Annotated in this window: 62 protein-coding genes and 1 pseudogene (2 of these 63 only partly in view); 30 read left to right on the top strand and 33 right to left on the bottom strand. The window is 72.2% G+C overall.

The genetic code is table 11. The annotated features are described in order from the left end of the window. The 9 genes from pssA to OIE51_RS04590 form a co-directional block, all read right to left on the bottom strand. Window positions 1–238, bottom strand: the beginning of a protein-coding gene (pssA, locus tag OIE51_RS04630; RefSeq protein WP_326595711.1) for a CDP-diacylglycerol--serine O-phosphatidyltransferase. It extends 611 nt beyond the left edge of the window; 238 of the gene's 849 nt are visible here — the first part of the coding sequence; its start codon is at window positions 236–238; the stop codon falls past the left edge of the window. Continuing rightward, window positions 225–872 carry a phosphatidylserine decarboxylase gene (locus OIE51_RS04625; RefSeq protein ID WP_326595709.1) on the bottom strand — a complete coding sequence of 216 codons (648 nt, stop codon included), beginning with the start codon at window positions 870–872 and terminating at the stop codon, window positions 225–227. Before OIE51_RS04625 ends, pssA begins: the two co-directional genes overlap by 14 nt. Before the next feature lie 384 nt (window positions 873–1,256). Beyond that, window positions 1,257–2,468 carry an acyl-CoA dehydrogenase family protein gene (locus OIE51_RS04620; RefSeq protein WP_326595707.1) on the bottom strand — a complete coding sequence of 404 codons (1,212 nt, stop codon included), beginning with the start codon at window positions 2,466–2,468 and terminating at the stop codon, window positions 1,257–1,259. A 1-nt stretch (window position 2,469) separates the two neighbouring features. Beyond that, a complete protein-coding gene (locus tag OIE51_RS04615) occupies window positions 2,470–2,979 on the bottom strand; it encodes a MaoC family dehydratase (RefSeq protein WP_326595704.1) in 510 nt (169 codons plus the stop codon). Between the two features lie 34 nt (window positions 2,980–3,013). Continuing rightward, window positions 3,014–3,973 (bottom strand): HpcH/HpaI aldolase/citrate lyase family protein, encoded by a 960-nt coding sequence (locus OIE51_RS04610; protein ID WP_326595702.1) that lies wholly within the window; start codon window positions 3,971–3,973, stop codon window positions 3,014–3,016. Beyond that, complete coding sequence (locus tag OIE51_RS04605) at window positions 3,970–5,985, bottom strand: protein meaA (protein ID WP_326595701.1); 2,016 nt, start codon at window positions 5,983–5,985, stop codon at window positions 3,970–3,972. The genes OIE51_RS04610 and OIE51_RS04605 overlap by 4 nt, the downstream gene beginning before the upstream one ends. Before the next feature lies 1 nt (window position 5,986). Then, entirely contained in the window at window positions 5,987–7,369 is a 1,383-nt protein-coding gene (gene ccrA, locus OIE51_RS04600) for a crotonyl-CoA carboxylase/reductase (protein WP_326595699.1), read from the bottom strand. Between the two features lie 546 nt (window positions 7,370–7,915). Then, on the bottom strand, window positions 7,916–8,683 hold the full coding sequence (locus tag OIE51_RS04595; RefSeq protein ID WP_326595697.1) for a TetR family transcriptional regulator: 768 nt from the start codon (window positions 8,681–8,683) through the stop codon (window positions 7,916–7,918). A 34-nt stretch (window positions 8,684–8,717) separates the two neighbouring features. Next, a complete protein-coding gene (locus tag OIE51_RS04590) occupies window positions 8,718–10,520 on the bottom strand; it encodes a 3-hydroxyacyl-CoA dehydrogenase family protein (RefSeq protein ID WP_326595695.1) in 1,803 nt (600 codons plus the stop codon). Window positions 10,521–10,834: 314 nt separating this feature from the next. Here OIE51_RS04590 and OIE51_RS04585 point away from each other — a divergent pair, with 314 nt between their 5' ends. Both OIE51_RS04585 and prcB read left to right on the top strand, forming a co-directional pair. Beyond that, window positions 10,835–11,860 (top strand): alpha/beta fold hydrolase, encoded by a 1,026-nt coding sequence (locus OIE51_RS04585; protein WP_326595694.1) that lies wholly within the window; start codon window positions 10,835–10,837, stop codon window positions 11,858–11,860. 107 nt (window positions 11,861–11,967) lie between these two features. Then, window positions 11,968–12,807: a proteasome subunit beta gene (gene prcB, locus OIE51_RS04580; RefSeq protein WP_326595693.1), complete on the top strand. Its 840-nt coding sequence runs from the start codon at window positions 11,968–11,970 to the stop codon at window positions 12,805–12,807. 46 nt (window positions 12,808–12,853) lie between these two features. Here prcB and OIE51_RS04575 read toward each other — a convergent pair whose 3' ends face one another. Continuing rightward, on the bottom strand, window positions 12,854–13,729 hold the full coding sequence (locus OIE51_RS04575) for an endonuclease/exonuclease/phosphatase family protein (RefSeq protein WP_326595692.1): 876 nt from the start codon (window positions 13,727–13,729) through the stop codon (window positions 12,854–12,856). A gap of 23 nt (window positions 13,730–13,752) precedes the next feature. On the opposite strand from OIE51_RS04575, the gene OIE51_RS04570 reads away from it, so the two are divergent. Beyond that, a complete protein-coding gene (locus OIE51_RS04570; RefSeq protein ID WP_326595691.1) occupies window positions 13,753–14,466 on the top strand; it encodes an HAD family hydrolase in 714 nt (237 codons plus the stop codon). Here OIE51_RS04570 and OIE51_RS04565 read toward each other — a convergent pair. Continuing rightward, a complete protein-coding gene (locus OIE51_RS04565) occupies window positions 14,408–14,863 on the bottom strand; it encodes a hypothetical protein (RefSeq protein WP_326595676.1) in 456 nt (151 codons plus the stop codon). The genes OIE51_RS04570 and OIE51_RS04565 overlap by 59 nt on opposite strands. Before the next feature lie 216 nt (window positions 14,864–15,079). On the opposite strand from OIE51_RS04565, the gene OIE51_RS04560 reads away from it, so the two are divergent. Further along, window positions 15,080–15,700, top strand: a complete 621-nt coding sequence (locus OIE51_RS04560) for a DUF6262 family protein (protein WP_326595689.1) — start codon at window positions 15,080–15,082, stop codon at window positions 15,698–15,700. A 46-nt stretch (window positions 15,701–15,746) separates the two neighbouring features. On the opposite strand, the gene OIE51_RS04555 is transcribed toward OIE51_RS04560, so the two are convergent. From OIE51_RS04555 to OIE51_RS04545, 3 genes are read right to left on the bottom strand one after another with little or no spacing between them, the layout of a single operon-like run. Continuing rightward, window positions 15,747–16,952, bottom strand: a complete 1,206-nt coding sequence (locus OIE51_RS04555) for a M20 family metallopeptidase (RefSeq protein ID WP_326595687.1) — start codon at window positions 16,950–16,952, stop codon at window positions 15,747–15,749. 2 nt (window positions 16,953–16,954) lie between these two features. Next, the gene (locus tag OIE51_RS04550; protein WP_326595685.1) at window positions 16,955–17,752 is read right to left on the bottom strand and encodes an XRE family transcriptional regulator; all 798 of its coding nucleotides are present in this window, start codon (window positions 17,750–17,752) and stop codon (window positions 16,955–16,957) included. A gap of 26 nt (window positions 17,753–17,778) precedes the next feature. Next, entirely contained in the window at window positions 17,779–18,279 is a 501-nt protein-coding gene (locus OIE51_RS04545; RefSeq protein WP_326595684.1) for a hypothetical protein, read from the bottom strand. A gap of 222 nt (window positions 18,280–18,501) precedes the next feature. Between OIE51_RS04545 and OIE51_RS04540 the strand changes: the two genes are divergently transcribed. The 7 genes from OIE51_RS04540 to OIE51_RS04510 all read left to right on the top strand — a co-directional run bounded on the left by OIE51_RS04540 (window position 18,502) and on the right by OIE51_RS04510 (window position 23,668). Continuing rightward, the gene (locus OIE51_RS04540) at window positions 18,502–19,617 is read left to right on the top strand and encodes an NAD(P)-dependent oxidoreductase (RefSeq protein WP_326595682.1); all 1,116 of its coding nucleotides are present in this window, start codon (window positions 18,502–18,504) and stop codon (window positions 19,615–19,617) included. Continuing rightward, complete coding sequence (locus OIE51_RS04535) at window positions 19,614–20,402, top strand: class I SAM-dependent methyltransferase (RefSeq protein ID WP_326595681.1); 789 nt, start codon at window positions 19,614–19,616, stop codon at window positions 20,400–20,402. Before OIE51_RS04540 ends, OIE51_RS04535 begins: the two co-directional genes overlap by 4 nt. Continuing rightward, window positions 20,399–21,088: a hypothetical protein gene (locus tag OIE51_RS04530; RefSeq protein ID WP_326595680.1), complete on the top strand. Its 690-nt coding sequence runs from the start codon at window positions 20,399–20,401 to the stop codon at window positions 21,086–21,088. The genes OIE51_RS04535 and OIE51_RS04530 overlap by 4 nt, the downstream gene beginning before the upstream one ends. Beyond that, window positions 21,085–22,218 carry a hypothetical protein gene (locus tag OIE51_RS04525; protein WP_326595679.1) on the top strand — a complete coding sequence of 378 codons (1,134 nt, stop codon included), beginning with the start codon at window positions 21,085–21,087 and terminating at the stop codon, window positions 22,216–22,218. The genes OIE51_RS04530 and OIE51_RS04525 overlap by 4 nt, the downstream gene beginning before the upstream one ends. Beyond that, a complete protein-coding gene (locus OIE51_RS04520) occupies window positions 22,215–22,607 on the top strand; it encodes an S-adenosylmethionine decarboxylase family protein (protein WP_326595678.1) in 393 nt (130 codons plus the stop codon). The genes OIE51_RS04525 and OIE51_RS04520 overlap by 4 nt, the downstream gene beginning before the upstream one ends. Before the next feature lie 44 nt (window positions 22,608–22,651). Continuing rightward, the gene (locus OIE51_RS04515) at window positions 22,652–22,963 is read left to right on the top strand and encodes a hypothetical protein (RefSeq protein WP_326595677.1); all 312 of its coding nucleotides are present in this window, start codon (window positions 22,652–22,654) and stop codon (window positions 22,961–22,963) included. A 66-nt stretch (window positions 22,964–23,029) separates the two neighbouring features. Beyond that, a complete protein-coding gene (locus OIE51_RS04510; protein ID WP_326600491.1) occupies window positions 23,030–23,668 on the top strand; it encodes an HAD family hydrolase in 639 nt (212 codons plus the stop codon). On the opposite strand, the gene OIE51_RS04505 is transcribed toward OIE51_RS04510, so the two are convergent. Further along, window positions 23,610–24,065, bottom strand: coding sequence for a hypothetical protein (locus OIE51_RS04505; protein ID WP_326595676.1), 456 nt, complete (start codon window positions 24,063–24,065; stop codon window positions 23,610–23,612). The genes OIE51_RS04510 and OIE51_RS04505 overlap by 59 nt on opposite strands. A gap of 164 nt (window positions 24,066–24,229) precedes the next feature. Here OIE51_RS04505 and OIE51_RS04500 point away from each other — a divergent pair, with 164 nt between their 5' ends. Beyond that, entirely contained in the window at window positions 24,230–25,009 is a 780-nt protein-coding gene (locus OIE51_RS04500; protein ID WP_326595675.1) for an SAM-dependent methyltransferase, read from the top strand. Window positions 25,010–25,339: 330 nt separating this feature from the next. On the opposite strand, the gene OIE51_RS04495 is transcribed toward OIE51_RS04500, so the two are convergent. Further along, window positions 25,340–25,843 (bottom strand): barstar family protein, encoded by a 504-nt coding sequence (locus OIE51_RS04495; protein ID WP_326595674.1) that lies wholly within the window; start codon window positions 25,841–25,843, stop codon window positions 25,340–25,342. A 150-nt stretch (window positions 25,844–25,993) separates the two neighbouring features. Between OIE51_RS04495 and OIE51_RS04490 the strand changes: the two genes are divergently transcribed. Continuing rightward, window positions 25,994–26,167: a DUF397 domain-containing protein gene (locus OIE51_RS04490; protein WP_326595673.1), complete on the top strand. Its 174-nt coding sequence runs from the start codon at window positions 25,994–25,996 to the stop codon at window positions 26,165–26,167. A gap of 57 nt (window positions 26,168–26,224) precedes the next feature. Here OIE51_RS04490 and OIE51_RS04485 read toward each other — a convergent pair whose 3' ends face one another. Beyond that, on the bottom strand, window positions 26,225–26,494 hold the full coding sequence (locus OIE51_RS04485) for a lasso peptide biosynthesis PqqD family chaperone (RefSeq protein WP_326595671.1): 270 nt from the start codon (window positions 26,492–26,494) through the stop codon (window positions 26,225–26,227). A gap of 165 nt (window positions 26,495–26,659) precedes the next feature. Beyond that, window positions 26,660–27,724 (bottom strand): Rv2578c family radical SAM protein, encoded by a 1,065-nt coding sequence (locus OIE51_RS04480; RefSeq protein ID WP_326595669.1) that lies wholly within the window; start codon window positions 27,722–27,724, stop codon window positions 26,660–26,662. 121 nt (window positions 27,725–27,845) lie between these two features. On the opposite strand from OIE51_RS04480, the gene OIE51_RS04475 reads away from it, so the two are divergent. Then, window positions 27,846–28,307, top strand: a complete 462-nt coding sequence (locus tag OIE51_RS04475; protein ID WP_326595667.1) for an SRPBCC family protein — start codon at window positions 27,846–27,848, stop codon at window positions 28,305–28,307. On the opposite strand, the gene OIE51_RS04470 is transcribed toward OIE51_RS04475, so the two are convergent. Then, a complete protein-coding gene (locus OIE51_RS04470) occupies window positions 28,304–28,612 on the bottom strand; it encodes a hypothetical protein (RefSeq protein WP_326595665.1) in 309 nt (102 codons plus the stop codon). The two genes, OIE51_RS04475 and OIE51_RS04470, sit on opposite strands and share 4 nt — an antisense overlap. A gap of 65 nt (window positions 28,613–28,677) precedes the next feature. Here OIE51_RS04470 and OIE51_RS04465 point away from each other — a divergent pair, with 65 nt between their 5' ends. From OIE51_RS04465 to OIE51_RS04425, 9 genes are all read left to right on the top strand, one after another. Continuing rightward, window positions 28,678–29,514, top strand: coding sequence for a M55 family metallopeptidase (locus tag OIE51_RS04465; RefSeq protein ID WP_326595664.1), 837 nt, complete (start codon window positions 28,678–28,680; stop codon window positions 29,512–29,514). Next, window positions 29,507–30,841: a M20/M25/M40 family metallo-hydrolase gene (locus tag OIE51_RS04460; RefSeq protein WP_326595662.1), complete on the top strand. Its 1,335-nt coding sequence runs from the start codon at window positions 29,507–29,509 to the stop codon at window positions 30,839–30,841. Before OIE51_RS04465 ends, OIE51_RS04460 begins: the two co-directional genes overlap by 8 nt. 10 nt (window positions 30,842–30,851) lie before the next feature. Then, window positions 30,852–32,858, top strand: a complete 2,007-nt coding sequence (locus tag OIE51_RS04455; RefSeq protein ID WP_326595661.1) for a prolyl oligopeptidase family serine peptidase — start codon at window positions 30,852–30,854, stop codon at window positions 32,856–32,858. Beyond that, window positions 32,855–33,364: a DinB family protein gene (locus OIE51_RS04450; protein WP_326595660.1), complete on the top strand. Its 510-nt coding sequence runs from the start codon at window positions 32,855–32,857 to the stop codon at window positions 33,362–33,364. Before OIE51_RS04455 ends, OIE51_RS04450 begins: the two co-directional genes overlap by 4 nt. A 108-nt stretch (window positions 33,365–33,472) precedes the next feature. Beyond that, entirely contained in the window at window positions 33,473–33,889 is a 417-nt protein-coding gene (locus OIE51_RS04445) for a CBS domain-containing protein (RefSeq protein WP_326595658.1), read from the top strand. Between the two features lie 189 nt (window positions 33,890–34,078). Continuing rightward, on the top strand, window positions 34,079–34,321 hold the full coding sequence (locus OIE51_RS04440) for a hypothetical protein (RefSeq protein ID WP_326595657.1): 243 nt from the start codon (window positions 34,079–34,081) through the stop codon (window positions 34,319–34,321). A 94-nt stretch (window positions 34,322–34,415) separates the two neighbouring features. After that, window positions 34,416–36,314 carry a DUF5107 domain-containing protein gene (locus OIE51_RS04435; protein WP_326600489.1) on the top strand — a complete coding sequence of 633 codons (1,899 nt, stop codon included), beginning with the start codon at window positions 34,416–34,418 and terminating at the stop codon, window positions 36,312–36,314. A 68-nt stretch (window positions 36,315–36,382) separates the two neighbouring features. Further along, complete coding sequence (locus OIE51_RS04430; protein WP_326595656.1) at window positions 36,383–36,880, top strand: anthrone oxygenase family protein; 498 nt, start codon at window positions 36,383–36,385, stop codon at window positions 36,878–36,880. A 103-nt stretch (window positions 36,881–36,983) separates the two neighbouring features. Next, entirely contained in the window at window positions 36,984–37,358 is a 375-nt protein-coding gene (locus OIE51_RS04425) for a DoxX family protein (protein WP_326595655.1), read from the top strand. 51 nt (window positions 37,359–37,409) lie between these two features. On the opposite strand, the gene OIE51_RS04420 is transcribed toward OIE51_RS04425, so the two are convergent. Then, window positions 37,410–38,216 (bottom strand): methyltransferase domain-containing protein, encoded by an 807-nt coding sequence (locus OIE51_RS04420; protein ID WP_326595654.1) that lies wholly within the window; start codon window positions 38,214–38,216, stop codon window positions 37,410–37,412. A 150-nt stretch (window positions 38,217–38,366) separates the two neighbouring features. On the opposite strand from OIE51_RS04420, the gene OIE51_RS04415 reads away from it, so the two are divergent. Continuing rightward, on the top strand, window positions 38,367–39,404 hold the full coding sequence (locus OIE51_RS04415) for an MBL fold metallo-hydrolase (RefSeq protein ID WP_326595653.1): 1,038 nt from the start codon (window positions 38,367–38,369) through the stop codon (window positions 39,402–39,404). A 188-nt stretch (window positions 39,405–39,592) separates the two neighbouring features. Here OIE51_RS04415 and OIE51_RS04410 read toward each other — a convergent pair whose 3' ends face one another. Next, on the bottom strand, window positions 39,593–40,264 hold the full coding sequence (locus OIE51_RS04410; protein WP_326595652.1) for a DedA family protein: 672 nt from the start codon (window positions 40,262–40,264) through the stop codon (window positions 39,593–39,595). Then, a complete protein-coding gene (locus tag OIE51_RS04405) occupies window positions 40,261–41,037 on the bottom strand; it encodes an MBL fold metallo-hydrolase (protein WP_326595651.1) in 777 nt (258 codons plus the stop codon). The genes OIE51_RS04410 and OIE51_RS04405 overlap by 4 nt, the downstream gene beginning before the upstream one ends. Before the next feature lie 97 nt (window positions 41,038–41,134). Between OIE51_RS04405 and OIE51_RS04400 the strand changes: the two genes are divergently transcribed. Beyond that, the gene (locus OIE51_RS04400) at window positions 41,135–43,387 is read left to right on the top strand and encodes a phage holin family protein (RefSeq protein ID WP_442811863.1); all 2,253 of its coding nucleotides are present in this window, start codon (window positions 41,135–41,137) and stop codon (window positions 43,385–43,387) included. Between the two features lie 45 nt (window positions 43,388–43,432). Further along, a complete protein-coding gene (locus tag OIE51_RS04395) occupies window positions 43,433–43,738 on the top strand; it encodes a 4a-hydroxytetrahydrobiopterin dehydratase (RefSeq protein WP_326595648.1) in 306 nt (101 codons plus the stop codon). 206 nt (window positions 43,739–43,944) lie between these two features. Here the strand turns inward: OIE51_RS04395 and OIE51_RS04390 are convergent, their stop codons facing one another. Continuing rightward, window positions 43,945–45,537, bottom strand: coding sequence for a molybdopterin-dependent oxidoreductase (locus OIE51_RS04390; protein ID WP_442811862.1), 1,593 nt, complete (start codon window positions 45,535–45,537; stop codon window positions 43,945–43,947). Between the two features lie 87 nt (window positions 45,538–45,624). After that, window positions 45,625–46,467, bottom strand: a complete 843-nt coding sequence (locus tag OIE51_RS04385) for an aldo/keto reductase (RefSeq protein WP_326595646.1) — start codon at window positions 46,465–46,467, stop codon at window positions 45,625–45,627. A gap of 126 nt (window positions 46,468–46,593) precedes the next feature. On the opposite strand from OIE51_RS04385, the gene OIE51_RS04380 reads away from it, so the two are divergent. Further along, window positions 46,594–47,562: a bile acid:sodium symporter family protein gene (locus tag OIE51_RS04380; protein ID WP_326595645.1), complete on the top strand. Its 969-nt coding sequence runs from the start codon at window positions 46,594–46,596 to the stop codon at window positions 47,560–47,562. 123 nt (window positions 47,563–47,685) lie between these two features. On the opposite strand, the gene OIE51_RS04375 is transcribed toward OIE51_RS04380, so the two are convergent. The 9 genes and pseudogenes from OIE51_RS04375 to OIE51_RS04335 all read right to left on the bottom strand — a co-directional run bounded on the left by OIE51_RS04375 (window position 47,686) and on the right by OIE51_RS04335 (window position 53,037). Continuing rightward, complete coding sequence (locus tag OIE51_RS04375; RefSeq protein WP_326595644.1) at window positions 47,686–48,060, bottom strand: Scr1 family TA system antitoxin-like transcriptional regulator; 375 nt, start codon at window positions 48,058–48,060, stop codon at window positions 47,686–47,688. A gap of 5 nt (window positions 48,061–48,065) precedes the next feature. Further along, a pseudogene (locus tag OIE51_RS04370) lies at window positions 48,066–48,232 on the bottom strand (tetratricopeptide repeat protein); the annotation flags it as partial. A gap of 68 nt (window positions 48,233–48,300) precedes the next feature. Continuing rightward, window positions 48,301–49,437, bottom strand: a complete 1,137-nt coding sequence (locus OIE51_RS04365; RefSeq protein ID WP_326595643.1) for a methyltransferase domain-containing protein — start codon at window positions 49,435–49,437, stop codon at window positions 48,301–48,303. Continuing rightward, window positions 49,434–49,559 carry a hypothetical protein gene (locus OIE51_RS04360; protein WP_326595642.1) on the bottom strand — a complete coding sequence of 42 codons (126 nt, stop codon included), beginning with the start codon at window positions 49,557–49,559 and terminating at the stop codon, window positions 49,434–49,436. The genes OIE51_RS04365 and OIE51_RS04360 overlap by 4 nt, the downstream gene beginning before the upstream one ends. Before the next feature lie 90 nt (window positions 49,560–49,649). Next, a complete protein-coding gene (locus tag OIE51_RS04355; protein ID WP_326595640.1) occupies window positions 49,650–50,510 on the bottom strand; it encodes a helix-turn-helix domain-containing protein in 861 nt (286 codons plus the stop codon). Beyond that, on the bottom strand, window positions 50,507–51,028 hold the full coding sequence (locus OIE51_RS04350; RefSeq protein ID WP_326595638.1) for a DUF6879 family protein: 522 nt from the start codon (window positions 51,026–51,028) through the stop codon (window positions 50,507–50,509). Before OIE51_RS04350 ends, OIE51_RS04355 begins: the two co-directional genes overlap by 4 nt. Beyond that, the gene (locus OIE51_RS04345) at window positions 51,012–51,224 is read right to left on the bottom strand and encodes a hypothetical protein (protein ID WP_326595636.1); all 213 of its coding nucleotides are present in this window, start codon (window positions 51,222–51,224) and stop codon (window positions 51,012–51,014) included. The genes OIE51_RS04350 and OIE51_RS04345 overlap by 17 nt, the downstream gene beginning before the upstream one ends. A gap of 102 nt (window positions 51,225–51,326) precedes the next feature. Continuing rightward, on the bottom strand, window positions 51,327–51,692 hold the full coding sequence (locus OIE51_RS04340; protein ID WP_326595634.1) for a DUF962 domain-containing protein: 366 nt from the start codon (window positions 51,690–51,692) through the stop codon (window positions 51,327–51,329). Between the two features lie 46 nt (window positions 51,693–51,738). Beyond that, complete coding sequence (locus OIE51_RS04335) at window positions 51,739–53,037, bottom strand: tetratricopeptide repeat protein (protein ID WP_326595633.1); 1,299 nt, start codon at window positions 53,035–53,037, stop codon at window positions 51,739–51,741. A 178-nt stretch (window positions 53,038–53,215) separates the two neighbouring features. Here OIE51_RS04335 and OIE51_RS04330 point away from each other — a divergent pair, with 178 nt between their 5' ends. The 3 genes in view from OIE51_RS04330 to OIE51_RS04320 are tightly spaced (at most 59 nt apart) and all read left to right on the top strand, a layout consistent with a single transcriptional unit that may run on beyond the window. Continuing rightward, on the top strand, window positions 53,216–53,410 hold the full coding sequence (locus OIE51_RS04330) for a hypothetical protein (RefSeq protein ID WP_326595632.1): 195 nt from the start codon (window positions 53,216–53,218) through the stop codon (window positions 53,408–53,410). Between the two features lie 8 nt (window positions 53,411–53,418). Further along, on the top strand, window positions 53,419–53,556 hold the full coding sequence (locus OIE51_RS04325) for a hypothetical protein (protein ID WP_326595630.1): 138 nt from the start codon (window positions 53,419–53,421) through the stop codon (window positions 53,554–53,556). Window positions 53,557–53,615: 59 nt separating this feature from the next. Beyond that, window positions 53,616–53,732, top strand: the 5' portion of a protein-coding gene (locus tag OIE51_RS04320) for a hypothetical protein (protein ID WP_326595629.1). Its footprint extends 39 nt past the window's final position; the window shows 117 of its 156 coding nt (coding positions 1–117); it begins with the start codon at window positions 53,616–53,618; its stop codon lies beyond the right edge, outside the window.

Below are 53,732 nucleotides of genomic sequence, written 5' to 3'. Positions count from 1 at the left end.
GCATCAGCAGCACGGCGGTGGCCGCGTTGTTCCGCACGACGCCGGCGTCGCCCCGGTCCAGCAGGTGAGGGATGAGCACCCCGGTGGTGGTGAAGTACACCGCCAGGAACCCGCAGGTGGCGTTGGAGAGCGTCAGGGTGTCCGCTATCGACAGCCGCATCGACAGCGGCAGGTCATCGGGCTCCTCGTCGTCCTCGGCAGCCCAGGAAACCGCGCTCTTCCGGTCAATCACGGTCAAGTCGGGTCACTCCCGCGGTCGTGCGCTGGCCGACTTCGACCGCGGGCGCGATGCCCTCGGGGAGGTAGACGTCGACACGCGAGCCGAAGCGGATCAGCCCGACGCGGTCGCCCTGCTCCACCTTGCAGCCCTGGGGGACGTACGGCACGATCCGGCGGGCCACCGTGCCGGCGATCTGGATCATCTCGATGTCGCCGAGCTCACTGTCGAAGCGCCAGAGGACCCGCTCGTTGTGCTCGCTCTCCTTGTTGAACGCCGGCACATACCCGCCGGGGATGTGCTCGATGGAGGCGACCGTGCCCGCCACCGGAGCGCGGTTGACGTGCACGTTCAGCGGGCTCATGAAGATCGCCACCCGGACGCGGCCGTCGGGCCACGGCATGATGCTCTGCACCACACCGTCGGCGGGGGAGATCACCCGGCCCTGGCCGATCTCGCGCTCGGGGTCGCGGAAGAACCAGAGCATGCCGGCGGCGAGCGCGGTGGTGGGGACGGCGACCGCGGCCCAGCGACCGGAGTGACGCGCCTTCACCAGGCCGGTCGCGGCGGCGGCCACCGTCGGCACCAGCCAGGGCGACGCGCCGCGCGCCAGGCGCACCCGGCCGCTGGGTAGCGGAATGGAGCGGTGAGGCATGAGACCTTACCTTCGTCAGCGGGGGAAGCCGCGCCTTCCCTTCGAAGCGGAGCGGCTGCGTCGATGCTATAGGTTTCGGACCGTAACTCGGCAAGCCAGCGGGCGGGTCACTGTGATACGTGCCGCCCGGCGCAGGTGATGTCCGCCGCATTCGCACGGGGGTGAGCGCCTTTGGCGCGTCACCGGCCCCGCTCCGCCCGGCGGCGCGGACCTGTCCGCTCAGGCCCCGGCGGGGGGCGCTGACGGCGCGCTTCCGGCACACGCTCGCGGCACGGCGGAGGAGAATCCGTCTGGCCCGGGGGGTGACGTCACCCCGGGCCAGACCGGTCTTCAGGGCCGGGCGCGGCGCGGACCCGGTGTCCGCGCCGCCCCGGCGGGGCCCGCTCAGGAGCGGAGCTTGTACTCCTCCAGGAGCCTGCGGCCGACGATCATCTTCTGGATCTCGGCCGTGCCCTCCCCGATGAGCAGCATCGGCGCCTCGCGGTAGAGCCGCTCGATCTCGTACTCCTTGGAGAAGCCGTAGCCGCCGTGGATGCGGAAGGAGTCCTCCACGACCTCCTTGCAGTACTCGGACGCGAGGTACTTGGCCATCCCCGCCTCCAGGTCGTTGCGCCGGCCGTCGTCCTTCGTCTTGGCCGCCTTCACCATCAGCGCGTGCGCCGCCTCGACCTTGGTGGCCATCTCGGCGAGCTTGAACTGGATGGCCTGGTGCTGCGCGATCGGCTTGCCGAAGGTGTGCCGCTGCTGCGCGTAGGCGATGCCCAGCTCGAACGCCCGCTGCGCGACGCCGCAGCCGCGGGCCGCCACGTTGACGCGGCCGACCTCGACGCCGTCCATCATCTGGTAGAAGCCGCGGCCGGTGGTCCCGCCGAGCACCCGGTCGGCCGGCACGCGCAGGCCGTCGAGGATCAGCTCGGTGGTGTCGACCCCCTTGTAGCCCATCTTGTCGATCTTGCCGGGGACCGTGAGCCCCGGCTTGACCTCGCCGAAGCCCGGCTCCTTCTCCACCAGGAACGTGGTCAGCGACTTGTGCGGCGGGGTGCCCTCGGGCAGGCCCTCGTCGGTGCGGCACAGCACCGCGACCAGGTTGGCCGAGCCGCCGTTGGTCAGCCACATCTTCTGGCCGGTCAGGAGGTACCCGTCGCCGTCCTCGGCCCTGACGCCCTTGGTGGTGATCGCGGACACGTCCGAGCCGAGGCCCGGCTCCGACATGGAGAACGCGCCGCGCACCTCGCCGGTCGCCATCCGCGGCAGGAAGTGGTCCCGCTGCTCCTGGGTGCCGTGCTGGAGGAGCAGGTACGCCACGATGAAGTGGGTGTTGATGATGCCCGAGACGCTCATCCAGCCGCGGGCGATCTCCTCCACGCACAGCGCGTAGGTCAGGAGCGACTCACCGAGCCCGCCGTACTCCTCGGGGATCATCAGACCGAACAGCCCGAGGTCCTTGAGGCCCTCGACGATCTCGGTCGGGTACTCGTCCCGGTGCTCCAGCTCGGTCGCGACCGGGATGATCTCCTTCTCGACGAAGGTACGGACGGTGGAGAGGATCTCCCGCTGGATCTCGGTCAGTCCGTCTGTCTGCGCCAGCCTGCCCATCTCATTCCTTCCCGCGCGGCTCGGGGCGGCCGGGCTGCTCGCCGCCGCGCTCCTTGATGTAGGTGGCGGTCGGCACCATCACCTTGCGGCGGAAGACGCAGACCAGGGTGCCGTCCTGCTTGAAGCCGCGGGTCTCCACGTGCACGATGCCCCGGTCGGGCCGGGAGCGCGACGGCGTCTTGTCCAGCACGGTGGTCTCGCCGTAGATGGTGTCGCCGTGGAAGGTCGGCGCCACGTGCTTCAGCGACTCGACCTCCAGGTTGGCGATGGCCTTGCCGGAGACGTCCGGGACGGACATGCCCAGCAGCAGCGAGTAGATGTAGTTGCCCACGACGACGTTGCGGCCGAAGTCGGTGGTCTTCTCCGCGTAGTTGGCGTCCATGTGCAACGGGTGGTGGTTCATGGTGAGCAGACAGAACAGGTGGTCGTCGTACTCGGTCACCGTCTTGCCGGGCCAGTGCTTGTACACATCCCCGACGGCGAACTCTTCGTAGGTGCGGCCGAACTGCATGGTGGGCGGACTCCTCTCACGGCTCTGGACGCTCTCAGGCGGCGGGCGGCTCGAACTTGCTGGTGCGCGTCAGGCCCGCCGCGCGGCCCTTGCCCGCGACCACCAGGGCCATCTTGCGGCTCGCCTCGTCGATCATCTCGTCGCCGAGCATCGCGGAGCCCTTGGCGCCGCCCTCGCTGGAGGTGAAGAACTCGTAGGCGTCCAGGATCAGCTCGGCGTGGTCGTAGTCCTCCTGGCTGGGGGAGAAGACCTCGTTGGCCGCGTCGATCTGCCCGGGGTGCAGCACCCACTTGCCGTCGAAGCCCAGTGCCGCGGCCCGCTTGGCGACGTCGGTGAAGCCGTCGACGTTGCGGATCTGGAGGTAGGGGCCGTCGATGGCCTGCAGGTCGTTGGCGCGGGCCGCCATCAGAATCCGCATCAGGATGTAGTGGTAGGCGTCGGCCGGGTAGCCCGGCGGCTGCTCGCCCACGACCAGGGACTTCATGTTGATCGACGCCATGAAGTCGGCCGGGCCGAAGATGATCGTCTCCAGCCGGGGCGACGCCTCGGCGATGGCGTCGACGTTGATCAGGCCCCTGGCGTTCTCGATCTGCGCCTCGATGCCGATGCGGCCGACCTCGAAGCCCATGGTCTTCTCGATCTGGGTGAGCAGCAGGTCCAGCGCCTTCACCTGCTCGGCGTCCTGCACCTTGGGCAGCATGATGCAGTCCAGGTTCGGGCCGGCGCCCTCCACGACGGTGATCACGTCGCGGTAGGTCCAGTGCGTGGTCCAGTCGTTGACCCGGACGACCTTGATCTTGTCGCCCCAGTCGCCCTCGTTGAGCGCCTGGACCACCGTGTGCCGGGCACCTTCCTTGGCGATCGGCGCGCAGGCGTCCTCCAGGTCGAGGAAGACCTGGTCCGCCGGCAGCCCCTGCGCCTTCTCCAGGAAACGCGGGCTGCTGCCGGGCACGGCCAGACAGGAACGCCGCGCGCGCAGCCGGTTGGTGCTCATGAGGAAACCTCCAGGGGGTCGAGCTTGTGGGCGATGCGGATCTCGTTGACGATACGGCCGATGATCCCGGTGATGCCGAAGTCCTTCGGGGTGAACACCGCGGCCACCCCGGCGGCACGCAGCGCCGCGCCGTCGGCGGAGGGGATGATGCCACCGACCACGACGGGGATGTCCCCGGCGCCGGCCTCGCGCAGCCGCCGCAGGACGTCGGGCACCAGCTTGGCGTGCGAGCCGGAGAGGATGGACAGGCCCACGCAGTGCACGTCCTCGGCCACGGCGGCCGAGACGATCTGCTCCGGGGTGAGCCGGATGCCCTGGTAGATCACCTCGAACCCGGCGTCCCTGGCGCGCACGGCGATCTGCTCCGCACCGTTGCTGTGCCCGTCCAGACCCGGCTTGCCGACCAGCAGCCGCAGCCGGCCGACACCCAGCTCGGCGGCGGTGTCGGCGGCGCGGCGGCGAACGTCGGCCAGCTCGCCGCCGCCCGATTCCTCCGCCGTGACGGCCACGGGCGCGCTGCTGACACCGGTCGGCGCGCGGTACTCGCCGAAGACCTCGCGCAGCGCCCCGGCCCACTCGCCGGTGGTGACGCCCTCACGGGCGCACACCAGGGACGGGATCATCAGATTTCCGTCGCCCTCGGCGGTCCGCTTCAGCTCGGCCAGCGCCCGCCGCACGGCGTCGGCGTCGCGGCGTCCGCGCCACTCCTCCAGCGACTCGACGACGCGGGCCTCGTTGTCGGGGTCCACCGTCATGATCGCGGTGTCCAGGTCGGCGGTCAGCGGGCTGGGCTCGGTCGACTCGTAGGCGTTGACGCCCACGATCTTCTCCTCGCCCGACTCGATGCGGGCCCGGCGCCTGGCGTGCGAGGCGACCAGCTCCGACTTCAGATAACCGGAGGCGACGGCCGCCATCGCCCCGCCCATCTCCTCGATCCGCGCCATCTCGGCCAGCGAGTCCCGGACCAGCTCCTGGGTCTTGGCCTCGATGACCTGGCTGCCCTCGAAGATGTCCTCGTACTCCAGCAGGTCGCTCTCCTCGGCCAGCACCTGCTGGATGCGCAGCGACCACTGCTGGTCCCAGGGGCGTGGCAGACCGAGGGCCTCGTTCCAGGCGGGGAGCTGCACGGCGCGGGCGCGGGCGTCGCGGGAGAGGGTGACGGCCAGCATCTCCAGGACGATGCGCTGGACGTTGTTCTCCGGCTGCGCCTCGGTCAGGCCGAGCGAGTTGACCTGCACGCCGTAGCGGAACCGGCGCTGCTTGGCGTCGGCGATGCCGTACCGCTCGGTCGTGATCTTGTCCCAGATACGGGTGAAGGCCCGCATCTTGCACATCTCCTCGACGAAGCGGACGCCCGCGTTGACGAAGAAGGAGATGCGGGCGACCACCTCACCGAGCCGGTCCTGAGCCACCTGGCCGGAGTCGCGCACGGCGTCCAGCACCGCGATGGCGGTGGACATCGCGTAGGCGATCTCCTGGACCGGCGTGGCGCCGGCCTCCTGGAGGTGGTAGCTGCAGATGTTGATCGGGTTCCACTTCGGCACGTGGTGCACGGTGTACGCGATCATGTCCGTCGTCAGCCGGAGGGACGGCTCGGGCGGGAAGACGTACGTCCCGCGTGAGAGGTACTCCTTGACGATGTCGTTCTGCGTCGTGCCCTGGAGCAGGGCCGGGTCGGCGCCCTGCTCCTCGGCCGCGGTCCGGTAGAGCGCGAGCAGCCACATGGCGGTGGCGTTGATCGTCATGGAGGTGTTCATGCGGTCCAGCGGGATGCCGTGGAACAGCTTCCGCATGTCGCCCAGGTGCGCCACGGGCACGCCGACCCGGCCGACCTCGCCGCGGGCGAGGATGTGGTCGGGGTCGTAGCCGGTCTGGGTCGGCAGGTCGAACGCGACCGACAGGCCCGTCTGACCCTTGGCGAGGTTGCGCCGGTACAGCTCGTTGGACGCCTCGGCGGTGGAGTGCCCGGCGTAGGTCCGCATCAGCCACGGCCGGTCCCGTTTGGCGCCCATCTCACTCGCTCCCGCTGTGTCCATCGGTCCGCTCCGACGAGTCGTCCCGGAACCGGTTGATGGAGTCCAGGTGCTTGGCGCGCAGCTGGGGGTCCCGCACGCCCAGGCCCTCGGCCGGGGCGAGGGCGAGGACGCCGACCTTGCCCTGGTGGAGGTTGCGGTGCACGTCGAAGGCGGCCTGCCCGGTCTGCTCCAGGGTGTAGGTCTTGGAGAGCGTCGGGTGGATCTTGCCCTTGGCGATCAGGCGGTTGGCCTCCCACGCCTCGCGGTAGTTCGCGAAGTGCGAGCCGACGATGCGCTTCAGGCTCATCCACAGGTAGCGGTTGTCGTAGACGTGCTCGTAGCCGGAGGTCGAGGCGCAGGTCACGATGGTGCCGCCCTTGCGGGTGACGTAGACGCTGGCGCCGAACGTCTCCCGGCCGGGGTGCTCGAAGACGATGTCCACGTCCTCGCCGCCGGTCAGCTCGCGGATCTTGCCGCCGAAGCGGCGCCACTCCCGCTGGTCCTGGTGGTGCTCGTCCTTCCAGAACTTGTAGCCCTCGGCGTTGCGATCGATGATCGCCTCCGCGCCCATCCGGCGGCAGATGTCCGCCTTCTCGGGGCTGGAGACGACACAGATCGGGTTGGCGCCGCCGGCCAGCGCGAACTGCGTGGCGTACGAGCCGAGACCGCCGCTGGCACCCCAGATCAGCACGTTGTCGCCCTGCTTCATGCCGGCGCCGTTGCGGGAGACGAGCTGCCGGTAGGCGGTGGAGTTCACCAGGCCGGGGGCGGCGGCCTCCTCCCAGGAGAGGTGGCGGGGCTTGGGCATGAGCTGGTTGGACTTGACCAGGGCTATCTCGGCGAGGCCGCCGAAGTTGGTCTCGAAGCCCCAGATGCGCTGCTCGGGGTCGAGCATGGTGTCGTTGTGCCCGTCGGCGGACTCCAGCTCCACCGACAGACAGTGGGCGACGACCTCGTCCCCCGGCTTCCAGGCGTTGACCCCGACGCCGGTGCGGAGCACCACGCCGGACAGGTCCGAGCCGATGACGTGGTACGGCAGGTCGTGCCGCTTGGTGAGCGGGGAGAGCCTTCCGTAACGCTCCAGGAAGGAGAAGGTGGACACCGGCTCGAAGATCGAGGTCCACACGGAGTTGTAGTTGACCGAGCTGGCCATGACGGCGACGAGCGCCTCACCGGGACCGAGTTCGGGCACCGGGACGTCATCCAGGTGCAGGGAGCGGCGCGGATCCTTCTCACGGCTGGAGAGGCCCTCGAACATGCTGGCCTCGTCCTTGTGCACGGTCACGGCGCGGTACGACTCGGGGAGTGACAGCGCGGCGAAGTCCTCCGTCGTGCTGTCCGAGCTCTCCAACGCGTTGATCGCGTCCAAGATCTCTTTCACGGGTGCCTCCGAACGCATGGAAGTGGACGACAGATACAGGAATGGAAACTGTTGCTGTGCCGTCGGTCCGGCGGCGGTGGTGGTGGGCCGCGGGGGTGACGCAGCCGCCTGTGACGCAGGCATCCGCGGCGCCCGCGAGTGGCGGTGGGACAGCGCCCGGATAACGTTCACGGTATGGCACGCTGTGCCAGTCGGCAAGACACTGAGTGCCGACAATTTCGCTCATTTGCCGCTGATACGGTCCCATGTGAGCGACGTCATGCGCCACCCCGGCGACAGCACCGCGGGGAGCCGGACCGCGTCGCCGACTCGCGCCGAGAGCCCCGCCGGCCCGTCCTGACCTCGCCCCGTCCCCCGGCCGCCGGCAGCAGCCGACCGGCCCGCCTCCCGCCCGGGCCTCGGCTTGGGCCCGGAACGCGCCTTCGACTCCGGCCTGGGCTTCGGCTGGTGATGGCCCTCGGGGGCGGGCCGGTTACGGGGCGGGCTCCGGTTCCGCTCGGGCCGTCGGGGGCGTGAGGGGCCGGGGCTTGGGTGGGGGCCGGGTGGCTATCTGCGGCGGAGCGCCGTTTCGATCGTGCGCATGACCTCGCTCAGGGGGGCGTCCGTTCTCGCCACCGTCACCAGGACCTCACCCCGCGCGGACGCGACGGCCGCCGGGGCCGCCGCCGCGATCGCCGGGAGGGCGCCGAAGGTGCGGCGGACGATGGCGAAGGCGTGGTCCAGCTCCGCCTCCACGTCGCCCTCGCCGCCGCGGCGCAGCCAGCGCCGCAGCACGTGGTTGTGCGCCGTGACCACCGCCGCCGCGGCCACCTCGGCGAGCAGCGGCTCGTCGCCGTTGTGCGAGTTCTCGTCGAACTGGCCGAGCAGATACCGGGTGAAGAGCCGCTCGTACCGGGCGACGGAGGCGATCTCCCGCTCCCGCAGTGCCGGGACCTCCCGGGTGAGCCGGTACCGCTGCACCGACACGGCCGGGGAGGCCGCGTACATCTTCATGACCTCCTTGATCCCCTGGCACACGGTGTCTATCGGGTTCTCGTGCGCCGGGGCCGCGTCGAGGACCGCCTCGGCGCGCTCCAGGGTGTCGTCGTGGTCGGGGAAGATCGCCTCTTCCTTGGAGCGGAAGTGCCGGAAGAAGGTGCGCCGGGCGACCCCCGCGGCGGCGGCGATCTCGTCCACCGTGGTGGCCTCGTAGCCCTTCGTCGCGAAGAGCTCCATCGCCGCCGACGCCAGGAGTCGGCGCACCTTCAGGCGCTGGGAGGACGTCTGCGGACGGACGGGCTTCACGGGCTGGGCCATGGAGCGAACGTACTGCATGCGTCACTTCCGATGCTCGTGCGTCGCACGCCGGTCAGCGCCGGGCGTACTCGTGGAAGCCGCGCCCGGTCTTGCGTCCCAGGCACCCCGCGGCGACCAGCTGGCGCAGCAGGGGAGCGGGGGCGAGCGACTCGTCCCGGAACTCCCGGTGCAGCACGTCCTCGATGGCCAGGGAGACGTCCAGGCCGACGACGTCGAGGAGTTCGAAGGGGCCCATGGGATAGCCGGCGCCGAGCTTCATCGCGGTGTCGATCGCCTCGGGGGTGGCGTAGTGCTCCTCGACCATCTTCACCGCGTTGTTGAGGTAGGGGAACAGCAGCGCGTTGACGATGAAGCCCGCCCGGTCGCCGCAGTCCACGGGGTGCTTGCGGACGGTGCGGCACACCGCGCGGACGGTGGCGTGCACGTCGTCGCCGGTCAGCACCGTGCGGACGATCTCGACCAGCTTCATGGCGGGGGCCGGGTTGAAGAAGTGCATGCCGATGACGTCGGCCGGGCGCGAGGTGGCGCGGGCGCAGGCGATCACGGGCAGCGAGGAGGTGGTCGTCGCGAGCACCGCGCCGGGGCGGCAGATCTGGTCGAGTGAGGCGAAGAGCTGCCGCTTGACGGCCAGGTCCTCGGCCACGGCCTCCACGACCAGGTTGACGTCGGAGAGCGCGTCCAGCGAGTCGGCCGGGACGATCCGGGCCAGCGTCGCGTCGCGGTCCCCGGCCGACAGGCGGCCCTTCTTGACCGAGCGCTCCAGGGAGGCGGCGACCCGGTCCCGCGCGGCCACCGCCTTCTGCTCGCTGCGGGCGGTGACGACCACCGGGTACCCGGCCTTGGCGAAGACCTCGACGATGCCGGAGGCCATGGTGCCCGAGCCCACGACGCCGACGGCGGCCACCGGGCGCGGCTCGGCGGTGTCGGACTCGACGACCGCGGCCTGCTCGTCGCCCACCACGGTCCCGCTGCCCCGGCCCTGGTAGGTGTAGAAGCCGCGGCCGGCCTTGCGGCCGGTCATCCCGGCCTCGGCGAGCTGGCCGAGCACCGGCGCGGGGGCGTGCAGCCGGTCGCCGGTGCGCTCGTACATGGCCTCCAGCACGGTGCGCGCGGTGTCGATGCCGATCAGGTCGAGCACCGCCAGCGGGCCCATCGGCAGGCCGCAGCCCAGGCGCATGGCCGCGTCGATGTCGTCGCGGGTCGCGTAGCGGGACTCGTACATCGCGGCGGCCTGGTTGAGGTAGCCGAACAGCAGGCCGTCCGCGACCAGCCCGGTCCGGTCGCCGGCCGGCAGCGGCTCCTTGCCCAGCTCGCGGGCGAGCCGCGAGACGGCCTCGACGGCCTCGGGCGAGGTCAGGACCGAGGAGACGACCTCGACCAGCTTCATCGCCTGCGCCGGGTGGAAGAAGTGCAGGCCGACGACGCGCTCGGGGTGCGCGGTCTCGGTGGCCAGCTTGGTGATGGGCAGCGCGTTGGTGCCGGTGGCCAGGATCGTCGTGGGCTTCACGATCTCGTCCAGCGCGGTGAAGACGCTGAGCTTGAGCGAGTAGTTCTCCGGGACGACCTCGATGACCAGGTCGGCTTCGGCGGCGGCGCGCAGATCGGTGGACACCCGCAGGCGCTTGATGATTTCCTGCCGCTGCTGCACGGTGAGCCGCTGCTGCTCCAGCAGCCGGGCGGTGGAGGCTTCCAGCGACTCGGTGGCCTCGCGGGCGGCGGTGTCGCTGATGTCGATGCCGATCACGTCACGCCCGGAGCGGGCGAGGATCTCGGCGATGCCGGTGCCCATGGTGCCGAGGCCGACCACGGCGACGGTGGGCAGGAGGGGGTATGCGGGCGCGGCGGACTGATCCATCACGGACTCCAGGGATGGTGACGACGTCGACGAGAGCCGCGGCGGGCCCTGTCCCGGGGCCTGCCGTGTGGTGTCGTGCGGCGAATGCCGGACCGACGGCATTCTCGACGGCTGCGTCACCAAACCGCCTGAGCGGGGTACCGCTCTGATGAGCAGAGTAACCCGCAAGTAACAAAGGCGCCACCCCTCGGACGGCGCCCGCTCATGTAATCCCCGTCACGCCGTCGGCACCATGGCCCCCACCCCGGCCCAGGGACCACCATGGCACCGGGAGCCCCGCCCGCGCGACGCCAACGACGTAAGGGAGCACGGTGATGACCGTCCACCAGATGACCGGGTCGGACGCCGACTTCGGCGCGATCACGCACCGCACCGTCGAAGTCGGCGGCCTGGAGCTGCACATCGCCGAGCAGGGCGAGGGACCGCTGGTCCTGCTGCTGCACGGCTTCCCCGAGTGCTGGTATTCCTGGCGCCACCAGTTCGCCCCGCTCGCCGCCGCCGGGTACCGGGTGGTCGCCCCCGACCAGCGCGGCTACGCCCGCAGCGCGCAGCCCGGGGACATCTCCGCGTACACCCTGCTTCACCTCGCCGGCGATGTGATCGGGCTGATCCGCGCGCTCGGCGAGGAGCGGGCCGTCGTCGTCGGCCACGACTGGGGCGCTCCCGTCGCCTGGACCACGGCGCTGCTCCGCCCCGACGTGGTGCGGGCCGTCGCGGGCCTGAGCGTGCCGCCGCCCGTCCACGGCGACGTGCCACCGATCCGTGCCCTGCGCGAGCGGTTCGGGGACGGCTTCTACCAGCACTATTTCCAGGCGCCGGGCGTCGCGGACGCCGAGCTGGCGCGCGACCCGGCGGCGACGTTCCGCGGCATCCTGTACGCGGCCTCGGGGGACAGCCCCTTCAGCGACCCGCCCCAGGTGTGGGTCGTCCCCGACGGGGTGCCGCTGATGGCCACCATCCCGCCGCCCGAGGAGCTGCCGGGCTGGATCACCGAGGACGACATCGCCGTCTTCGTCGCCGAGTACGCCCGGCACGGCGAGCACGCCTTCACCGGCGGCCTCAACTGGTACCGCAACATCGACCGGAACCGGGAGCTGCTCGCGGCCTTCCGCGGCAGCCGGATCGAGGTGCCCGCCCTGTTCGTGGCCGGCGACCGCGACCTCACCACGGCGTTCGCGGGCGGCCCCGACCGCCTGGTGGCCGGCCTGGAGTGGGGCCTGCCCGCGCTGCGCCGGGCGCTGATCCTGCCCGGCTGCGGCCACTGGACCCAGCAGGAGCGCCCCGCCGAGGTGAACGCCGCGCTGCTCGACCTGCTCGACGGTCTGTCCGCCGACGGCTGACAAGCGGGGCGGCGGCCCGGTCGCCCCCTGGTCAGGAGTGTCAATACGCCTACGATGGGGCGCAGTTCACCGCCCGGTGTCCGCACCGGCAAGGGAAGGGGAGAGCCATGTCCGCCGACGTCTCCGACTGGGGGGCGCTGCCCCCCGGTTTCCTGGCTCCCGGGCCGCCGTCGTTCTACGACTTCCTCACCCGCCACGCGCCCGACGCGCTGCCCTCGCGGCACGCGCTGCCCGCCACCAAGGGCATCGCCCACATCCCGCACGGCACCACCATCGTCGCCGCCGAGTACGCCGACGGCGTGCTGCTGGCGGGCGACCGCCGCATAACGATGGGGAACCTCATCGCCCACCGCGAGGGCGAGAAGGTCTTCCCGGCCGACGAGTTCTCGGCCGTCGGCATCTCCGGCACGGTCGGCATCGCCGTCGAGATGGTCCGGCTCTTCCAACTGGAGCTGGAGCACTACGAGAAGGTCGAGGGCGTCCCGCTCTCCCTGGTCGGCAAGGCCAACCGCCTCACCAGCATGATCCGGGACAACCTGGAGCTGGCCATGCAGGGCCTCGCGGTCATCCCGCTCTTCGCCGGATTCGACCCGGCCGACGGCCGCGGCCGGATCTTCTCCTTCGACATCACCGGCGGCCACCACGAGGAGTACGACTTCTCCGCCACCGGCTCGGGCTCGATCTTCGCCCGCGGCGCGCTCAAGAAGCTCTACCGGCCCGGCATGAGCGAGGCCGACATCACCGCCGCCGTCCTTCAGGCCCTGTACGACGCGGCCGACGAGGACACCGCGACCGGCGGCCCCGACCTGACCCGCCACCTCTACCCGGTGATCACGCTGCTCACCGAGGACGGCTACCGCAGGCTCACCGAGCAGGAGGTCGCCTCGGCCGCCCGCGCGGTCCTCGACCAGCGTCTCGCCCACCCGGACGGCCCGACCGTCTCCTGACCGCCCGCCGCCCCGCCGCCGCATCGCGCCGTCCGCCCGCGGTGGCTCACGGACCGGTGAGGTCCGCGACCACCGCGGCGTGGTCGGACGGCCAGACGCCGTCGACCGGGCCGAGACCGGCGAGGCGGGCGGTCGTCACCCGGCCCGACCCGCCCCGCGCGGGCAGGCCCACGTGGATGTAGTCGATCCGCGAACGGAAGACGCCGGGCCCCGCGACCAGCGGGTTGGCGCCCGGGTCCCACGACGCCCACGGCCCGGCGGGGTCGGCCGCGCGCCAGGCGTCCAGCAGCACCAGCCCGGGCACGGCCGGGGTGGTGAGCGTGCCGCCGAACAGCCGCATCTCGTCCGAGGCGGGCTCGGCGTTGAAGTCGCCGGTGACCACGGGCGGATATGCCCCGGAGCCGGAGCCGGAGCCGGAGCCGGAGCCGGAGCCGGAGCCGGAGCCGGAGCCGCGTGCCGCGACGAACCGGGCCAGGGCCCGCACCTGCGCGCACCGCACCGCCGAACCGCCCTGCGCCGCGTGCAGATGGGTGGTGAAGAACGGCAGCCGGCCGGCCTCCGTCTCGATCAGCGCGTGCAGCGCGACCCGGACCTCGTCCGGCCCGCCGCCGTCCGGCAGCCGCTCGACGGCGGACTCCACGATCGGCCACCGGCTCAGCACCGCGTTCCCCACCCCGAGCCCGGCCGCCACCTCGGCGCCGAGCCGGTCCCGCCAGTACGAGAAGACCTCACCCGGCGCCCACGCCCAGTGCATCCCCAACTCGTCCGCCAGCCACCGCGCCAGATTCTCGCCCCCGGCCTGCCACACCTCCTGCAACCCGCAGACGTCGGGCCGCTCCTCCCGCAGCACCGAAAGAATCGCCTTCCGCCGCTGGTCCCAGGACCCGAACCGCCACCACAGGTTCCACGTGAGGATGCGCACGCCCTGATGTTACGGTCGCCGGCATGGGGATCAGTGCCGTGGTCTGGGACATCGACGACACCCTGTTCGACTACAGCGGCAGCGACCGCGCCGCCGCGCTGCGGCACTTCGCGGCCGAGGGGCTGCTCGGACGGTTCTCCTCACCGGAGGCCGCGCTGGCGCGCTGGCGGGTGGTGATGGAGGAGCAGTACGGCCGCTACCTCGCGGGGGAGCAGTCCTTCGTCGCCCAACGCCGGGAACGGTCCCGCGCGTTCCTCGGGGAGGTGCTGTCCGACGCCGAGGCCGACGCCTGGTTCGCCCGGTATCTGGCTCACCGCGGCGACGCCGACGGGCTGTTCCCCGACGTGCTGCCCGCGCTCACCGCCCTCACGCCCGGCTACCGGCATGGCCTGCTGTCCAATTCCGACATCGGCCACCAGGACCGGGTGCTGCGCGGGCTGGGGATTCGCGACCGGTTCGAGGTGCTGGTCTGCTCCGATCAGCTCGGCCACGCCAAGCCCGCGCCCGAGGCGTTCCTCGCGGCCTGTGAGGCGATGGGCCTGCCGCCCGGGGCCGTCGCCTACGTCGGCGACCGGCCCGACACCGACGCGGCGGGCGCCGACGCGGCCGGGCTGTACGGCATCTGGCTGGACCGGACCGGCGATGGCGCGGCCCACCGGGGGCTGGGGCTGCGCCGGATCACCGGCCTGGCCGCGCTGCCCGCCCTGCTGAGGAGTCTCGCGGACCCCACCAGTTGAACAGCAGCTCGCCCAGCGTCCGGGGCCGCCACCTGCGGAGGGCCTCCTGATCCTGGTCGTCCAGCGCGCTCAGGTCCACCGAGGAGAGCGGTGTCGCCAGCACCTCGGCGCGTAACACCCGCAGCCCGTACCAGGAGAACACCTCTGACCAGGACGGCGGTTCGCGGAAGTGGAGCAGGGCGGAGCCGGGGAACGGCGGCGGGGCCGCGTAGGCCACGAAGCCGCCGCGCGGGCGGCACAGGACGCGGTGGCGCAGCGCGCTGTCGCTCATCGCGGCGGAGTGGAAGTTGGGCACGCCGCTCGCCTCGGTCAGCTCGTAGAACGTCACTTCCGGCGTTCTGCGCGCCGCCTCATGGCAGGCTTCGCGGAAGACCTTCAGCTTCGAGTCTCCCGGCATCGTCATCACCCCCATCGCGATCGCTCCGGTCACCGGTACCCGGCAAGAAGCGTAGGGGATATACGCGATCACAAGCAGTGCGGGGCCGCCGGGGGAGGCGGCCGGGACCGATGCCGCCCGGCCCGGCTTGCGCCGCCGCTGGAACACCGCCTTCCAGACCAGCGACCTCGCCGACATTGCCAACGACGCCGCCTACACATCCACCACCGAGGAGCCATGAGCACCACGCCGCACCAACGGACCGCAGCCGCCATCGCCTCGCGCCGCCAGACCGCGGAGGCGACGCTCGACCGAGTCCGCGAGGCCCTCGCCCGGATGGAGCGCGGACGCGCGGCGATCACGGTGGCCGCCGTTGCCCGTCAAGCTGACGTCTCCCGCACGTTCCTCTATCGGAACTCCCAGGCCAAGGACCTTATCGCCCAAGCATCCACACGAAGTGGCGCATGCCGTGAGCAATACCGCGAGGACGCTGAGTCTCGTCTCATGGCCTCGTGGCGCGAGCGGGCACTTAATTGCCGAGGACGGTCTGAAGACGGCACTGGGAGAGGTCCGTACGCAGCGGGATCGCATCGGCGAACTCCTCGGCCGAATCCGAGACTTGGACAGGATCTGCCCAAGGACGCCGTCCAGCGCGTGATGACGGAAAACGCCACACTCAAGCGCCAGATCCACCAACTCACCAACGAACACCGGAGCCTGGAGGTCCGGCTGAAGGGGGCACGCGAGAACAACCGGTTCCTCGACAAGCGGGTCGCCGAACTCGAAGCTCGACTTGCCGAGCAGCTGACCCAGGTTGCGAACCCGCCCGGGAGTGCTCAGGGCCTCTACCTCAGGTGATCGCGTTCACGTTGGCTGTTGTGCGGACGGTTGCTCAGTGCACGGTTCAGCTGAGCAGGGTGGCCAGGGCGGTGTGGTAGATGGCTTGGACGGTGGGGACGGTGTCGGTGCGGAAGCGTTCGTCGGTGGCGTGGAGGCCGGTGTAGTCCACGCCGAAGCCGGCGGTGGCGGGGATGCCGAGGCCAGCGAGGTAGTTGCCGATGTTGGACGGTCCGGCGATTCTCGGCTCTGGGTGCTGATGGTGGGCGCGGGCGGCGTTGAGCAGGGCGGAGCGCAGGGGCGAGTCCGGTGGGAGGGCGTAGGCGGGCCAGCGGGTGTGGGTGTGGATTCGGGTGGGCGGGGTGTCCGGCCAGGAACGGTCGACGTGTGCGGTGGTGGCGGCGAGCAGCTCGGCCGCGGCGGTGTCGTCGAAGGCCGGGGTGGTGCGGATGTCGATGTTGAGGGTGCACAGGTCGGGGGTGACGGAGTAGCCCTGACCTGCGGTGATTGCGGTGACGGTCAGTTTGCCCGGTAGTGGGAAGTCACCTGCGGGCGCGGGGAGTTCGGCGGCGCGGAGTTCGTGGATTAGGTGGGCGGCCTTGTCGATGGCACCGGGTGTGGTCTTGCTGCCGCCGGAGTGGGATGAGACGCCGTGGACGTGGAGTTGGGTGCGGTGGACGCCTCGGCCGCCGATGACGAGCTTGTCGGTGCCGGGGTAGCCGATCATGACGCCGGTCACGTCGTCGGGGGCGTCGGGGCCCTGGAAGTAGCGTTTGGCGCCGCCGAAGCCGCCGGTGTGCTCGTCCAGGTCGAACAGCAGGGTAAGGGTGCCGCGCAGGCGGTCGGCACGGTCGGCGAGGCGGGCGGCGAGGTGGCAGAAGACGGCGACGGCGGCCTTGGAGTCCGAGCTGCCCCGGCCCCACAGCCAGCCGTCTTCGATGAGGCCGGAGGTGGGCGGGTGGGTCCAGGCGCTCTCGTCGCCGAAGGGCGCGGTGTCCAGACAGGCATCGAGGACGAAGCGCGGTCCGGGGCGTGTGCCGGGGATGTCGGCGGTGACGGCGACCGGCGCGCCGGTGGTGTCGTGCAGCACGCCGGGCGTCAGGCCGTGGGCGGTCATCCAGTCGGTGAGGATCTGGATGACGGGTTCATAGGGGTCGATGCCCGCGCGGCTGGGGCTGCGGACGAGGGCCTGGGTGAGCTCCAGGACGCTGTCGTGGTCTTCCTTGGCTCCCGCCAGGATGTGCGCGGGGTCGGTGTGCCGGGGGTGGTCCATGGCTATCCATCCTGCCTTCGCTGGCCGGGCACCGGGAGTTTCATAGCGGTGAGCGCCGCCGTGCTTTCGACCCGGCGTGCTCCCGCGTAGCACTGGCGGGCGTGGTCGATGAGCCGTTCGGCCGCGCGGGTGCCCAACAGGACGCCGGAGTCGAAAGCATAGGCCGACGTCAGGGAGGGGATGGGCGCGACGGCTGCCTTCTCCGAGGCGCAGAAGAAGCGCTCAGGGGCGTCGCGGTCGGTGGGCACCATCCCGATGTGCAGAGTCTTCACACCGAGGCTTCGGTCACCCGGGTCCCTCAAAGCCAGGAGCCGCTCAAGGTGCCCGGCGAGTTCCGTGTGCCGCGGTGGGCCGAACAGAATCCGGTAGTGAACGAGGTCGGTCCGCTCGGCAAGCACGGTCTCGATGGCTTGCAGGTAAGTGGTGTCGCGGGAACGGGAGCCGGTGACCGCGAGGTACTGCTCGGCACCGCGCACGACCGCGGTCATCGCGCGGCGCAGTTCCCGGTGCCCGGCCAGGAGCCGGGGCTGCTCCTCGGCAGCTGTGAGCTGGAGGTCCTGGTGGGCGAAGAGGACATCTGCCGGCTGGTTGTAGTAGTGGGACAGCAGGGTGCGGTAGCGGACGCTGGTGGTGTGACGTCCCAGTTCCCAGCCGGACAGCATGCTGGGTGTCACGCCGCTGGAGCCGCTGGGCGACAGGTGATCGAGGTCCGCACACACCTGTTCCAGCGTGGCGGGGATGGCCAGGCGTGCCCGGCGCAGTGGGCTGCTGTGGGTTGCCGTGCGAGCGGTTGCGGGCATTGCCTGCTCCCTTCACGACGCGATGCTCAGGCACCCGGTACCGGTGGCGGGCTCATCTGCCGCGTGAGGGGGCCGGCGGTCAGTTTGTGGCAGACCGCCTGCCACTGAGGGCTGCGCGAGACGAGGGTGTAGCCCTGGGGAGGATGGAAAAAGCCCAGCATTTCCGAGAGTTCGGTGGCGGCGAATCCCTCGAACTCGCGCACGCGGCGGATCGGCAGGGCGAATCCCCGCTCAAGATCTTCCAGGTAGGCCAGAACGGAAGCGCCGTTGCCGGGGCGGGCCTGCTCAGCGATGTCGGCGATGCGCCGGGGCGTGTCGACCACGGCGACATCGAGGTCGATGACGGCCGTGAGCCGGGATGCCGGAGCGGTCAGGTAGACATACCACGTGGTTGGGCGGCCGGCCAGGTAGCGGCGTCGGAATTCGTGGCGCTTCTCGCCGGCCCAGATCAGCTCGTAGTACTCGGGGTTCAGGGACATCAGCACCGGCTCGGGCGGCGTCTCAGGTGCGTCGAAGAGTGTGTCCACCGGGCTCCTCGCAGGTGGCGCCGATCTGACGGCCGGTCGCACTGACAACAGAAAGCATCACCTACTGTAGTCGCCCTGTGGAGCGGACGATTGTCATCCGCAGTGAACAGCCGGTCGGCATGGGGTGAGCACCTTCCGTGCGAAGCCGATGAGCTGGGCTGGACCACGCATGGGCCGCACCCTGATGGTGACCACCGACGATCAGGTGCAGGAGGCCCAAAAGTGTTTCCCGTCCTTTCCCCACGGCTGATCGGCTTTCCCCGCGAGTCCACCCCCGGCGACCGCCGCACACTGCTTACTCCGGTCACGGCCTGTGCACTGGCAGCAGCGGGATTCGAGATGCTCTCCGAGCCCGGCATCGGCAAAGGGACCGGCTGTTCCGACTCCGTACTCGCCGGCCACGGTGTACGGTTCGCGGCGGCCGAGGACGTGTGGGCCGCCCCGCTGGTCCTGCGGTACAAGAGCCCCGACCTCACCGACCTGAATCGGCTGGCACCCGGTCAGGCGATCGGCGCGCTTTTCCACGCCGAAGGCGACCCGGCACTGCTGGCCGCACTGACGCGCGCCAAGGTCATGGCCTACAGCTATGAGTTCCTGACCGAGAACGGCCGGTTCCCCCTGGGCACGGCGGGTGGAACGATCGCCGGGATCCAGGCCGTCCACTTCGGAGCGCGGGCATTGCAGCACCCGGCGGGCCGGGGCGTGCTGCTGGGCGGCGTCCCTGGGGCGGATCCCGCACAGGTGGTGGTGATCGGCTCCGGCAACGTCGGCTCGGCTGCCGCGCGGACGGCCGCAGCGCTGGACGCGCGCGTCACCGTGCTGGCCCACACCCCCGCCTCGGCCGCCGACTACCGCACGCGCGCCCCGATGGGTGTGACCGTGGAGGTCAACAGCCGAGGGCGGCTGGCCGCGTTGCTGCCACAAGCGGACCTGATCATCGGCGCCATCTTGGTCTCCACGCACGACACCCCGCCCATGATCACTGAGGCGGACCTGGCGCGCATGCGGCCGGGCGCCGTGGTCGTGGACGCCACCTGTGGCTATGGCTCCGGCTATCTGCCCACCGCCGGGCCCGTGCAGTCGCCGGGTGACCCGCCACACATCACGGGGGGAATTCTGCACGTCAAACTCGACACGCTGCCCGCACTGGTACCGGTCACCGCCAGCCACGCCTACACCACCGCCGCGGCACCGTATCTGGTGCGCCTGGCCCGCCACGCACTGACCGGTCGCCGCGACGAGGCCGCCGAGAGCGCGGTCATCGCCCGTGACGGCGTACTCGTCCACCCCGTGTGCCGCCAGCACGCCGCGTTCTACCGGATGGGGGTTACGGCGTGAACTCCGCCCGTGCTCGTTGGGTGGTCGCCGGCTACGGCGAACGGGCGGCATATGTTCGCGCCGAACAGCCGCCTCCGCCCCCGAAACTGCTGGCACACCTCCTGCGCCGCACCGCGCACGTCGCCGAACTGCCCTGTGGCACTGGGCACTTCGTGCTCGCTTACGCACAGGCGGGGGTGGAGGTTACCCTGCTGGATGCCTCAGCGGCGATGCTCCAGGTCGCCGTCGAGCGCGCCGCGACGGCTGGCGTGCCGACTGAGCGCACACACATCCGCCGATGCCTGATCCAGCAACTGGACCGGCTACCCGGAGTGGACGCCGTCGTCGTGCCGAACGCCGCGCTCAACCAGCTCGCCGCACAATGCCCACTGACCGACATCCTCGCCGGGATCCGTGCCGCCCTGGTCCCGGGCAGCCGAATCCTCCTGCAAGCGCTGTGCACACGCCCCGGCGTGACGGACGGTTGCGCGTTCTACGATCCCGATCTGCCGGATGGGGCCTGGCGCACCGACCGCCGACTGGACCCGGCGCGGGCGGCCGGAGCCGCGTACCGGCAGCGCCGCCAACACCACGACGCCACCGGCCTCGCACTGCGGATCGACTTCGCCTATCTCAGTGCGTCCGGTAACCGGCTGCACGCCACCAGCGTGGACCTGCGGCTGATCCCAGCCGCCGACTTGACCGATGCGCTCACGGCGGTCGGCTACCGCATCATCGGAAAGCTGACCAGCACCCGTAGCCGGTTCACGGAGATCCTCGCTGCCGTACCCGGTGGGCCGCAGTGACCGGACCGCACACCGTCCTGGACGCCAACACCTACTGGGAGCAGCATTACGGCGAGGAGTTCCGCTTCGGGCAGGGCACCGAGCACATCTTGGCCATGCTCCGCCGCCTGCCGCCCGCCGCCTCGTGGGCAGACCTCGGCAGTGGTTCCGAATCCCTGCTGTGGGCAACCGCCCTTCACGTCGGGCGGCTGACGGCCGTGGACACCGACCCCCGGCGCCTCGCCATCCTCACCGATTTCGCCGCCGCAGCACGGCCTCGCCCAGCCCACCGCACCGCCCTGGCACTCTCCCGGCGCACCGAGCCGGACGCGTTCACAGCCCGCTGCCGCTGGCTGACCGCCGCCGTCACGGCCGACTGCCTCACCGGCCGACCCCTCTCGCACCCCGCACTCGGCCAAGGCTTCGACCTGGTCACCCAATTCGGACTCCTGGGCCTGACCCGCGGCCCCGAACACTTCGTGCGCTGCTTCTCCGCCGCGCACCAACTCCTTGCCCCCGGCGGCTGGGCGGCCGGCGCCAACTGGGAAGCCGCCGACCTCACCGGCCGCGTACGGCTCACCAGCGCGCTCTTCCAGCACGCCGCCGAGCACAGCGGCCTGACCCTCACCACGGTACGACGTATCCCCAGCGCGGACCTCCAATTCCCCGCCGTATGGCTCTACACGGGAAGGATCACCCACCCATGACCATGACCCCCAACCCGCCCCCGGATCTGATCTTCGCCCCGGTCGGCATCGCCCACCTCACCCGCTCCAACGCCGACCTCATCCGCCCCGCCGTCCACGGCATGACCCGACTTCGCGTCACCACCGCCGCACAGTTCAACGGCACTCCTCACATCGGCACCGTCACCACCATGCTGACCGTCTTCGCCCTGGCCGCCCACGCCGCCGACACCCTCGACCTGCCCGCACACATCGTCTTCGACGCCCTCGACAACGCCCCCGCCGAACGCCTCACCATCAACGGCCACACCTACACCCGCACGGTCGCCGACCTCATCGACACCGGCCGGCTCAACTCCGACGAACCCGTCTCCGGATTCCGCCGCCTGCTGGACTTCGCGGCAACCGCCAGTGGCGTGCCATACGAAATCCGCCCCTACACCGACTACCAGGCCCTGCTCCCGGTACGGGAGTGCCTGCACCGCATCGCCTCTCGCCCCGAGGACTTCACGCCGCTGGTCGCCCCGGCCGACGGCCGCCTGCGCATCCGACCGCGCTGCCCGCGGTGCCGGCTGATGGACAAAACCGCAGCCGGACTGCGCGTCGAAGCCGACACGGACGCCGTACACCTGTACTCCGCCTGCCCCCACCACGGCCCCTACCGGGAGACCATCGAAATCGCCGGAACCGAGGGCTGGTACGACGCGAACACCCCGGTGCGTTCCATCCAGAAGGGCTACCTCCTCGCTGCCGAACGCGACACCCACCAAGCGTGCTCGGTATCCATCGACGGAGCCGACTGGGGCGGCGCCTGGCACGCCCACGTCCTCGCCCCGGCACTGGCCGTCCTCGGCATCCCTGCCGCGCGCTGGCCGGTCAGCGTCTTCACGCCGACGATCCTGGACCGCACCGGTGGCAAGCTGTCCAAAACCCTCTACGTCCGCTACGGACCGCAGTACGCCGACCTGCCCCAGGCACTCCTCGACCTCGACACCCTCCTGAACGACCACGGCCAGGACGCCCTGGCCGCCCTCTGGGCCGAAGTCCGGCAGTGGGCGGCCGACCCGAGCCGACTCCACCGCTCCTACACCGCCGACTACCTCGCCGCCCTACTGCCCGCCGCCCCGTACGCCACCGGGGCCGCAGCATGAGCCGGCTGGTCTGCGTCGCCTACGACCTCCTGGCATGCGCCCAACCCGACCCTGATCCCGCAGCTCTGATCGCAACCCTGCACGAAGCGTCCGAGCTCCTCGGCACCGACGTCCGAGGCGAACTCGCCGTTCCCTTCCAACCACACGGCTCCACCTGCGTCCTGGTCCTGTCCGAATCCCACCTCATCGTCTCCACCTGGCCCGAACACCGTCTCGCCCACGTGGACCTGATCACCTGCCGAGCCGACACCCCACCTGACCAGGCCCTGAAACCAATCCTCAGACTTCTGGCGCCACAAGTCGTCAAGTCCCACCACATCGATCGCCGCCTCACCACGGCGCCGCCCCTTCTTCCAGCCAAAGCCCACCCCACGTCCGTCCGCCCGTGACGGTGTGCCTACCCACGGATACAGAACATCGCGAACATGCACGCATGCTCGTCGGGGACCGGGGCGTGTGGGCCGTGGACTGGGGCTGGCCGACCCGGGGTGCGCCGTTGATCGATCCGGCGATGCTCGTTGTGCAGCTCGTGTCATCCGGGCACAGCCCCGAGGCCGCCGAGTCGTGGGTGGCCCCATGCGAGGTCTGGGCGAACGCGGACCCGAAAGCCATCGACGCCTTCGCCGCAGCCAGTACCCGCATGTGGTGGGAGATGGCTGCCCGGAGGCCCGATGTGCCATCACGCAGGGCGCTGGCGGAAGCAGCCGAGTCGTGGGCCCGTCATCGAGGCGTGACGGTGGTCTGAAGGGCTGATCACGAAGCCCCGGCTGCTCCCTTACAGCGGCACCGTCCGCGCCGCCGCGCCGCCGCGCTGCGGCACTTCGCGGCCGAGGGGCTGCTCGGACGGTTCTCCTCACCGGAGGCCGCGCTGGCGCGGTGGCGGGTGGTGATGGAGGAGCAGTACGGCCGCTACCTCGCGGGGGAGCAGTCCTTCGTCGCCCAACGCCGGGAACGGTCCCGCGCGTTCCTCGGGGAGGTGCTGTCCGACGCCGAGGCCGACGCCTGGTTCGCCCGGTATCTGGCTCACCGCGGCGACGCCGACGGGCTGTTCCCCGACGTGCTGCCCGCGCTCACCGCCCTCACGCCCGGCTACCGGCATGGCCTGCTGTCCAATTCCGACATCGGCCACCAGGACCGGGTGCTGCGCGGGCTGGGGATTCGCGACCGGTTCGAGGTGCTGGTCTGCTCCGATCAGCTCGGCCACGCCAAGCCCGCGCCCGAGGCGTTCCTCGCGGCCTGTGAGGCGATGGGCCTGCCGCCCGGGGCCGTCGCCTACGTCGGCGACCGGCCCGACACCGACGCGGCGGGCGCCGACGCGGCCGGGCTGTACGGCATCTGGCTGGACCGGACCGGCGATGGCGCGGCCCACCGGGGGCTGGGGCTGCGCCGGATCACCGGCCTGGCCGCGCTGCCCGCCCTGCTGAGGAGTCTCGCGGACCCCACCAGTTGAACAGCAGCTCGCCCAGCGTCCGGGGCCGCCACCTGCGGAGGGCCTCCTGATCCTGGTCGTCCAGCGCGCTCAGGTCCACCGAGGAGAGTGGTGTCGCCAGCACCTCGGCGCGTAACACCCGAAGGCCGTACCAGGAGAACACCTCTGACCAGGACGGCGGTTCGCGGAAGTGGAGCAGGGCGGAGCCGGGGAACGGCGGCGGGGCCGCGTAGGCCACGAAGCCGCCGCGCGGGCGGCACAGGACGCGGTGGCGCAGCGCGCTGTCGCTCATCGCGGCGGAGTGGAAGTTGGGCACGCCGCTCGCCTCGGTCAGCTCGTAGAACGTCACTTCCGGCGTTCTGCGCGCCGCCTCGTGGCAGGCTTCGCGGAAGACCTTCAGCTTCGAGTCTCCCGGCATCGTCATCACCCCCATCGCGATCGCTCCGGTCACCGGTACCCGGCAAGAAGCGTAGGGGATATACGCGATCACAGGCAGTGCGGGGCCGCCGGGGGAGGCGGCCGGGATCGAGGCCGCCCGGCCCGGCTTGCACGTGCACGGGGTGCCCGGCCATCATCGCGCGGGTGACCGTGGACGCGAACGTGGCGCACAACGCCAGGGTGTGGGACTACTGGCTCGGCGGCAGGGAGAACTACGAGGTGGACCGCTGGGTCGGCGACGAGATCATCGGCATGTTCCCCGGCATCGTCCAAGTGGCGCGCGCCGACCGGCTGTTCCTGGCCCGCGCGGTCGCCCACCTGGCCGGTGAGGCGGGCGTGCGGCAGTTCCTCGACATCGGCACGGGGCTGCCGACCGAGGACAACACCCACGAGGTGGCCCAGCGCCTGGCGCCGGACGCCCGGGTCGTCTACGTCGACAATGACCCGTTGGTGCTCGCCCACGCCAGAGCCCTGCTGGTGAGCAGACCCGAGGGCGCCACCGACTACGTCGAGGCCGACGCGCACGACCCGGACGCGATCCTCCAAGCGGCGGCCAAGACCCTGGACTTCGGCCGCCCGGTGGCGATCATGCTGCTCGGCCTCCTCAACTTCATCCTCGACACCGAGGAGGCGGAAGAGGTCGTGCGCCGGCTGCTGGACGCCGTGCCCGCGGGCAGTTACGTGGTGCTCACCCACCCCACCGACGAACTGGGCGGCGAGGCCAACGCCGAGGCGATCCGGCACTGGAACCGGCAGGCCCGGCCGCCGCTCACCACCCGCACCCGCGCGGAAATCAGCCGTTTCCTGCGCGGACTCGACCTGCTCGACCCGGGCCTGGTCACCTGCTCGCGGTGGCGGCCCGGAGCGGATGGGCCGCGCCCCGCCGAGGTGCCCCAGTACGGCGCGGTCGGCCGCAAGCCGTAACCGGCCCCCGTTACACGCCCGTTCGGACGGACGACGGACGACGGACGACGGACGACGGACGACGGACGACGGACGCGACGCGACCGCCGCCGCCGACCGCTCCGGGCCCGCTCCCGGCACGGTCCTCACCGCCCATCTCGCCGAGGCCGCCGCGCGGTCGCTGACCGACCCCGCGATCGAGCGGGTCCGCGTCCGCGCGGCCGAGGACCGCGTGCCGCTGTTCCTCCCGGCCCACCCTCGCCGCCGCCGGTGCTCCCGAGCCGCTGCGGCGACCGCGCCCGCGTGGTGCGCTCCTACCGGCGCCACCGGCCCGCCTGAGCCGCGCGTTCCTCAGTCCGCGCCCGGCGGACCGGCGATCTCGGCCCGCAGCCGGCCGGCGTGGTCCGGGGCGCACAGCAGGACCACGGTGACCGGCACCCCGACCGCCGGCGCCCGGCTCCCGGCCGCCCGTGCCAGCACCTCGAAGAGGATGCCGCGTTCCCGGGGCCGCGCCGCGAGCACCCGCTCCGCCCCGGCGACGACGATCAGACAGGCGTCCGCCGGGAGCCACGCCAGGTCCCGGAGACAGTCGTCGAGCGCGTCCCAGTTCCCCCCGAACCAGTCGGGCAGCCGCAGCCGCTGCCGGAACTGCGCGAAGACGCCGGCCACGTCCGCCATCGCCGCCCCGTCCAGGCGCGCGACCCACAGGGGCCCGGTCGCGGGGAGCAGGGACAGGAGGTCACCCGCCGGCACCGGCTCCGCGCCGGCGAGCACGCGCAGCCGGGCGGCCGGGTCGGTGGGGGCGGCCGGGGCCGCCGGGTCGGTGGGGTCGGTGGGGTCGGTGGGGGCGCCCATGCTCCGAGGATCGCACGGCCCGCGGCCGGGCCCCGGCGAGGCGGGGTCGGTCAAATCCCGCCCAGCCGCTTCCCGATGAGGCGTCCCTTGCTTTGATGGAACGGGTGGCCCCGCTCGCCCGGGGCGGGACCCGTTCGGATGAGGTGGAGCATGTGGCGTAGATCGAGCTACAGCAATGGGGAAGGCGGCGACTGCGTCGAGGTGGCCGACGACGTGCCCGGGGTGCTTCCCGTCCGGGACAGCAAGGTGCCGGGGGGTTCTCTCCTCCTCTTCTCGGTGGGGGCCTGGGCGGCCTTCATCGGGTCGGTGAAGCGCGCGGGCTAGCGGAGCCCGGGGAACCGGAGCCCGGGGGCTCACCCCGGCCCGGACCCCGGACCCGGGTCAGTGATCGGTCACCGGCTCGGCCAGCCGGACGCTGGTGAGCCGCTCGATCAGGGCCCCGACGTCCGCCGTGGCCTGTTCACGCGCCACGGAGCGGTCGGCGGCGAGCCGGTCCGCGGCCTCCTCCGGCGTGGCGCCGCCCAGCAGGGCACGCAGCACCAGGGCGCCGGTCGCGTTCAACTGCCAGTGTCGGCCCTTGCGTTCATCGAGCAGGACCATTCCGGTGCCGGTGTCGCGGGCCGTGATGTCACGGCGCAGGCGCAAGCTCAACGGGGGTGCTCCTTCGGATGGCCCGGCCGGGGAGACGTTCCCCGGCGGCGCCCGGGAAGTCCGGACGACGACCGGATGATTGCCATCCACGGACACGGACATGCGAGACATCACCCTGAAGAGCGACAACTCCGCGTGCAGCGCAGCCAGTTGGGGTGATCGAGGTCATAGGAGCGTGAGCTGCGTGGCACCGGGCTCCGGCCGGGCGGCGGACGCGGGGGCGGGCTCCGGGTCCCGCACCGGCAGGGCGCGGTGGGCGCCCCGGCGGGTGGGGCCCATGCCGTACTCGGCGGCCAGTTCGTGCACGTGGCCGGTGATCCGTCGCTGATACCACTTGGGGGCGTACGAGCCGCCCGCGTACAGCACTTCGTACCGGCGGACCAGGTGCGGGTGATGCCGGGCCAGCCAGCTCATGAACCATTCCCGGGCGCCCGGGCGCAGATGGAGGGCCAGCGGCGTCACGGAGGTCGCGCCGGCCGCCGCGATCGCGCGGACCGTTTCCCTCAACCGGGCGGGCGAGTCGGACAGATAGGGGATCACCGGTGCCATCAGCACGCCGCAGGAGAGGCCGTGCTCGGCCAGGGTCCGCACCATGTCCAGCCGCCGCTCGGGGGCCGGCGTGCCCGGCTCGACCGTGCGCCACAGGGACGGGTCGGTGAAGCCGACCGAGACCGAGATCCCCACGTCCGTGACGGCGGCGGCCTGCCGCAGCAGCTCCAGATCGCGCAGGATCAGCGTGCCCTTGGTCAGGATCGAGAACGGGTTCGCGTAGTCGCGCAGCGCCGTGATGATGCCGGGCATCAGCCGGTAGCGGCCCTCCGCGCGCTGGTAGCAGTCGACGTTGGTGCCCATCGCGATGTGCTCCCCCGCCCAGCGCCGGGCGCCGAGCTCGCGACGGAGCAGGTCGGGGGCGTTCACCTTGACGACGATCTGCGAGTCGAACCCGACCCCGGTGTCCAGGTCGAGATAGCTGTGGGTCTTCCGGGCGAAGCAGTACACGCAGGCGTGCGAGCAGCCCCGGTACGGGTTGACGGTCCAGTCGAAGGGCATCCGTGAGGCGCCCGGCACCCGGTTGACGATCGAACGCGCCCGCACCTCGTGGAACGTGATCCCGCGGAACTCGGGCGTGTCTATCGTCCGGGTGACGACATCGGCGCCGCCGAAGAGCGCGGGAGGCGCGGCGGGGGTGTCGCCGCCGTCGTCGCCCAGGCTCAGGTTGTTCCACCGCATGGGGGCCTCCTCGCTGCCGTCGTGCCGTATTAGGACACATGTTCGAAGAGGTGCTGTCAAGCGGGATCGGCCCGAGGTGATGAGATAGCAGGACAACCGCACCGACTCAGGAGGGTTTTCCATGGCACAGGTCGAGGTCGTCGCGCGGCGCGACATCACCGCGAAGCCGGACGACGTGCTCGATGCGATCGCCGACTACCGTCAGACGCATCCCCGACTGCTCCCCGAGCAGTTCAAGGACTACGAGGTCCGGGAGGGCGGTGACGGCGAGGGGACCGTTCTCTTCTTCCGGCTCCACGCGACCTCCAAGCGGGTGCGTGAGTGCCTGCTCGACATCAGCGAGCCCGCGGACGGCACGCTGGTCGAGACCGACCGCAACTCCACGCTGGTCACCACCTGGACCGTGGCCCCCGGGGAGGGCGCCGAGGGCGCCCGCTCCCGGGTGACCATCCGCTCCACGTGGGAGGGCGCGGGCGGCATCGGCGGCGTGTTCGAACGGATCTTCGCGCCGCGCGCCCTCGCCGGCATCTACGACCAGGTGCTGGCCAACCTCGCCAGCGAGGTGGAGAAGCCGGCCGGCTAACTCCCCGCCCGGATGGGGAGATCGAGCCCGGACATCCCCGGAGCCTCCACGTCCGGCCGCGGTCCGAGGGAGCGGGTGTAGTCGCCGCCGCACAGCGTGCGGAACGGGATCGGCTCCGAGCCGGTGAGCGCGGCGTGGGCCGGGCGCGCGGTCAGGGGGGTGGACAGGTGCTGGATCTCGTCGCGGGTACGGGGCAGGGGGCCGGGTGCGCGGGGCCGGGGCATCGGGTGCGGGGCACCGGGTGCGGGGCGGTCCCGGCACTCGGTGGTGGCGGCGACGGCCGGTTGAGCGGGGCCGTCCGCCATGTGCCATATGCCATGTGCGGTTGCCTCATGACCGGGGCCGGGGTCGACGGGTAACGTGGCTGGGCATGACCAAGATCCTCATCTCGGCCGACATGGAGGGGGCCACCGGGGTGACCTGGCCCGCTGACTGTCTGCCCGGGAGGCCGGAGTGGCAGCGGTGCCGGCCGATGTTCACCTCCGATGTGAACGCCGCCATCGCCGGGTTCTTCGATGGCGGGGCCGATGAGGTCCTCGTCAACGAGGCTCATATGTCCATGCGGAACCTGCTGCTCGAACAGCTCGACGAGCGGGCGAGCATGCTCACCGGGCGGCACAAGGCGCTCAGCATGGTCGAAGGGGTGCAGCACGGCGACGTCGACGGCATCGCCTTCGTCGGCTACCACACCGGCGCCGGGGACGAGGGCGTGCTCGCGCACACCTACCTGGGGAACTCGCTGACCGGCGTCTTCGTGGACGGAGTGCGGGCCAGTGAGGGGCTGCTCAACTCGCTGGTCGCCGCCGAGTACGGCACGCCCGTCGTCCTGGTCACCGGTGACGACCGGGCCTGTGCCGACGCGCGCGGTTACGCGCCCGAGGCGCCGACCGTCGCCGTCAAGGACTACGTCTCCCGCTACGCCGCCGTCTGCCGCCCCCCCGCCCGCACGGCCGCCGACATCCGGGCCGCCGCCGCCAAGGCCGTCACGTTCGCCGTCCGGCGCGAGCCCGCCGCGCCCGCGCCGCGTACCGTCGAGATCGAGTTCGACGCCGAACACCTCGCCGGTGCCGCCACCGTCGTGCCCGGCGTGGAGCAGACGGGCCCGCGCCGGGTGGCGTACACCGCGCCGGACATGTACGAGGGAATCCGCTGTTTCAAGGCCGTCACGACCCTGGTATCCGCCGCCGTGGAGGAATGGTATGGCTGACCACATCGACCAGCGGGCTCTGGACGAGGTCGTCCGCTTCACCTCCGACCTGATCCGTTTCGACACCACCAACCGCGGTGGCGGCGACGGCGTCGAGCGGCCCGCCGCCGAGTACGTCGCCGAGCGGCTCGCGGACGCCGGGATCGAGCCGCTGGTGCTGGAGAAGGCGCCCGGCCGGACCAACGTCGTCGCCCGGATCGCCGGCACGGACCCGAGCGCCGACGCGCTGCTCGTGCACGGCCACCTCGACGTGGTGCCCGCGGACCCGGACGAGTGGACGGTTCCCCCGTTCTCCGGCGAGATCCGCGACGGCGTCGTCTGGGGGCGGGGCGCCGTGGACATGAAGGACTCCGACGCCATGGTGCTCGCCGTCGTCCGCGCCTGGGCGCGGGCGGGCGTGCGGCCCCGGCGCGACATCGTGCTCGCGTTCACCGCCGACGAGGAGGACACCGCCCAGTTCGGCTCGAACTTCCTCGTCACCACCCGCCCCGAACTGTTCGACGGCTGCACCGAGGCGGTGGGGGAGTCCGGCGCCTACACCTTCCACCCCGGGGACGGCCGCCGCATCTACCCGGTGGCGGCGGGAGAGCGCGGCACGTCCTGGCTCGCGCTGACCGCGCGGGGCCGGGCGGGGCACGGCTCCAAGATCAACCCCGAGAACGCCGTCACCCGGCTGGCCGCCGCCGTCACCCGGATCGGCGAGCACACCTGGCCGGTGCGGCTGACGCCGACCGTGCGGGCGGCCCTCGTGGAGCTGACGGCGCTCTACGGCCTGCCGCTGCCCGACCTCGACGGCGAGGTGGCGGGAGCGACCGTGGACGACCTGCTGGCCCGCATCGGCCCGGCCGCCGGCCTGGTCGCCGCGACCGTCCGCAACAGTGCCAACCCCACGATGCTGGACGCCGGTTACAAGCTGAACGTGATCCCGGGCAGCGCGACCGCGTACGTCGACGGGCGGGTCCTGCCGGGCGGCGACGACGAGTTCATGGCCACACTCGACCGGCTGACCGGCCCCGACGTGGAGTGGACCTACGCGCATCGCGAGATCCCGCTCGAAGCGCCGGTGGACGCCCCGGCGTTCGCCGTGATGCGCGAGGCGCTGTCGCACTTCGACCCCGGCGCGCACGTGATCCCGTACTGCATGTCGGGCGGCACCGACGCCAAGCAGTTCTCCCGCCTGGGGATGCGGAGTTACGGGTACATGCCGCTGCGGCTGCCCGAAGGCTTCGACTACCAGGCGATGTTTCACGGCGTGGACGAGCGCGTCCCGGTCGCCGCTCTGCACTTCGGCACTCACGTCCTCGACCGCGCGCTGCGCGCCCTGTGAGGCTGGGGGCATGAAACGACAGGAGCCTTACGGTAGTTGGCCGTCGCCCATCGATGCGGCGCTGGTCGCCGCGCACGACGGCGCGCCCGAGTACCTGGGAGCGGTCGGCGCCGAGCTGTGGTGGACCGCGCCCCGGCCCGCCGAGGGCGGGCGGCGGGCGCTGCTACGGCTGACCGGTGACGGCGGCGGGCCGGTGTCCGTCCTTCCGCCGCCGTGGAACGTCCGCAACCGCGTGATCGAGTACGGCGGTCGGCCCTGGGCCGCCGTGCCGCGCGAACAGGGCGGCCCGCTCGCCGTGTTCACCCACTTCGCCGACCAGCGCCTGTACGCCGTGGAGCCCGACGGCGACCCGGCGCCGCGCCCGCTCACGCCCGTCTCGGACATCGGCGGCGGATTGCGCTGGTGCGACCTGCGGATCGTGCCCGAGTGGGGCGAAGTGTGGTGCGTGCTGGAGGAGTTCACCGGGGAGGGGCCGGGCGATCTGCGGCGGGTCCCGGTGGCCGTGCCGCTGGACGGCTCGGCGGCGGGCGACCGTTCCGCCATCCGGGAGCTGGACGGTGACCGGCACCGTTTCGTCACCGGGCCGCGCCTGTCCCCGGACGGCCGCCGGGCGGTCTGGCTGGCGTGGGACCACCCGCGCATGCCGTGGGACGGCACCGAGCTGAAGATCGCGGACGTGACCGGCACGCCGCCCCGCCTCACGGCCGTCCGCACCCTCGTCGGCGGCCCCGAGGAATCCATCGCCCAGGCCGACTGGGCGCCGGACGGCACCCTGCTGGCCGCCACCGACCGCACCGGCTGGTGGAACCTCCACCGGGTCGACCCGGACACCGGCCACGCGGTCAACCTCTGCCCGTTGGACGAGGAGTTCGCCGGGCCGCTGTGGCGTGTCGGCCCCGGCTGGTTCGCGCCCCTGGCCGACGGGACCGTCGCCGTCGTCCACGGCCGGGGCGACGCCCGGCTGGGCCTCCTCGACCCGGACACCGGCGATCTGGCGGACGTGCCGGGGCCGTGGACCGAGTGGTCGCCGGCGCTCGCCGTCCAGGGCACCCTCGTCTCCGGCATCGCGGCCGGTCCGCACCGCGATCACGAGATCGTCAGCCTCGACACCGCCACCGGCCACTGCCGGGTGGTGGCCGAGCCGCACCACGACGCCGTCGACCCGGCGTACTACCCCGAGCCGGTCGCCCGCGTCCTGCCGGGCCCCGGCGGCCGGGAGATCCACGCGCACGTCTACCCGCCCCGCAACCCCGAGGCGCGGGGCCCGGACGGCGCGGCGCCGCCGTACGTCATCTGGGCGCACGGCGGCCCGACCTCGCGCGCCTCGCTGGTGCTGGACCTGGAGATCGCCTACTTCACCTCGCGCGGCATCGGCGTCGCCGAGGTCGACTACGGCGGCTCCACCGGCTACGGCCGCGCGTACCGGAACCGGCTGCGCGAGCAGTGGGGCGTCGTGGACGTCGAGGACTGCGCCGCCGTCGCCCGCGCGCTGGCCGCCGAGGGCACCGCCGATCCGGCGCGGCTGGCCATCCGGGGCGGCAGCGCCGGCGGCTGGACGGTGGCCGCCTCACTGGTCTCGCCGACCGCCGAGGGCCTGTACGTCTGCGGCACGATCAAGTACCCCATCCTCGACCTGACCGGCTGGGCGATCGACGAGACCCACGATTTCGAGTCCCACTACCTGGAGACGCTGGTCGGCCCGCTGCGGGAGGTCCCCGAGCGGTACCGCGACCGGTCCCCGGTGCACCACGCCGACCGGATCACCGTGCCGTTCCTGCTGCTCCAGGGCCTGGACGACCCGATCTGCCCGCCCGCGCAGGCCGAACGGCTGCTCGCCGCCGTCGCCGGGCGCGGCGTTCCCCACGCCTACCTGACCTTCCCGGGCGAGGGCCACGGCTTCCGCCGCGCCGCCACCATCGCGCGCGCGATCGAAGCCGAACTCGCCCTCTACCTCCGAGCGTTCGGCATCGACCGGCCCGGCGCCCCAGCTCTCGACCTCGGCGGGGCCGGCCCGTGACCGACGAGCCTCCCCAGACGATCAGCGACCCGCGCGAGCTCCTCGCGTCCTACCTCGACCACTACCGGGCCGTGGTCCTGGAGAAGCTGGACGGCCTCGGCGAAACGGACCTGCGCACCTCGCGGCTGCCCAGCGGCTGGACCCCGCTGGAGCTGCTGTGGCACCTCGCGCACGTCGAACGCCGCTGGCTGGTCTGGGGCTTCCTCGGCGCGAAGGTCCCCGACCCCTGGGCCGACCGCGGCCCGGACGACCGCTGGGCGGTGCCGGCCGGCATGACCACGGCCGAGGTCGTCGCCCGCTTCCGCCAGGAGTGCGCCCGCTCCCGCGAGATCATCGCCGGCGCCGCCCTGACGGACCCGGCGCCGCCGCACAGCGAACGCTTCGCGCCCGGCACCCCGCGCCCGGCCCTGAGCTGGATCCTCTTCCACCTCCTCCAGGAGTACGCCCGGCACGCCGGGCATCTCGACATCGTCCGGGAGCTGACCGACGGCGCCACCGGCGAGTGACACGACGTTCCATCCATCCGAATTCACTCGAATGGCGCATACCGGTCGCCCGGGGGAGGATGGCTGCGGAGGATTGAGACCGACCGAACCGAGGAGGGACGTGACGTCATGACCACCGCTGCCGACATCATGAATCCGGGTGCCCAGTGGATTCCCGCGACCGAGACGCTCGACCGCGCCGCGCAGGTGATGCGCGAGCTCGACGTGGGGGCGCTGCCCGTCAGTGATGAGAACGAGCGCATGTGCGGCATCCTCACCGACCGCGACATCGTCGTGGGCTGTGTCGCGGCCGGGCACGATCCGACGCAGGTGACCGCGGGCGAGCTGTGCAAGGGCACGCCGCGCTGGGTCAGCAGTGACGCGACCGTCGCCGAGGTGCTCCAGGAGATGGAGACCCATCAGATCCGGCGACTGCCGGTGATCGACGGGAACAAGCGCCTGGTCGGCATGATCAGCGAGGCGGACCTCGCCCGTACGCTGACCGACGATCAGATCGCCCAGTTCGTCGAGCGGATCTACGCCTAGGGGCGCGACGGCCGGCACCGCGAGGCGAACGCGCGTCCCCACCCGGGCCCCGGGTGGGGACGCGCTCTGCCGCGCGCTCTGCCGCGTGTCCCCACCGGGCTCCGGCGGGACACAGCGGGACACGGCGGGTCCGGACAGGGCAGTGGGGCCGGACAGGCGAGAGCGGGCAGTTCCTCGCATCCTGGACGCATGACTTACAGCACCAGGAGAACCAAGAGGACCACGACTCCCAAGGACCCCGAGTTCTGGACGCCGGTCCGGATCGGCGTCGCGGCGATCGCCACACTCACCCTCGTCTTCATTTTCGAGAACAGCAGGCGGACGAAGATCCGGCTTCTCATCCCCGAGGTCACCATGCCGCTGTGGCTGGCCCTCCTGGGCACCGGTCTCATCGGCGTGCTGTGCGGGATGTACTTCGTCCGGCGGCGGTGAGACCGGGGCCCTCTGTTCACCGCGCCCTACGCCGTGTTCCATGGTGATCACGCTGCCGTCCGGCGGCGCCCAGGGCGAGGGAGCGAGGGGCACCATGGCACGGACCGGCACGACGACCATCCGCCGCGGCACACTGACCCTGCCCGTCGCGGCCCTCGGCCCCGAGAACCCGCTGCCCGCGCTGCTGCCGCCCGCCGGCGCCCCGGCCGCCCGCTCCGGCCCCGGCCGCAGGCAGCGCGGCCACGCGCCGCTGACCTCCGTCCTGCCGGTCCGGCTGCGCGACGGCTACGGCCGCCGCCGCGTCGACACCGAGCTGGACGTCGTCGTCATCGAGAACGACCGCCTGTCCGTCACCGTCCTGCCCGGCTTCGGCGGCCGGATCCACTCCCTGCGCCACAAGCCCACCGGCCGCGACCTGCTGTACACCAACCCCGTGCTCCAGCCGGTGAACCGCGCGCTCAACGGGGCCTGGTTCTCCGGCGGCATCGAGTGGAACATCGGCGCCCACGGCCGCTCCACCCTCGCCTGCGCCCCCGTCCACGCGGCCGTCGTCGCCGCGCCGGACGGCGGGCGGATGCTGCGGCTGTGGGAGTGGGAGCGGCTGCGGGACACGCCGTTCCAGGTGGACCTGTGGCTCCCGGACGGCTCGGACTTCCTGCACGTCGGCGTCCGCGTGCGGAACCCGCACGAGCGGACCGTTCCCCTCTCGTGGTGGTCGAGCGCCGCCGTTCCCGAGGGGCCCGGCACCCGCGTCCTGGCTCCCGCTGACGAGGCGTGGCAGGTCGGGCCCGAGCGCGAGCCGCGCCGCCTCCCCGTGCCCGGCGACCCGCTGGCCGGGGCCCACCCGGCCGACTGGTTCTACGAGATCCCGCCCGGCACCAGGCCGTGGATCGCCGCCTTCGACCAGCACGGCGACGGCCTGGCCCAGACCTCGACCGCCGCCCTGCGCGGGCGGCGGCTGTCCACCTGGGGCACCGGCCCCGCCGGGCGGCGCCGGCAGCGCCGGCTCACCGAGGAGAACGCCCCCGGCCACGCGGAGATCCAGGCCGGACCGGCGAGCCACGGCCACGGCCACGTGCCGCTGCGCGCGGGCGAGGAGCTGAGCTGGCTGGAGGCGTACGGCCCGCTGACGGCCGCGTCCCGCGACGAGGCCGAGCGGCGCCTCGCGGCGGCGCTCCCGGAGGAGGCGCTGCGGGCGGCCTACGCGGCCTGGCTGCCCTACGCGGACCTCGACCCGAAGGAGATCCTGCACACGGGCAGCGGCTGGGGCGCGCTGGAGGTGGAGCGCGGCGGGTTCGAGCTGCCCGGCACGCCGTTCGACCCGGCCGCGCTCGGCCCCGAGCAGCGGCCCTGGCTGGAGCTGCTGCGTGGCGGGCGGCTGCCCGAGGAGGACTTCGCCCCCGAGCGGCCCCCGGGCCCGAGCCTGGTCTCCCGCCCCTGGCGCGAGCGGCTCGAATACGTGGCGGACGGCCCGTTGACCTACTACCACTTGGGCGTCGCCCAGTGGCACGCGGGCGACCGCGCGCAGGCGCGGCGGAGTTGGGAACGGTCGCTGGCCGCCGCGAAGAGCCCCTGGGCGCTGCGCTGCCTGGCGGTCGCGCACGCTTGCGCCGACCACCCGGAGCGCGCCGCCGCATACGCCCTGGCCGCCACCGAGCTGGCGCTGGACACGGCCTCCGTGCCGATCCCGGCGCTGGCGGCGCTGGCCCGGGAGGCGGTGCCCGCGCTGCTGGCGGTGGGCCGGGCCGCCGAGGCGCGCGGCGTGCTGGACCGGCTGCCTCCGGGGGTCCGGCGGGCGGGTCGGTTCCGGCTGCTGGACGTGCGGGTCCTGATCGCGGAGGGCGAGAGGGCGGCGGCGCGGGCCGCGTTCGACGCGGGCTTCGACGTCGCGGACCTGCGCGATGACGACGAATCCCTCGCCCGGGCCTGGGCGGCCCTCACCGACGAGCCGCTGCCCGAGCGATACGACTTCGGGGCGGGGCCGGTGGCGTAGACGGCCACGCATGGCGGTGAGCCGCTGGATGATGGCCGCCCGCCCCGGTGGGCACTTGACTGGTGGGCATGGCGATCCTCGTAGTCCTCACCGCGTCCGTGGCCCTGCTGACCGCCGCCCTCATGGCGGGAATCTTCCTGTCGTTCACGCTGTCCGTGCTGCCCGGTCTCGACGCGATCGAGCCGGAGCACTCGGTGCGGGCGATGCGGAGCATGAACGACAGCATCCTCAACCCGGCGTTCCTGACCACCTTCATGGGGGTCCCGGTCGCGGCGGTGGCCACCGGGGCGCTGCTGCTCCTGCTCGGCCACCGGGCGGCGGGCCTGGTGTTCCTCGCCGCCGCGGCCGTCTACGTGCTGGGCGTGTTCCTCCCCACGGCGGCGGTCAACGTCCCGCTGAACGACACCCTGGCCGCCGCCGGCGACCACCCCGCCGACGCGGCCGGGGTCTGGGCCGACTTCTCCCCACGCTGGGGCCGCTGGAACGCGGTGCGGTCCGCGTCCAGCGCGGTGACCCTGCTGCTGATCGGGCTGGCCCTGTACCTGTGGGCGCGATCCGACGCCTGAACCCTGTCCCCTGAGCCTGTCCCCAGACCCTACCGGCCAGTAGGATCTGCCGGACCGCCCCGGACCGCCCCGGACCGCCCGGAGACCACGACAGGACAGCGTCATGACCAGCACCCCCAGCCGCCTCGCGCCCCTCGGGCTCGCCGCCGTCCTCGGCGTGATGGGCTTCCTGCACGTCCGGACGCCGAAGCACTTCGACTCGCTCATCCCGGAACGGCTCCCCGGTGACGCCCGCACCTGGACCTACGCCAGCGGCGTCGTCGAGGTGGCCTGCGCGGCGGCCGTCGCCGTCCCGGCCACCCGCCGCGCGGGCGCCCTGGCCTCGGCCGCGCTGTTCGTCGCGGTCTTCCCCGGTAACGTCAAGATGGCGAGGGACTGGAGCGGGCGCGGCACCACCCTCCGCACCCTCGCCTACGCCCGGCTGCCCCTGCAGGTGCCGCTGGTCCAGTGGGCCCTGAAGGTGCGCCGCGAAGCGTAGGCGGGGGCCCGGCCGCGCGGAACGGCGGGCGGCGCCGCCGCTCGCCGCCTCTCACCCGGCGCGGCAGAGGACCTCGCCGTGCACGACCGTGAACCACCCGTCGTCCCGTTCGCCCCACGCGCGCCAGGCGTCCGCGACGCGGCGCAGGTCGGCCGGGGTGGCGTGGCCGCCGGCCACCGCCAGATCGGCGTAGACCGAGGCCGTGGTGCGGTCCGCCCACAGGCCGCTCCACCAGGCGCGGTCCTCAGGAGTGGCGAAGCACCACACCGAGGCCGTCGCGGTGACGTCCGTGAAGCCCGCCTCGCGCGCCCAGGACAGCAGGCGGCGGCCGGCGTCCGGCTCGCCGCCGTTCGCCCTGGCCACCCGGCGGTAGAGGGCCAGCCACTCGTCGAGGCCGGGCAGCAGCGGATACCAGGTCATGGCCGCGTAATCCGCTTCGCGGGCCGCCACCACCCCGCCCGGCCGGCACACGCGGCGCGTCTCGCGCAGCGCCCGCACCGGGTCGCCGAGGTGCTGGAGCACCTGGTGCGCGTGGACCACGTCGAAGGAGTCGTCGGGGAAGTCCAGCGCGTGCGCGTCCGCCGTGACGAACCGGACCCCGGTCAGACCGCGCGCCCGCGCCGCCGCCTCGGCGGCGGGCAGGATGTCCGGCGCGTGGTCCACGGCCGTGACCGGCCCCGGCGCGACCCGTTCGGCCAGATCGGCGGTGATGGTGCCCGGACCGCAGCCGAGGTCGAGCAGGGACAGCCCGGGGCGCAGCTCGGGCAGCAGATAGGCCGCGGAGTTCTCCGCGGTGCGCCAGCGGTGGGAACGCAGCACCGACTCGTGATGCCCGTGGGTGTAAACGGCTTCCGACATGTCCGCATCATTCCAGCTGTCTCGTATGTCGAGCGACATCGTCCCGCATGCCGGACAGCCTCACCGTATCGGCCCAACGCCGCCCGGCACCGGATGGCCGCCCGTCCGGCCCGTGCTGGGCTGGGGGAACAGGCCCGATGGGAGGCGCCGATGACGGAACAGATCGAGCGGCGGGACCCGCCTCCGCCGTCCGCCCCGCGCCCGCTGTTCGAGCGGCGCGCCTGGCCGCGCTGCTTCACCGACCGGCTCACCACGCCGCTACCGGGGCTGCCCACCCTGATCCGCATGGCGCGCGGCGGCGCGGGGCGGCCGGGCGCGGCGGCCCCGCGAGACACCGCCGGGCTGCCGTTCGCCCCCGGACCGCTGCCGCCCGCCGACGCCCGGACGGTCGCGGTCACCTGGGCCGGGCATTCGAGCTGGGTGATCCGCATGGGCGGTCTGACCGTCCTCACCGACCCCGTCTGGTCGCGGAAGATCCTCGCCACCCCGGCCCGGCTCACCCCCGTCGGCGTGGCCTGGGCGGAGCTGCCGCCGGTGGACGCGGTGGTCATCTCGCACAACCACTACGACCACCTCGACGCCCCCACCCTCAAACGGTTGCCACGCCGCACCGCCCTGTTCGTCCCGGCCGGCCTCGCCGCCTGGTGCCGGCGCCGGGGCTTCAGCCGCGTCACCGAGCTGGACTGGTGGGAGGCGGCGGAGCTGCCCGCGCCCGGCGGCGCCGTCCGTTTCGACTTCGTCCCCGCCCATCACTGGTCCAAGCGGACCCTGACCGACACCTGCCGCTCCCTGTGGGGCGGCTGGGTGCTCACGGACGGCGGCACCGGGCGGCGCATCTACTTCGCGGGGGACACCGGATACGGGCACTGGTTCACCGAGATCGGCGCCCGTTTCCCCGAGATCGACCTGGCGCTGCTGCCCATCGGCGCCTACGACCCGCCCTGGCTGCACCGGGCCGTGCACACCGACCCCGAGGAGGCCGTGCGCGCCTGCCGTGACGTCGGGGCGGTGCGGATGGCGCCCATGCATTGGGCCACGTTCACGCTGTCCGCCGAGCCGCCGATGGAGCCCATCGTCCGGGCGCGCGCCGCCTGGCGGGCGGCGGGGCTCCCGACCGGGCGGCTGTGGGACCTGCCGGTCGGCGCCTCGCGCGTGCTGGAGGAGAGGACCGGGACCGCGGGGGCCTGACCGGCCCGACCGGCCCGAGCCGTTCCCGCGCGATCAGTCCTGTTCGGCCGCCACGCGCCGCGGCACGCCGCCGAGCACAGGCGGACCGCGCCCCGGACACCGCGTACCCGCCGTCGCGACGAACGACGGCACGCCGCGCGGCTCGACCCGCCGCGGTCCGGGCGGTCTGGGCGGTCCGGGCAGGTGGGCTAGTTCGGCTCGGCGGCCGGGGACGGGCCGCCGGGCGGGTGCGGGCGGAGGCGGCGCCAGGCCGTCGGGACCGCCGCGATCAGCAGGGTGAGCGCCACCGCCGCCGCCACGCCCTGCCAGGGCCGCGGGAACAGCGCGCCGCCCACCACGCCCAGCAGCAGATACGTGCCCGCCCAGCCCAGCGCCGCCGGCAGGTCGCCGCGCAGATAGACCCGCATCGGCATCCGCGCGAGCAGGCACGCCAGCATCACCGGGATACGCCCCGCCGGCACCAGCCGCGACACCAGCAGCACCACCGCGCCCCGGCTCTCCAGCCGGGCCTGGGCCCGTTCCAGCGTCGCGGGCGCGACCTGGCCGCGCATCCGGTCCAGCCAGCGCGACCCGTTGCGCGACCGCACCCCGCGCCGGCCCAGCCAGTACAGGATCGCGTCACCGAGGAACGCCGCGCCCGTCGCGATCAGGAACACCAGCACACACGAGACGGCCGCGTCGCTGTGGTGGAACGCGACGGCCGCCGACGTGCTGACCACCGCGCCGGTCGGCACCACCGGCACCAGTGCCCCCAGCAGCACCAGCAGGAACAGCGACGGATAGCCGATCGCCTGCTGCGTCGTCTCCGGCGACACCGCCCGCGACGCCGCCAGCGCGCACTCCGCCCCCGCCGCCGTCATCCGGTCACCGCCGGCCGCACGCTCTCGCCGTGCCCGAGTTGGTGCACCCGCACCTCGGGCGCGATCCGCGCCGCGTGCCGCACGAACTCGTCGCCGGGGGAGTGGAATTCGTGCGGCCGGACGCCGTCGAGCCCCAGCGGCCAGTACGTCCCGTAGTGCACCGGCACGGCGGAGTGCGGGCGCAGCAGGGCCAGCGCCTCGGCGGCCCGCTCCGCGTTCAGATGGCCGTGCCCGAGCCTGGGGCCCCAGCCCCCGACCGGCAGCAGCACCGTGTCCACCGGCCCGGCCTCTCTCGCCATCGCCTCGAACAGATCGGTGTCGCCCGCGTAATACGTCCGCGCCTCGCCCTCCACGACGAAGCCGAGCGCCGTGATCCGGCGCGGCCCGAACGGCAGCCGCCGCCCGTCGTGCGCCGCCGGCACCGCCCGTACCGTCACCTCGCCCACCCGCACCGAGTCGCCCGGCACCACCTCGCGCACACTGAGCCGCGCCGCCAGCCGCCGCAGCCCGGACACCGCCGCCAGGGCGCCGCGCGGCACCACCAGCGGCGTTCCGGGGACGAGTCTGGACAGCGACCGTGGATGCAAATGGTCGGCGTGCAGGTGCGAGATCAGCACCACGTCGGCTTCCCGCGCCGAGACCGGCGGCAACGCGCCGCGCCGCCGTCGCAGATGCGCGCAGCGCCGGGTGAACAGCGGATCGGTCAGCACGGTCGTGCCGGAGTCCCGTACGGTCGTGGTCGCGTGCCCCCACCAGGTGATCTCGACCGCCATCGAGCACTCCTTCCGACCCCCCGGAGGCCCGGGAGAAGCCGTCCGTCCGGTCCAGCATGCCAGGCGCAGGTGGACCCGTGCGCGGCGATCGTCCGGGATGGGGACAATTGCAGTCCTGAGCGAGGGGGAAGGCGGGCACGTGCCGGAGACCGGATCGGCGACGGGGACGGGATCGGGGACAGGAACGGGAACGGTGACGGGGACGGGATCGGGGACAGGGACGGGATCGGGGACGGGATCAGGGACGGAGCCCGTGGCGAACGGCGCGACGGCCGCCGGGTGGCGCACGCGCGGCGGCGCCCTGCTGCGGGTGCTCGCCGTCTGGGCGGTCAGCACGCTCACCCTGGTCCTGCTCGCCGTGCTGCTGCCCGACTTCCGCCTCCAGTCCGCCGATGGCGACAGCTTCACCCGCGTCGGCCTCACCGCCGCGCTCGGCGCCGGCTGCTTCGGCCTGCTCAACGCCCTGGTCTGGCCCTGGCTGGTGCGCGCTCTGCTGCTGGTGCCCGCCCTCGCCCTCGGCTCGCTGGTCTTCCTGCTCAACGGCTCCCTGCTGCTGCTCGCCCTGAGCGCCATCCCGGACGGCCGGGGCGAGGCCGGCCCCGGGACCGCCGTGGTGGTGGCGGCGGTGATGTCCGTCTCCTCCTCCGCCACCAGCACGTTCCTCGCCGTCACCGACCGGGGCGCGCAGCGGCGCAGGCTGAGTCGCCTGGCCGGGTCGGTACCCGTCCGCCGCACCCGCACGCCCGGCACGGTCTTCCTCCAGCTCGACGGCATCGGCTGCGACCTGCTGTGCGAGGCCGTCGCCGGGGACCGCCCGCTGATGCCCACGGTCGCCGCGATGTGCGGCACCACCCACCGGCTGACTCCGTGGCGCACCGACTGGTCGAGCCAGACCGGCGCCTCCCAACTCGCCATCCTGCACGGCGGCAACGAGGACGTGCCCGCGTTCCGCTGGTACGAGAAGGAGACCGGCGAGCTGATCATCAGCAACCGCCCCTCCAGCGCCGCCGAGCTCCAGCGGCGGGCCGTGGCTCGGAGCGGCACCCCCGGGCTGCTGGCCGACGACGGCGCCAGCCGGGGCAACCTCTTCACCGGCGGTGCCGGGCAGGCCGCGCTGGTGCTGTCCGTCGCCGCCCGGCGCGGTCGGGGACAGCGTTCCCGCGCCGGGTACTTCGCGTATTTCTCCGACCCCGCGCTCGCCGCCCGCACGGCCGGCTCGTTCACGGCTGAGCTGGTCCGCGAGATCTGCCAGTCGGTGCGGTCCCGGTTGCGTGGCGACCGGCCGCGCGTCAGCCGGGGCGGGCTCTACCCGCTGATCCGGGCCTTCGCCACGGTCGTGCAGCGGGACGTCGTGACCGCCGCCGTGATCGGGGATCTGCTCAACGGGCGCACCGCCGTCTACGCCGACCTCGTCGCCTACGACGAGGTCGCCCACCACTCGGGGCCGCGCGGCCGGGACACCCGGCAGGTGCTGCGCGCGCTGGACCGCTGCGTGCGGCGGATCGCGCAGGCCACGGAGTACGCGCCCCGGCCCTACCACCTGGTGCTGCTGTCGGACCACGGGCAGAGCCACGGCGAGACGTTCGCGGGCGCCTACGGGCTCACGCTGGAGGAGCTGGTACGGATCGGCTGCGGCCGGCCCGTGCCCCGCCAGCCCCGCCGGCCCGAGTCCGGCGCGGAGGCGCGCGGCGCGGCGCGGGCCGCGCTGCACCGTCCCGAGGTCTCGCCCGAGCCACCGCCCGCCGTTGAGGCGGAGCCGGAGGGCGCCGGGGCCGGGCGGCGGACCGCGCCCGTGGTCCTCGGCTCGGGGAACCTGGGTCTGGTCTCCTTCCCCGACCTGCCGGGCCGCGCCTGCCGCGAGGCCATCGAGGACCGCCACCCAGCGCTGCTGCCCACCCTGGCGGAACACCCGGGGATCGGCTTCGTACTGGTCCACAGCGAACGGCACGGCCCGGTCGTCCTGGGCGCCGGCGGCGCCGAACACCGTCTGGACACCGGGGAGATCGTGGGCGACGACCCGCTGGCCCCGTTCGGCCCGGGCGCGGCGGCGGCCGTCCGCCGGACCTCCGGCTTCCCGCACGCCGCCGACATCATGATCAACTCGTCCGTGGACCCGGCCACCGGCGCGGTGCACGCGTTCGAGGACCAGATCGGCTGCCACGGCGGACTGGGCGGCGAGCAGACCCGGGCCTTTCTGATGTCGCCGGTCACGTTCTCCCCGCCGACGCCGCCGGGCGGCGAGCTGGCGGGTGCCGAGGCCGTCCACCGGGTGCTGCGCCGCTGGCTGCGCGAGGCGACGGCCGCCGACCCGGACCGGCGACCGGAGGCGGCGACACCGGCCGCACCCTAGGGTTGGGGTGGATCATCGGCGGCACGGCACCGAGGGGAGCACGTCATGGCACCGCATCCGCTGAACGAGCTGGAGATCGCCGAGACGCTGAGCGGACTGCCCGGCTGGTCGCTGGTGGACGACCACCTCGTGCGCCGCTACCGGCTGGCCGGCCACCCGCAGGCCGTCGCGCTGCTGGTGCACATCGCCACCGTGCAGGAGGAGGTGAACCACCACGCGGACCTGACGGTCAGCTACGACCACCTCGCCGTCTCGGTGAACACCCACAGCGTCGGCGGCAAGGTCACCGAGCTGGACGTGATCCTCGCCCGCCGCATCGACGCCCTCGCCCCGGCCCACGACGCGACCTGACGCCCGGGCGCCCGGGCGCGGCGCCCGAGTGTCAACAAGGCTGGTGGTCAGCACACCCGGTGTCCCGCGCCGCACGTTCGTTGGGGGAGTTCGGCGCGTGTTCCGCTCGGGAGATCCAGCTCCCAGCAGGCACGTGAGCCACCCTGCCGGGGCTGGGGAGCGGTCGCCTCATGAGGCGAGCTCCGGACGCGGGACACGAGCCCCGGCTAGCCCTCCCTCACCGTCACGCCCACCGAGTGCCAGCCCGTCGCGCCATCGGGGGCCGTGCCGGAGTACTCCTCCGTCTGTGTGTATCCGGAGCGGTCGGTCGCGCGGACCTGGAGGCGGTGTTCGCCCGGCTCGGCCTGCCAGTCCCACACCCACTGCCGCCAGGTGTCGGCGGTCGTCTCCTCGGCCAGCCGGGCCTCCTGCCAGCGGCCCTCGTTCACCCGCACCTCGACGCGTTCGACGCCGGTGTGCTGCGCCCACGCGACTCCGGCCACCGGGACCGTGCCGGGCCGCACCGGCGTCGAGCGGCGCGGGGTGTCGATCCGGGACTGGGTCTTGATCGGGCCCCGCGCGGCCCAGCCACGGTTCACCCAGTACGCGTCGTAGTCCGCGAACGTCGTCAGCTCCAGTTCGTCCAGCCACTTGCACGCCGACACGTAGCCGTACAGCCCCGGCACCACCATGCGGACGGGGAAGCCGTGTTCGAACGGCAGCGGTTCGCCGTTCATGCCCACCGCCAGCAGCGCGTCCCGGCCGTCCATGACCGTCTCCAGCGGGGAGCCGAGCGTCATGCCGTCCACCGAACGCGCCACGAGCTGGTCGGCCGGTCCGCCCTCGGACGGCGGCCGGACGCCCGCCCCGCGCAGCAGGTCGGCCAGCCGCACGCCGACCCAGCGGGCGTTGCCGATGAGGGTTCCACCGACCGCGTTGGACACGCAGGCAAGGGTGATGTCACGTTCGATCAGCTCCCCGCCGAGCAGGTCGTCGAATGTCACGGTCAGCGGGCGGGCCACGCCCGTGCCGTGCACGCGCAGCCGCCACCGGGTGGCGTCCACGCGCGGGACGCGCAGCGCGGTGTCGATCCGGTAGAAGTCGCGGGTGGTGGTGACGTACGGGCTGAGCCCCTCGACGTCGAACGCGGCGCCGGGCGGCACCGGCCCGGCCGGGGAGTCCGCCGCCGGGATGGTCACGGCGGCGCGGGACGCGGCGGCCTGAGCGTCGTCGGCCGACCGCAGGCCCCGCCCGAGCACGCCCGCGCCCGCCGACGCGGCGGCGACCGTGGCCGCCGCCGCCACGAAGGCCCGTCGGTCGAAGGCGAGTTCGACCTCGACGTGGCCCTCGTCGTCCTCATACTCGTGGGCGACCGGGACGAGCCGGGCCACCAGCAGGATCAGCACTCCGGCGGCGGTCAGCCCGGCCAGCACGGACGGCACCGCGTCCGACACGCCCGCGCCCGCCCGGGTCACCGCCGCCACCGTGCCCACCACGCCGAACAGCAGCGCGCCCGCCGCGCCCGCGAGGCGCCGCCGGGCCGCCAGCACGCCCAGGCCCAGGGCGAACAGGCCGAGCAGCGCGACGATGCCGATCTCCAGCGCGGCCTTGTCGTTGCCGCCGAAGGTGTCGATCGCCCAGTCCGTGATCCCGGCGGGCGCCAGCTCGATCGCCGCGTCGCCCACCGCCGCCACCGGGCTCGCCTCGCGCCGCACGGCGGCGGCGGCCAGCTCGCCGACGGCGAGTCCGGCCGCCCCCGCCAGGACCCCACTGAGCGCGGCCAGCGCGCGTTCGCTTCTCACCCCGCTATTCGACTCCATGAGGGGGTGGCGGGGAAACCGGGAAAAAAGAACGGAACGCTGACGATTCGCCGGACCGGCCGGCTCCGCCGGCCCCGCCGGCCCCGATCAGCTCCAGTCGAAGGTGTCCGGGTCCGGGCCGATGCGGTTCCCGTTGTCCAGGCCCGTGATCGCCGCCAGGTCGTCGGCGTCCAGCTCGAAGCCGAACACGTCGAAGTTCTCCCTGATCCTGGACGGTGTCGCGGACTTGGGAATCACGACGTTGCCGATCTGGAGGTGCCAGCGCAGCGCCACCTGGGCCGGGGTCCTGCCGTGCTTCTCCGCGATGCCCGCCAGGACCGGCTCGTCCAGCAGGCCCTTGCCCTGGCCCAGCGGCGACCACGCCTCCGTCGCGATGCCGTGCTCGGCGTGGAACGCGCGGGTCTCGGCCTGGGAGAGGTGCGGGTGCAGCTCGATCTGGTTCAGCGACGGCACCACGCCCGTCTCGTCGATCACCCGGCGCAGGTGCGGGGGTTTGAAGTTGGAGACGCCGATGGCCCGCGCCCGTCCGGTCCGGGCGATCTCGTCGAACGTCCGCAGCACGGTGAGGTAGTCGTCGCGCATCGGCCGGGGCCAGTGGACGAGGTAGAGGTCGATGTAGTCGAGCCCGAGCCGGGCGAGGGAGGCGTCGAACTCCCGCAGCACGCTGTCGCGCGTCCAGGTCTCGCCGGCGCTGTTCCACAGCTTGGTGGTGACGAACAGCTCCTCGCGGGGCAGCCCTGACGCCGCCAGCGCCTTTCCGGTGCCCTCCTCGTTCGCGTAGATGGCGGCTGTGTCGATGCTGCGGTACCCCGCCTCCAGGGCCTGGGCGATCACGCGCTCCGCCTCGTCGTCCGGCACCTGCCAGACCCCGAAGCCGAGCTGGGGCATCTTCACACCGTTGTTGAGGGTCACATTCGGGACGCTGCTCACGTGCGTTTCTGTCCTTCTCTGATCGGTCTGCGGTTGGTCACTGATCGGTCTCCTCAGAAAAGAACACCGAACCTCCATGGTCAATCATCGGACCCGCCCAGGCATTCCCTCCGGGCCGACGGGAGAATGCCCGACGTGCGCGGACTGACCCGATTTCTCGACCCCTACGTCCTGCTGCTGCTCGGCACGGTCGGCCTGGCCGCCCTGCTCCCCGCGAGCGGCGCGGTCGGCGACGCCGTGGACGGCACGGCCACCGGGTTCATCGCTCTGCTCTTCTTCCTCTACGGCGCTCGCCTCTCCACCCGGGAGGCGATGGACGGGCTGCGCCACTGGCGGCTGCACCTGACGATCCTGGCGAGCACGTTCGTCCTCTTCCCGCTCTTCGGCCTCGCCGCGCGGGGCCTGGTGCCCTGGCTGATCACCGACGACCTCTACGACGGGCTGCTCTTCCTGTGCCTGGTGCCGTCCACCGTCCAGTCGTCCATCGCCTTCACCTCCCTCGCCCGGGGAAACATCGCCGGGGCCATCGCCGCCGGATCGTTCTCCAGCCTGGTCGGCATCGTCCTCACCCCGCTGCTGGCCGCCGCGCTGATCGGCGGCGACGCCGGCTTCTCCGCCGGCTCGCTGCTCGGCATCGGCGGGCAGCTCCTGCTCCCGTTCCTGCTCGGCCAGCTCCTGCGCCGCTGGATGGGCGACTTCGTCCGACGGAACCGCGCCGTGCTCTCACTGGTCGACCGGGGGGCCATCCTGATCGTCGTCTACGCGGCGTTCAGCGAGGGCGTGAACGCCGGGATATGGGAGGAGGTGAGCTGGCGGCGGCTGGTGGCGCTGTTCGGCGTGGAGGCCGTGCTGCTGGCCGCCATGCTCCTGCTCACCGGCCGGGCCGCCCGCGCGCTGGGCTTCGACCGGGCCGACCGGATCGTCGTCGTCTTCGCCGGGTCGAAGAAGTCGCTGGCCGCCGGGCTGCCCATGGCTGGCGTCATCTTCGGCGGCGACGCGGCGCTCGCCGTGCTGCCGCTGATGATGTTCCACCAGACGCAGCTCATCGTCTGTGCCTACCTGGCTCGCCGCTGGAGCCGTTCGGCGCCCGCGTAGACGTTCATCGACGCGCCGCGCAGGAATCCCCCCATGACACTCCTCTGAAAACGGCGCATCCGCTTGCTCTCACAGCGTGATCGCCGTGTTCCGCTGAGTGCGAGCGTTACCCGCGTTCTCGCATCATCCGGCCTCGGTGCGGAATTCGTCGGCCCAGTTCCGGAGCCGTTGTCGGGCCAACTCACCGACCTCCGCCCGGCTGTGGAAGTGGTCGAACACCGTGATGTAGTGGTCGATGTCCTTCGGGTCGCGAAGTGCCATGCGACCGCTGAAGAGTTCGGCTGTGACCAGTGTCCGGTCGTAGACCGTGAACGTGTGAAAGGGTATTTCCGCGACCGCCGTCGACAGCGGCAGCACGCCGATCAGCACGCTCGGCAGGCGCGAGAGCGAGACGAGCCTGTCGAGTTGGAGTGCCATGATCCCCGGCGGGCAAAGACGCCATCGAGCCGCGGATTCCGTCAGGATGAACTCGAAGCGCTTGGTCCGATCATGGAGCACCGCCTGCGGCCCCCGAAGTCGTCGTCCAGATCGGACAGGCGCGCAGTCCGATCCGCTGCGACCGGCCCGTTCGTGCGGATTCCATGCGGCCGATCACGTCGGGCCATTCCGGAATGGTCAGGGCGACGCTGAGAAGCCCGGCATTGAGAACACCCCTGCGTGACGGGTCCATGTCCGTCCTCCCAAGGTCCACCAACTTTCCGCACCCGCTCTGCGTGCCCCGCACCTCCCACGCCTCACTCACGCGCTCCCCTCCCGTTCGGAGGCAACGATGTGTTGAGGGGAACGCAGCCAGATGTGCTGCTGGTCCTTCGTGACGGTCAGCCCGAAGTCGAAGAGTTTCGGACGGTCGTTGGCCCGCCACCACTCCGCCGCCGTCGCGACCTCGGCGAGCAGATCCCGCGAGCCGTAGCGGAAGGCCGCCATCCCCGAAAGCCGCGCCCACGATCCGCTGTCCTCGCTCAGGAAGAACCAGCCGCCGTCCGCCTCCTGCCGGTAGCAGCCGACTCCGGGCAGCCGGACGTTCAGTGCGAACTCGCCGTGGGCGTCGAGGTCGTTGAGGTCCAGGTCCGTCCCGGTCCGTACGGCCTCCTGCCGCGTCGCCGCCCACACCGCCCGCACATCCAGTCGTTCCGCGCGCTGACCCCGCACCGGCATGAACGCCTCCCGGCCGTGGAACCACCCCTGCGCAGTGCCGTCGTCACCCATCCGCAGCCAGATCAGCCCACGGCCGTGGTAGTTCGGGAACCAAGGCGTCACGATTTCCCCGCCCGGCCGCACCTGCTCCAGCCAGGCCGGCGGAACGCGCCGTACGGCGGCGGTGGAGATCAGCCGGTCGTACGGTGCGCCGTCCGGCCACCCCAACTCACCGTCGCCCCACACAACATGCGGCCGATACCCGGCATCCGCCAGCACCTCGACGGCACGCCGGACCAGACTCGCGTCGATCTCGACCGACGTGACGTGCTGTTCCCCGACGCGCTCGCAGAGCAGCGCGGTGTGGTAGCCGCTCCCCGTCCCGATCTCCAACACGCGGTCACCGGGCCGGGGTTCGAGCGAGGCGAGCATGTTCAGCACGGCGGCGGGCGCACTGATCGAGCAGGTGGCCTCCCGTCCGAGGCCGGAACGGCCGTCGTCCACCTGCGTGACCACCGCGTCCCGCGCGTACAGCAACTCAGCCCAGCGCTGCGGCGCGTGCTCCCTCCGGACGGGGATCCATCTCCGCTCGGCACCGTCCCATTCCCAGACCGTCTCGGGTGCGAAGAGGTGCCGGGGCACCCGCTCGAAAACCTCCTGACCCCACCCGGATGGGAAGTGACCGTCCCGCGCCAGCGACTCGGTCAGCCGCTGGTGCAGGACCTCTACGTCAAGGCTCACTTGCCGTGCTTCCCGTCGCCCGGCTTGAGCACGTCCGTCTGCCCATCCGAATTCCCCGGCGGCCCCTGCGGCTGCGGAGCGGGCTGGTCGGCTTGCGGCGGCGGCTTGGCGTGGTCTCCCATGGCTTCCTCCGGTGAGAGCGGTGTACCTGCTTGTTCTCACAGCGTGACTGTCGCGTCTCGCTGAGTGCAAGCGCTACCCGCGTTCCCGCATTATTCGCCTCCGGCCTCTGCACGGAATTCGTCGGCCCAGCCCTGAAGCAATCGCCGCGCCGAAGCCCCCGACTCCGCATGCTGCTGGAAGAAGTTGAACAGGGCATTGTAGTAGTCGATATCCTTCGGGTCGCGGAGCGCTATCCGGCCCGAGAAGACTTCGATGGTGAGGAGATCCCGGTCGTAGATCGTAAAGGTGTGAAATGGGATCTCGGGGATGGTCCGCGAGAGCGGGAGCACGCCGATCCACACGCTGGGCAGACGGGAGAGAGAAGCGATCCGGTCCAGTTGCAAAGCCATGACTCCCGGCGGGGCAAGACGCCAACGGAGGGCGGACTCCGTCAGCAGGAACTCGAACCGCTTCGACGCGTCATGCAGCACCGCCTGTCGCCGCGTCTTGAGCGCGATCGTACGGGAGTCATCCACCTTCACCGGATCCACCGACGGGGACATCGCCACGCGCATGTACTCGGAAGTCTGAAGCAGCCCGGTCGGGATTCCGGGGAGAAAATACCGCAGCCGTGTGGCCTTCGTTTCCAGAGAATTGAGCTCCTGCTGCACAGTGTGCAGCCCTCTTCGTGCCCAGGTCCGCACGTCCTCGTATTCGGTATTGGCCCGCTGGGCAAGGCCCACCAAGTCTTCGGCGGTCTCGTCATCGATGCCGAGGGCGTTCAGCATCAGCTGCACATCCATCGCGGTGGGCAGCGTGCGGCCCGTCTCGATACGTGAGACCTTCGACTGACTCATGCCACAACGAACGGCGAGCCGTTCCCCGGACAGGCCGGAAGCAATCCGCAAGGACTTCAGCGCATGGGCTAGGTCCCTCCGGTCGCGTCCAGCCTGCCCGGGGTCGACGGTCAAAGTGTGAGGTACTCGGCCTTGTAGTCCGCTACCGGCACGGAGCTCTCGATGGCGAGGCGCTTCCAGGCGCGGTACTGCTCCAGGTCTGGATCTTCGAGCAGGAAGCGTCCGGTCTGCCGTCCGTCAACGTCGTAGCGCATGTCCACGACGTGATCGTCCAGCATCCAGAAGTCCTGCGGGGGGAGTCCCGGATTCTCCCGGTCCGTCAGGTCCAGGATGCGGATGTCCTCCCCGGCCTCGGAGCTGTAGGCGTAGAACGCCATCTCGAACCGCAGGTAGTCGGTCAACGGCCGGGTCAGGACGTGCACCCGTCCAATGGTCCGTCCGGTGCTCCGGAAGTGCCGAAGGCGGACGAGCCATTCGTCGTCGTCCGCCACGGGAATCTCGCCGGTGGCCATGAAGTGGGCGAACTCCGCTTCCTCCTCGGGCATCTGGTAGACCGGCTGCGTCTCCAGCCGCCAGGCGTCACGCTCATAGGCGTTGAAGAAGTGCAGCCAGTCCTCACCATCCAAGCGCACCGAATGCCTCCCTGAGCACCTGTTCTGGGATTTCGACCACGGCTTCGTCGTCTGGCGTCGGCTGGTCAACCCGACTGCCCTGAACGGCGATCGTGCCATGGCTCGTAACATACACACCGGGGCAGTCGCCGCGATTGCAGTTTGGTTCTTCTTCCTCGCTCCGGCATGGTCCGCCGGCGATCAAGCGCAGCTCCATCAAGGTCCCTTCCTGTAGTCAATGTAACCAGGAGTGACCGTACGGGTGCGACTCGTTGGTCCGCAACGGCTATGCGCGTTACCGCATAAACGTGAGCGCGGTCTACCGGCGGGGGGCGTCTTCGGGGTGTTCGATCAGCCACTTCGCCGCGATCTCGGACAGTTCGTCGTCGCGGCCCGCGAGCATCATGCGGATCATCTCGGCGTCGCCGCGCAGCGACCACGTGGGGTGGCCGAACGTGGCGGGGTTGTTGCCCTCGATGAGGAAGTGCGCGGGCCAGGCGGTGCCGTAGCCGATCAGAGGGAGACCGAGGAGCAGCCGGGGGCGGCGGCGGAGGGCGCCGTAGGTGGTGACCGCGAGGCCGGTGAGTGTGCCGGCCAGGTGTATCCACCGGGTCGCGGACTTGGAGTGCATGGCCACGTAGTAGGGCCAGAACTCCTCGTACGACTGGAAGCGTTGTTCGGACATACGGGCACACTAGCCGTGCCGCCGCGTCCCTCACAGGGGGCCGGAGTCAGGCCGTCGCGGGTCGGCCGCCGGTCTCCGCGTGGGCGCGCTCGTACAGCGCGCGGGCGGTCCGGTTGGTGAGGTACGGGCGAAGGCGCGACTTCATGGCGGCCACCCGCTCGTCGGCCCGGCCGGAGTGGACCAGCGGGTATTCGTCCAGGACGTGGCCCCAGGTGGCGCAGGCCGCTTCCAGGTGCCCCATCTCCAACTGGCGCTCCGCCAGGTAAGAGCTGAAGAGTACTGATGACCTTCGGCGGTCATTCGCCTCCCGTAGGCGGAAGTGCAACTGGAGAGAGGACACGCTCCCGACCACATCGCCCAGGCTGTACCGCACCTGCGCGGTGTGATAGGCCAATGTCGCGGCGGAGTACCCGCCGAAAGTCCCCGACTGGCTCTGTGCCTTGTCGATGGCCACCTCCGTGTCCCGGATGGCCCGGAGCGCCGCCGCCCGGTCGTTCATGAGGGCGTACGCATGGGCCTGTTGTCCGGACAAGAAGGCGCGCATCCGGTGCCCGGCGGTCGGGGCGGCGGCCGATGCCGCATCGGCGAGTCGGGCGGCGGCAGGCCCCTGTCCCAGACCGGCGGCCTGCACGGACATGCCTCGCAGGACATGACAGTAGGTGGAGTGGTCTTCACCCGCTCCGGCCAGTTCGAGGGCCTTCACGTAGTACCGCTGGGCGAGGCCGTGCAGTCCTTCGTCGACCGCCATCCACCCCGTCACGTAGCAGAGGAACGACGCCGCCGACATCATCGACTGGCGGACCGCGCTGGACGCGGGTGCCTGGAGGTAGGGGGCCACCGTGTTGACCAGGAAGCTGGACGCCATGGGTCGCGCGTGGCGGCCCCCGAAGTCGTCGTCCAGATCGGACAGGCGCGCGGTCATCGCCTCGACCATCTGCACTTCCGGCAGTCCGATCCGCTGTGACCGGCCTGTTCGTACGGATTCCATGCGGCCGATCACGTCGGGCCATTCCGGAATGGTCAGGGCGACGCTGAAAAGCCCGGCATTGAGAACACCCCTGCGTGACGGGTCCATGTCCGTCCTCCCAAGGTCCACCAACCCCTCAACAGTACCTGGGGACGCATGGTTGTCCTTGGGGGAGCGTGGGGCCGGGAAGCCCAACTCCGCAGCGGTGACCGGGCGTCCGAGGCGCCGGGCCAGGGCTTCCGCGACGAACGGGCGGGCCGCCGCGCGGGGGACCGAGCCGGTCAGCCACTGGTTCACCGACGGCTGGTCGTACCGCAGCGTGACGCCCGATTCGGCGGCCACCCGATTGACGGCCCGCGCGAACTGCGTCTCGCTCATCCGCGCATCCGCGAGCAACTTCGCCAGGCCGGAGTTCGGTTCGCGCTTCCCGCCCATGGGATCACTCCACTCCCTGGTGCTTATGGAACTTATGACCCGCCCCCCGCCGCGCGGTACCGCCCGACATTACCTCTGCGTTGTGATGACTGCACACCTGGTGACCGAGGAAAGGGCGGGCATGAGCGATCGATCCCCGCGCGTGGGAGAACTCGCGCGCGACGTGCGTCGGGGTCACGTCGGCGTCTACATGGGCATGGCCGGACCCCACCTGATGCTCCGGCCCCTCAACGGCGGCCGGGAATGGCCGGTGGCGGAGGGCGACGTCAGGTTTCTGGCACCCGAGGAGGCGCGACGTGCGGGCGTGGCGCGGTGAGTGAGGAGATGGCGCCTCCCCGGGAGACAGCGGAGGACGAGCAACCGGCCGGCGCCGAGGACCGGCCCTCGCTCCAGGATCTCTGGCAGCGCAACGCCGAACTGGGCCGGCGGATCGACGAACACCTCGGCCGGGCCCGGCCGTGAGTGGCGGGCGGACGCGGCCGTGCCCGCTCACGGTCGACGAGCTCAGGCAGCGCTATCTCGTGCGGAGGCAGTCCGCCGCGCGGATCGCCCGGGAATTCGGTGTCTCCGAGTACCGCGTCGCCACATGGCTGCGCGAGGCGGGGATCAGAACCAGGGGACGGGCGGAAGCCAACCGG

Origin of the sequence: Streptomyces sp. NBC_01803, assembly GCF_035917415.1 — a bacterium.
Taxonomy (GTDB): domain Bacteria; phylum Actinomycetota; class Actinomycetes; order Streptomycetales; family Streptomycetaceae; genus Streptomyces.
Note: the sequence above shows the minus strand (reverse complement) of the source record. Positions and strands in the feature narration are given on the sequence as shown.

Bases quoted from the DNA above. Each gene is read 5' to 3' on its own strand.
- OIE51_RS04590 (WP_326595695.1), bottom strand. From the start codon at position 10,520: ATGGATCAGTCCGCCGCGCCCGCATACCCCCTCCTGCCCACCGTCGCC.
- OIE51_RS04345 (WP_326595636.1), bottom strand. From the start codon at position 51,224: ATGGAGCTGCGCTTGATCGCCGGCGGACCATGCCGGAGCGAGGAAGAA.
- OIE51_RS04525 (WP_326595679.1), top strand. From the start codon at position 21,085: ATGACCATGACCCCCAACCCGCCCCCGGATCTGATCTTCGCCCCGGTC.
- OIE51_RS04380 (WP_326595645.1), top strand. From the start codon at position 46,594: ATGCCCGACGTGCGCGGACTGACCCGATTTCTCGACCCCTACGTCCTG.
- OIE51_RS04480 (WP_326595669.1), bottom strand. From the start codon at position 27,724: ATGCGGTGGAACAACCTGAGCCTGGGCGACGACGGCGGCGACACCCCC.
- OIE51_RS04625 (WP_326595709.1), bottom strand. From the start codon at position 872: ATGCCTCACCGCTCCATTCCGCTACCCAGCGGCCGGGTGCGCCTGGCG.
- OIE51_RS04465 (WP_326595664.1), top strand. From the start codon at position 28,678: ATGACCAAGATCCTCATCTCGGCCGACATGGAGGGGGCCACCGGGGTG.
- OIE51_RS04460 (WP_326595662.1), top strand. From the start codon at position 29,507: ATGGCTGACCACATCGACCAGCGGGCTCTGGACGAGGTCGTCCGCTTC.
- OIE51_RS04560 (WP_326595689.1), top strand. From the start codon at position 15,080: ATGAGCACCACGCCGCACCAACGGACCGCAGCCGCCATCGCCTCGCGC.
- OIE51_RS04425 (WP_326595655.1), top strand. From the start codon at position 36,984: ATGACCAGCACCCCCAGCCGCCTCGCGCCCCTCGGGCTCGCCGCCGTC.
- OIE51_RS04340 (WP_326595634.1), bottom strand. From the start codon at position 51,692: ATGTCCGAACAACGCTTCCAGTCGTACGAGGAGTTCTGGCCCTACTAC.
- OIE51_RS04470 (WP_326595665.1), bottom strand. From the start codon at position 28,612: ATGGCGGACGGCCCCGCTCAACCGGCCGTCGCCGCCACCACCGAGTGC.
- OIE51_RS04455 (WP_326595661.1), top strand. From the start codon at position 30,852: ATGAAACGACAGGAGCCTTACGGTAGTTGGCCGTCGCCCATCGATGCG.
- OIE51_RS04325 (WP_326595630.1), top strand. From the start codon at position 53,419: ATGGCGCCTCCCCGGGAGACAGCGGAGGACGAGCAACCGGCCGGCGCC.
- OIE51_RS04435 (WP_326600489.1), top strand. From the start codon at position 34,416: ATGGCACGGACCGGCACGACGACCATCCGCCGCGGCACACTGACCCTG.
- OIE51_RS04395 (WP_326595648.1), top strand. From the start codon at position 43,433: ATGGCACCGCATCCGCTGAACGAGCTGGAGATCGCCGAGACGCTGAGC.
- OIE51_RS04335 (WP_326595633.1), bottom strand. From the start codon at position 53,037: ATGAGCGAGACGCAGTTCGCGCGGGCCGTCAATCGGGTGGCCGCCGAA.
- OIE51_RS04565 (WP_326595676.1), bottom strand. From the start codon at position 14,863: ATGCCGGGAGACTCGAAGCTGAAGGTCTTCCGCGAAGCCTGCCATGAG.
- OIE51_RS04515 (WP_326595677.1), top strand. From the start codon at position 22,652: ATGCTCGTCGGGGACCGGGGCGTGTGGGCCGTGGACTGGGGCTGGCCG.
- OIE51_RS04605 (WP_326595701.1), bottom strand. From the start codon at position 5,985: ATGGGCGCCAAACGGGACCGGCCGTGGCTGATGCGGACCTACGCCGGG.
- OIE51_RS04390 (WP_442811862.1), bottom strand. From the start codon at position 45,537: ATGGAGTCGAATAGCGGGGTGAGAAGCGAACGCGCGCTGGCCGCGCTC.
- OIE51_RS04570 (WP_326595691.1), top strand. From the start codon at position 13,753: ATGGGGATCAGTGCCGTGGTCTGGGACATCGACGACACCCTGTTCGAC.
- OIE51_RS04595 (WP_326595697.1), bottom strand. From the start codon at position 8,683: ATGCAGTACGTTCGCTCCATGGCCCAGCCCGTGAAGCCCGTCCGTCCG.
- OIE51_RS04520 (WP_326595678.1), top strand. From the start codon at position 22,215: ATGAGCCGGCTGGTCTGCGTCGCCTACGACCTCCTGGCATGCGCCCAA.
- OIE51_RS04400 (WP_442811863.1), top strand. From the start codon at position 41,135: ATGGGGACAATTGCAGTCCTGAGCGAGGGGGAAGGCGGGCACGTGCCG.
- OIE51_RS04445 (WP_326595658.1), top strand. From the start codon at position 33,473: ATGACCACCGCTGCCGACATCATGAATCCGGGTGCCCAGTGGATTCCC.
- OIE51_RS04585 (WP_326595694.1), top strand. From the start codon at position 10,835: ATGACCGTCCACCAGATGACCGGGTCGGACGCCGACTTCGGCGCGATC.
- OIE51_RS04430 (WP_326595656.1), top strand. From the start codon at position 36,383: ATGGCGATCCTCGTAGTCCTCACCGCGTCCGTGGCCCTGCTGACCGCC.
- OIE51_RS04615 (WP_326595704.1), bottom strand. From the start codon at position 2,979: ATGCAGTTCGGCCGCACCTACGAAGAGTTCGCCGTCGGGGATGTGTAC.
- OIE51_RS04490 (WP_326595673.1), top strand. From the start codon at position 25,994: ATGTGGCGTAGATCGAGCTACAGCAATGGGGAAGGCGGCGACTGCGTC.
- OIE51_RS04555 (WP_326595687.1), bottom strand. From the start codon at position 16,952: ATGGACCACCCCCGGCACACCGACCCCGCGCACATCCTGGCGGGAGCC.
- OIE51_RS04495 (WP_326595674.1), bottom strand. From the start codon at position 25,843: ATGGGCGCCCCCACCGACCCCACCGACCCCACCGACCCGGCGGCCCCG.
- OIE51_RS04550 (WP_326595685.1), bottom strand. From the start codon at position 17,752: ATGCCCGCAACCGCTCGCACGGCAACCCACAGCAGCCCACTGCGCCGG.
- OIE51_RS04620 (WP_326595707.1), bottom strand. From the start codon at position 2,468: ATGGGCAGGCTGGCGCAGACAGACGGACTGACCGAGATCCAGCGGGAG.
- OIE51_RS04475 (WP_326595667.1), top strand. From the start codon at position 27,846: ATGGCACAGGTCGAGGTCGTCGCGCGGCGCGACATCACCGCGAAGCCG.
- OIE51_RS04610 (WP_326595702.1), bottom strand. From the start codon at position 3,973: ATGAGCACCAACCGGCTGCGCGCGCGGCGTTCCTGTCTGGCCGTGCCC.
- OIE51_RS04360 (WP_326595642.1), bottom strand. From the start codon at position 49,559: ATGGGAGACCACGCCAAGCCGCCGCCGCAAGCCGACCAGCCCGCTCCG.
- OIE51_RS04505 (WP_326595676.1), bottom strand. From the start codon at position 24,065: ATGCCGGGAGACTCGAAGCTGAAGGTCTTCCGCGAAGCCTGCCACGAG.
- OIE51_RS04410 (WP_326595652.1), bottom strand. From the start codon at position 40,264: ATGACGGCGGCGGGGGCGGAGTGCGCGCTGGCGGCGTCGCGGGCGGTG.
- OIE51_RS04440 (WP_326595657.1), top strand. From the start codon at position 34,079: ATGACTTACAGCACCAGGAGAACCAAGAGGACCACGACTCCCAAGGAC.
- OIE51_RS04330 (WP_326595632.1), top strand. From the start codon at position 53,216: ATGAGCGATCGATCCCCGCGCGTGGGAGAACTCGCGCGCGACGTGCGT.
- OIE51_RS04420 (WP_326595654.1), bottom strand. From the start codon at position 38,216: ATGTCGGAAGCCGTTTACACCCACGGGCATCACGAGTCGGTGCTGCGT.
- prcB (WP_326595693.1), top strand. From the start codon at position 11,968: ATGTCCGCCGACGTCTCCGACTGGGGGGCGCTGCCCCCCGGTTTCCTG.
- OIE51_RS04405 (WP_326595651.1), bottom strand. From the start codon at position 41,037: ATGGCGGTCGAGATCACCTGGTGGGGGCACGCGACCACGACCGTACGG.
- OIE51_RS04415 (WP_326595653.1), top strand. From the start codon at position 38,367: ATGACGGAACAGATCGAGCGGCGGGACCCGCCTCCGCCGTCCGCCCCG.